Source organism: Rossellomorea sp. NPDC077527, assembly GCF_044542955.1.
GTDB classification, from domain to species: domain Bacteria; phylum Bacillota; class Bacilli; order Bacillales; family Bacillaceae_B; genus Rossellomorea; species Rossellomorea aquimaris_E.
Genome location: NZ_JBITVL010000002.1, coordinates 229254 through 286924, shown reverse-complemented (window position 1 = coordinate 286924; position 57671 = coordinate 229254). Strand labels below are relative to the sequence as shown.

Genomic DNA, 57671 nt, shown 5'->3' with positions numbered 1-57671 from the left:
CTCATTCCATGTCCCCCCTGATGCATAAAAGTGCGTTTAATGATAAGGGAATAGACGCAGAATATGTTAAATTTCACGTGCAGAAAGAGCAGCTCCCTGATGCTATTCTTGGAATCAAGGCACTGGGAATTCGAGGGGTGAATGTAACGGTTCCGCATAAGGAACACGTCATGTCACTCCTGGACAGGATTGATCCATTGGCGGAGGCCATCGGTGCTGTCAATACGATTGTAAATGAAAGCGGCAAGCTGATTGGTTATAATACAGACGGTCTAGGGTTTGTAGAAGGCTTGAAGAAGATAGCCGGTGAACAGCTTGAAAATAAATCAATGCTGATCATAGGGGCAGGCGGTGCCGCCAGGGCAATCTATTATACACTTGCTTCTTCCGGTGTTAAGAGGATCGATGTAACGAATCGGACACCTGGGAGAGCTGAAAAGATGATAGAAGGATGCCCTTTTGAATTGCATTCTGATTTTCTTCCTCTGGAAGCTTCTGAGAAAACATTGCAGCAATATGATGTTATCATCCAGACCACATCCATCGGCATGTTCCCTCATATTGAAGACAGTCCGTTGGTAATCAGTGATTTAAAGCACGGAAGCATCGTCAGTGATATAATATATAATCCTTTAGAAACGGCATTACTAAAGCAGGCCAAACAAAAAGGTGCCCTCACACAAAACGGACTCGATATGTTCGTTTATCAGGGGGCGCACTCATTCAAAATGTGGACAGGGATAACCCCTTCCTATACGATCATGAAAAACACCGTTTTACAACAACTAGGAGGTCAACATGTTAACAGGTAAACAAAAAAGATTTTTACGTTCAGAAGCACACCATTTAAATCCGGTTTTTCAAGTAGGAAAAGGCGGAGTCAATGATAATATGATCAAAACGGTCAGTGAAGCCATCGAAGTAAGAGAACTGATGAAAATCAGCATCCTTCAAAATTGTGATATGGATAAGTCTGAGGTTGCCGAAGAGCTATCAGAAGGTGTAGGGGCTGATGTTGTCCAAATCATTGGAAACACCATCGTCCTTTATAAAGAATCCAAAGAAAATAAGCAAATAATTCTACCAAGATAAGGATTGGTTGGTACAATGAAGAAAAAGGTTGGGCTTCTGGGAGGTACCTTCAACCCTCCCCATATGGGTCACCTTGTTATTGCAGAGCAGGTTTTGGAGAAGGCTCAATTGGATGAAATCCGTTTTCTTCCAAACCATGTGCCACCACATAAACAGGTGGATGATCGAGTATCGGTGAACCAGCGTCTACTGATGCTAGAGGCAGCCATCAAGGGCAATCCCCGATTTTCCATAGAAAAGATCGAATTGGAAAGAGAGGGAGCCTCATACACATATGACACCATCAAACTTTTGATGGAAAGAGAAGAGAACATCGAATTTTCATTTATCATTGGTGGGGATATGATCGAGTACCTACCTAAATGGCATAAGATCGATGAGCTTCAAAATATGGTGAAGTTTATTGGGGTAAATCGTCCATCCTATCTTCATGAGACTTCATATGATGTTCAACTGATTGAAGTCCCGGCCATTGATCTTTCTTCTTCTTATATTCGTCAAAGAGTAAATCAGGGACAATCGGTCCGCTATTTAGTTCCAGACGAAGTGTATCGATTCATTAAGGGGGAGAAGTTATATGAATAGAGACAAAGCGTTGGAAATCGTTAAAGAACATTTGACAGAGCACCGCTTTGTGCACACATGTGGTGTAATGGAGACAAGTATCGAGCTTGCGAAACGGTATGGAGCAGATGAGAAGAAAGCTGAAACTGCCGCAATCTTTCATGACTATGCCAAGTTCCGTGATAAACAGGAAATGCAGAGTATCATTGAAGATGAGGGGCTTGCACAAGACTTATTGCTTTATAATAGTGAGTTGTGGCATGCGCCTGTTGGAGCTGTACTGGTAGAGCGTGAAGTCGGGATTGAGGATGTGGAAATCCTGAATGCGATTCGCTTCCACACTTCCGGAAAAGAGGGAATGACCGTTCTCGATAAGGTCATCTACTTAGCCGACTATATTGAACCGAATCGTCAGTTCCCAGGGGTGGAAGAAGTGAGGGAGCTTGCTGAAAAGTCCCTGGATCTGGCACTTCTGAAGGCTCTTCAAAATACGATGACCTTCCTAATGAAAAGAAATCAAGCGATTTATCCGGATACATTTCGCTTTTATAATGAATTAACGTTAAATCAGAGGAGATGAAGGAATGGAACAACAATTAGTAGAATTAGCGTATAAAGCCGCTGATGACAAACGCGCTGAGGATATTGTGGTATTGGATATGAAAGGTGTTTCGTTGATTGCGGATTATTTCCTGATCTGCCACGGTAACTCAGACAAGCAGGTACAGGCAATTGCCCGTGAATTGAAAGATGCAGCAGAAGAAAAAGGGTACACTGTTAAACGATTGGAAGGCTTTGACCAAGCACGATGGATATTAGTTGATTTAGGTGATGTGGTCGCTCACGTCTTCCATAAAGAAGAAAGAGGCTACTATAACCTTGAGCGCTTATGGGGAGATGCTTCTTTCGTTGAAGTCAAACAGGGCGAGAATCAATAAATGAGTTATGAACGTTTTGCTTATGTGTATGATTATTTAATGCAGGACGTACCGTATGATGGCTGGTTGGAGTATGTCAATCAACAGGCAGCGGACTATTCGGTTCAAGGGAGAAGAGTCTTGGATATCGCTTGCGGAACAGGAGAATTATCTTTGAGGCTTGCGCGGAATGGCTATGATGTGACAGGTGTCGACTTGTCTCAGGACATGCTCACCATCGCCCGGGAGAAGGCTTCTGCACAGAACGTACAACTTCGATTATTTCAACAGGATATGTCTAAGCTTGACTCTCTTGGTGAATACGATATCGTAACGATATTTTGTGATTCTTTGAATTATCTTGAAGAAGAGAGTGACGTGATAAATACCTTCAATGGTGTGCATTCCCACTTAAAGAAAGACGGATTATTTCTTTTTGATGTGCATTCCATATTCAAGATGACGCAAATTTTCATGAACCAAACCTTTACCCTGACGGATGAAGATGTTTCGTATATCTGGGAGTGTTTCCCAGGGGAATGCTCCAATAGTGTTGAACATGAACTCACCTTTTTTGTGAAGGAAGATGAAACCGGACAGTACGAAAGAGTGGAAGAACTGCACAAACAGCGCACTTACCCCATTCTTATGTTAAAAGAGTGGATCACCAATAATGGATTCGAACTTTTGAATATTACTGCGGACTTTACGGGAGAATCTCCAACAGACCAGAGTGAGAGAATTTTCTTTGCATGTAAAAAGAAATGATAGAAAGCCGGATCGTCCCAGGACGATCCGGCTTTTGTAATTAAAAGAAGGAAAAAAGCAATTTATGTCGAAGTATTAAAAATAGGAGTCTCTCTAGACCCCGAATTGTGATTTCGTTCCTTCGATATCATCCACGAATTTTTCTTGCGTAGCTTCAAATAATTTCTCGAAAACATCCCCCAATTCCCTTTCCATGACGGAAATCCCTATACCGGTCACCCCTCCTTTTACACAAACTTTCTCTTGAAGCGTCGGAAGTGTATAGATATTCTTTTTTAATAAGTCCCCAAGACCAACCAGCATTTCGGATGCCAGGACGGTTGCGGTCTCGCTATCGATCTCCGTCACTTCCACTGCAGCATTAATGAATCGTTGAGTAACATAACTGAAAAAGGCCGGTCCGCAGCTGACGATATCAGAAGCGACCCTTGTTACATTCTCATCGATCACGACGGGTGTTGAAATGTGCCTGGCGAGCTTTGTTAGTTCCCATCTCCATTTATCTGAACAACCACTTCCATACGTTAAAAGCGACACGCCGCTCAATGCGCGATTAGTGATGCTTGGGATAAATCGGGCACAGGAGCAGGGTAATAATGACTCTAACTGACCCACACTTACCGGGCTCGTAATGGAAACCACACACTTTTCCTTAGAGAAGCTTTTCTTATTCTCCTGAATCACATCATACACATCATGTGGTTTAACGCAGATGAAAATTAAATCAGATGATGAAATCACTTCTTCGGCAGAATGATCTACATTTACCTTGTGGAATTTCTCTTGTATGTTCTCAGCTTTTTTTAATGAACGATTCGTAATATGAAGATGTGAAGGAGAAATCGCATTTGATTCAATGAGAGCTTCAATAATGATTTTCCCCATGTTTCCCGTCCCGATGATACCAACTTTCATGTTCAGCCCTCCTTCTATCACACACTCTCCTAAAACTTATGAAAACCTTGTAATGAATATTCCACCCGAGGTGATTTCCATGCAGTCCATCATTGAAAAATATAGAACGATCCTGGTTATCGTTATGATTTGTTTTGTTTTCCTGATTGCATATGTATTGAAAAATGCAACATATCCACCCAAAGAAGAAGTTGCCTTCACAGCAGCCCCTGTAAAAAAGAAAGAAAATCCCAAACTCGAGAAAGATGCAGAAAATGTGTTCGTGGACGTGAAGGGAGAAGTGATGAAGCCCGGACTTTATGAGGTAAGGCAGGGAGAACGGTTGAAGTTCGTCATCGACAGGGCAGGAGGTTTTACGGATGATGCTGATAAAAAAATGATGAATCTGGCCGTCAAGGTAACCGACGAGATGATGATATACGTCCCGAAAATCGGTGAAATGGAAATAGTGCCACCTGAGATTGTTACGCCTGTTTCGGGTACAGAAGCAGGACATGATATCCTTAATATCAATACAGCTTCTCAGCAGGACTTTGAAACCCTTCCTGGAATCGGGCCATCCAAAGCAGCATCCTTTGTTCAATATCGAGAAGAGAATGGACCGTTCAGTACGATTGATGAAATTACAAATATCTCAGGAATCGGAGACAAAACATTCGAGAAATTAAAAGAGCATATTTCTGTACAATGAATTGACGAAACCCAGGTAGTCTTTATACACTTAAACAAGTATTAACATTTCACCGAAAACACAGAAGGGAGAATGGGGATGGAAAGAATAGCATGGCATCAATATTTCATGGCTCAAAGTCAACTGCTTGCCCTCCGCAGTACGTGTACGAGGCTGGCAGTGGGAGCAACCATCGTCAGGGAAAAGCGAATCATTGCAGGCGGTTATAATGGCTCCATTGCAGGTGGGGACCATTGTATAGATGAAGGGTGTTATGTCATTGACAATCACTGTGTGAGGACCATTCACGCGGAAATGAATGCCCTTTTGCAATGTTCAAAGTTCGGCGTCGGAACGGAGAATGCAGACATTTATGTAACTCACTTTCCGTGTCTTCAATGCTGTAAGGCGCTCATACAGGCAGGAATCAAAACGGTTTATTATGCCAAAGATTATAAAAATCACCCTTATGCCATTGAACTATTCGAGAAGGCAGGCGTGTATGTAGAAAAAGTCCCTTTTCAAGAAAGCAGTATCGATGTCAAACATTCGGAAAAAGCAGCCTTAATGATCCAGCTTATAGAAGATCTCAGGGAACAAGGCGTTTCGGAGGAAAGAATTCACCATTATGAACAAGAATACATAAAGCTTTTTCATGAGTAGTGGTTTCTATCTCTACTCAGCTATGGGTGTGCTTTCAGGGGCATTACTGGCACTTCAGTTTCACTGGGGTGCTGTCCTCCTTGTCCTTCTCCTGCTCTCTCAATACCTTAGAAAAATCCCCCTGATCACCATCTTATTTATCCTTCTCTTTGTAGGCATTTCATTCTTTAATTCTCACTGGCACCAATCACAGCAGCATTCGGTGCTCTCTGCACAAACGGGACCCCATTCCTACCATGTGACAATAGATGACATACCATCCATTGACGGGAATGCATTTGTATCGTTTGCAAAAATACACGATGAAAAAGTCCTCCTTCGCTATTATTTTACTTCAGAAGAAGAAAAACGAAGCTTTATAGGAGTGAATCCCGGGTTCGTATGCGAAGTGGAAGGAGAGTTCAATGAGCCTAATCCCAATAAAAATCCGGATTCTTTCAATTATCAACAATTTCTGAATCACCAACGGGTTTATTGGTTCCTGGATATTCAGACATTCAAGCGATGTAAGGATCAGAGTACGTGGAAACATTTCCTTACGAAGCTGAGATTTAAAGGGCTAAAAAGAATCGAACAAAACTTCCCTCCTTCAACTGTCGGTGTCACACAGGCGCTATTATTCGGGGAGACAGGGATGATTGAGGAAGACACTATGAAATCATTCAGGGAACTCGGAGTGGTTCATCTTCTTGCCATTTCAGGTCTTCATGTGGGTCTTTTGTTTGCATTCCTTCATTATTTTTTATTACGGTTGGGTGTAACCAGGGAAGCCGCATCGTGGATAGGGATTGTGTTCCTTCTTTGCTATATCGTATTGACAGGTGGTTCGCCATCTGTAGTCAGGGCGTCCTCCATGCTGATCGTCCTCCTTCTCTGTAGGAAAACACCCCTGAATATCAGTGTGATCGATAGCTTAGCTGCAGTATTCGTGGTGGTTGTGTTATACAAACCATTCTCGGTATTTAATGCAGGCTTCCAGCTATCGTTTGTGGTAAGTTTCTCCCTTGTGATCTCTTCCCGGACTATTTTAAACAGTGTATCCTCTTTCAAACAGATGTTTATTGTGACAATGGTGGCACAATTAGCATCAATCCCCATCGTGATCTATCATTTCTATGAGTTCTCCTTGATCGGTTTTCTGACTAATCTCCTTTATGTACCCCTCTTTTCCTTTTTCGTTCTTCCATTGTCAATAATGGTTTATCTTCTTTCTTTCATTGTTCCAACTGGTTGGCTCATGATTCCTTATAAGGGTTTATTGGATGGAATTCAAGGGTTATCCTCTATTATATCTTCATTTCCATATAGCACCCTTGTGATGGGCAGACCCCATTTTCTCCTTTTACTTGGTTATTTTATTGTGATCTATTTTGTGTTTGTTGGAATTGAAAGGAGAAAATACAGATCGGTTGGTATACTCCTTCTTTTTGCGTCCCTTCATATCTTATGGAACAATTATCATCCATATGGAGAAGTTGTTTTCATTGATGTCGGTCAAGGAGATGCAACCTTGATCGACTTGCCCTTTAACAGAGGAACCTACTTGATTGATGCAGGAGGGGAAGTTCAGTTTCCCAAAGAAAAATGGGAAGAACCAACCAACCGATTTTCCGTAGGAGATGATATTGTCGTACCCTTAATAAAAAGCAAAGGAATCACGTCCATTGATTCATTGATCTTAACTCATGGAGATTTGGATCATGTTGGCGGGGCAGAAGCTGTTATTGATGAACTGGAAGTGAGGGAGATCTTGATCAGTCCAGGCAGCAGAGAAAAAATAGAAGTCGAGAACATTGTAGAAACGGCACAGAGAAAAAGGATTCCGGTTAAAGAAGCGATGTACCCAGTCGGATGGCGTGGTGATGAGAATGGATTACATATCGTTTCTCCACTTGATGACGCTTATGAGGGAAATAATGACTCTATCGTGATATACGGTGAAATCGGATCGAAGAGATGGTTGTTAACTGGAGACCTGGAAGAAGAAGGGGAAAGGGATTTGATTAAGGCATTCGATCTGCCGGTAGATGTATTGAAAGTTGGGCATCATGGCAGCAAAACAAGTACGACAGAAGAGTTCCTTGATGAAACGAAGCCTGCCATGGCGGTGATTTCTGCAGGGGAATCCAATCGCTTCGGTCACCCTCACCCTGAAGTGGTGGAGCGATTGAAGAGAAGGGGACTGACGATTTATGAGACAGGAAAGAACGGGGCGATTACCTATCGTTTTTGGGATAAAAAAGGAACGTTTTCTGCCCACCTACCATAGGATGTAGAACAAAACAAATTAAGCGCTAATGAAAAAGGGGCAGACCTATTACAAAGAGTCAGGTGCCTTCAAATCATCGTTATGATACGGATAGTACCATATATGGAAGTTGAAGTAACCGGAATCTTTCAGGCCTGCCTCCTATTTTTCATTAGGACCCAATCAATTTGATCACTGTTGCAATAATGAACATTATAGCAAAGAATCCAAAAGAAACACCGAAGCCAACGCCAGAATCTACTGCATCATTTCTTTTTGATTGTACATTCTTTTCAAATTGGTTCACAATTACCCCTCCTATTTCTATTCTAGTATAGAACAACGCTACTGAAAAATCTATACTTCCCTTTACTTTTTCCTTTACTGACAAGAGTTGTCACCCATAAGTTCACGGACGGGTGGTGACACTAATCAATACAAAGGAAATACCGTTGATGGAAAAGGTTCCTAGGTCTTCTCCGTTAACGTTAATATAGATATAGGGGGTGTCCTATATGAGGGATGTCCCCTTTACCCCTTGCCAAAACCAGTAAGCTTTTTTACCATAGAGTAGAGAAAAGACTTAATGGAGAGTGCTGACTTGGTTATTGATACATGGAAAAAAATAGAGAAATCTCAATTTGCCGCTATATATTTAGTTTACGGAAATGAGTCATTTATTATTAATGAAACGAAACAAAGAATTGTCTCAAGAGCCATTTCAGAAGAAGAGATGGATTTTAATTTTTCAAGCTATGATCTGGAAGAAACGCCGATAGAGGTGGCGATAGAGGATGCAGAGACCTTTCCATTCATGGGAGAAAAAAGGGTGGTCGTACTCCAAAATCCCGTTTTTTTGACTGCTGAAAAAACAAAAGAAAAGGTAGAGCATAATATCAAGAGATTTGAGCAATACATACAATCACCTGCACCATATACCATTCTGGTCATCACGGCGAATTACGAAAAACTGGACGAGCGTAAAAAAATCACCAAATCATTAAAAAAACTGGCTGAAGTAGTAGAAGCGAAAAAGCTGAACGAACAGGAATTGAAATCCTGGGTAAGGGAACGTGCAGCAGGAAATAATGTTCAGATTGATGAAGATGCCGTCGAATTTTTGTTGACTCTTGCCGGAACTAACCTGATGATGCTCACTCAGGAATTGGATAAGCTCTCCTTGTACGCCAGCGACACCAACAGAATTGATGTGGCAGTAGTGGAACGTTTAACGGCAAGATCCCTTGAACAAAATATTTTCACGTTGGTGGACAAGGTTGTTCACAGAAGAATAGATGAAGCGTTGAGAATCTATTATGATCTACTGAAGCAAAACGAAGAACCGCTAAAGATCCTGGCCATACTTGCAGGGCAGTTCCGTCTGATCTACGGGGTAAAGGAGCTGTCAAGGAGAGGATATGGTCAGCAGAAGATCGCATCTACTCTTAAAGTGCATCCATTCAGGGTGAAACTCGCAGCAGGACAGGCAAAACATTTCAATGATAAGCAACTTGCTCTTATCATCGATCTTCTTTCGCAGGGAGATTATGAAATCAAGACAGGACAAATCAAAAAAGAACTGATGATCGAGATGTTTTTATTTAAACTTCACGATCAAAGTTTTACCTAAAAAAAACCACCCGGCCAATTGGCAGGGTGGTTTTTTTCAATTAGTTCGCTTTTTTCATTAGGCGAGACTTTTGACGATCTGCAGCGTTTTTGTGGATAAGACCTTTTTGAGCTGCTTTGTCTAATTGACGTACCGCTTCAGTTACTAGATCTTTCGCGTTATCAGCGCTGTTAGTCGTAGCTGCTTCTGCTTTCTTGATAGCAGTACGCATTGTAGATTTTACTGCAGCGTTTTGAGCGTTACGCTCGTTGCTAGTTTTTACGCGTTTGATAGCTGATTTGATATTTGGCATTCCTGTCACCTCCTATAAAAGGATCGAGATTCTATGTGACTCGATTTAAATTCCTAAACAATAAGAACAAATGATATTTTATCAAACGGACAGTGATATTGCAATACTATGAAGTGAAATTAAACAAGTGAATGAACACTTGCCGAAAAGGTAAACATAAAAAAATACTGGAAAATATCCCAAGCCTGGAGGTAGAGTCGAAATGAAAAAAGAAGAAATCGATTTAAGTAAATATTCCATTCGTACCGATCTTGCCGTAGAAGCAAAAGAAATGGTGGATGCAGAGAAGGCCGAAAATACGTCGTCCATTCAGGGTGTCATGATTAAAGAAAGAGAAGAGGACGGAGTGAAAGTTTCCCTGGTCACGGTAACACCTGAAGGGGAAGAAAAAATCGGCAAGAAACCGGGTAACTATTTAACCATAGAGGCTCATGGTATACGCGAAGAAAATACAGAGCTGCAGCAACGGGTTGAAAAGGTATTCGCGAATGAACTTAGCCAATTTTTGATTAATAATAAAATCAGCAAAAATGCAAGCTGCTTAATTGTCGGGCTCGGAAACTGGAATGTGACACCGGATTCACTTGGTCCCCGTGTATGTGAAGATGTCATCGTGACAAGGCACTTATTTGAACTTCAGCCTGAATCGGTGGAAGAAGGGTATCGGCCAGTGAGTGCCCTCGTACCTGGTGTTATGGGACTGACGGGAATTGAAACGAGTGATATCATCTTCGGTGTGGTGGAGAAATCCAAGCCGGACTTCATCATTGCCATCGACGCCTTGGCGTCCCGTTCGATCGAACGCGTCAATGCAACCATTCAGATCTCAGACACAGGTATCCATCCAGGATCGGGAGTGGGGAATAAACGAAAAGGATTGGACCAGGAAACGTTAGGAGTTCCTGTCATTGCCATCGGTGTTCCGACAGTGCTGGATGCCGTGACGATTGTTAGTGATACGGTGGATTTCCTGTTAAAACATTTTGGGAAAGAAATGAGAGAAGGAAATCGTCCGTCAAGATCACTTGCTCCTGCAGGCTTGAGTTTCGGTGAGAGAAGGAAATTAACTGATGAGGACCTGCCTGAAGAAGAGCATCGCCAAACGTTCATGGGCATCGTTGGGACCCTTCCAGATCAGGAAAAACGAAAGCTGATCCATGAGGTTCTAGCGCCAATCGGACATAATCTGATGGTCACGCCCAAAGAAGTGGATGTATTCATGGAGGATATGGCCAATCTCATCGCGAGCGGCCTTAATGCAGCGCTGCATGATGCGGTGGATCAGGAAAATACGGGATATCAGACGAGATAGATGGAGGTTTATGATAACGCCTTAAGGGGAGTGTAGACCTTGGGGCGTTTTTGATATTTTGAAATGTGTGTGGGAATGACGTTTCGCCGATAAATTTGAAATTTCGCTGATAAAATCTGTATTTCGCCGATATCCTCCTTATATATCCCCGCTATCCTAGTAAATCCTAAATTAGAAGGCTGAAAAAAGCATTTCATCCCTCATTAAACTGCCGTTATCATGAAATTCTATAAAAACTATCCTATTTTTCAAAAAAATTAAACTCTCATTAACATCCATTACCTAGAGATAGAAAAATCGATTAATGAACGTCCCAATCCTGCAATTTCCCTTCTCAAAGGCAATCTCACCCCCTCTCACATAAAAAATAGTAGACCACCCTGTTTAACTTTCTCCCAATCATCTCATAATGACTACTAAATATAGTTCTACTATCTCTAGCAATTTCATAAGTTGTACTAGAGTAAAGATATAGAAAGGGTGAGAGAATGAGATCATATAAAGCCCCTCAATATGTTATCGCGATTAACATGACAACAATACTGAAAGGGATGCTGATCTTCGTGATGGGATTGCTCTCGATTTTTTCAATCACTGGTATCCTCACTTCCTTGAACCCTGAATACAGGATTACATCCAACTCTTTGAATCAAGCTGCCTCCAACGTGAAAGGGGAGGTCCTATATAAGATTCTGGCACTGGAAAACCGGTCCTTCTATCAAATATTACCGGAAGAGGAGAGGTCTCTCCCCGGAATGACTTCCATCCTGTTTCAAGTGGCTACCAATGTGAGTTTTGAAGATCCACGAAGCTTTCTCGGTCGCGAACTTCCAGGGTTCTCGGTATTCGATGGGGATATACTCGTAGCCGGAGAGGGAACGGATTTTACCAATATGCCGATTGAATCTGTTCCTCCACCCGAAGTCCTGAAATCAGGGAATGAAGCTCCACTCAAGAATGTGGGGGAGCTGAAAGAAACAGATCAAAAGGGCGGGGATGTGGCACCGCCATTAACGACAGGAAATAAAGATACGGTCTTACTTTACTTCACCCATACGCGGGAATCCTATCTCCCTTACTTGGAGGGAGTGTCCAATCCGGACTCGGCCATGCACTCCAAGATCAATGTGACGAAGGTAGGGGACATGGTTAAGCAAGATCTAGAGGATCTCGGGATTGGCACGAGCATTGATAAAACAGATGTGATAAAGAATCTAAACGATAAGGGGCTTGATTATTGGGCGGCTTATCAGGAATCGAGGCCGCTGGTGCAGGCTGCTATGACCAGTAACAAAGATTTACTGTATATGGTGGATATACACCGGGACTCCCAGAGAAGGAATGTGACCACCGGAACGATTGACGGCAAAACGTATGCAAAACTTGCCTTTGTTGTTGGGGAAGAGCATACAAATTATGAAAAAAATCTGCAAGTGGCAACGGAGCTTCACAAGCGATTGGAATCAAAGTATAAAGGGATTTCACGTGGTGTCATTGCCAAAAAAGGGAGCGGTACAAACGGAAAGTTCAACCAGGACCTCTCCGGGAACGCCATGCTAATCGAATTTGGCGGAGTGGATAATACGTTTGAGGAACTTGAGAGAACAGCGGAGGCTTTCGCCGAAGTATTCGCTGATTACTACTGGCAGGCAGAAAAAGTGAACCATATTCCCATTACTCCTGCTGTAAGTCAGTAATAAAGGATGGATGAATGATGACAAAATTCTTTTTCAAATGTGCACTTCTCATAACCGCATTATTTATCGGGGTCCTGATCGGGATGCAGTATGCCAATGAGGGGATAGTGGAAATGAAGGGGCATGATCAGCAAAATTTCACATCTCCCGTCGGTGTCAGTCAGAATGGAGAAGGGAATGTTGAAGCATCCTTCCTTGGGAACGAGGTAGATTCAAAAACATTAAGTGAAAAGAAAGAAAAGTTAGAAGAGATGAAAGCTTTTAATGTATTTTCTTCCATCGGTAAGGTCATAGCGAATATCATCGAAAGTATCACCAATAAAATAGTCGATGTGATTGCTTCGTTCATTTGATAGGAAGAAGGCGTGAAGAGCCTTCTTCTTTTTCATATGTAAAGGAGTGGCCCTTTCGGGGAAAATAATGAAATCCCTCATGGGCCATTTAGTTTACGTTGAATATTCGATAGTCTACTGCTATAATTCAAAATAGTGTACATGTGTGGAAATAACAGGAGTTGAACGAATAATGAACCGTGAAGAGAAATTAGAGAGACAATCGAGAATCAGGAACTTTTCCATTATTGCTCATATCGATCATGGGAAATCTACCCTGGCTGATCGTATACTAGAAAAGACGAAAGCATTGACGGCGCGTGAAATGAAGGCGCAATTGCTAGATTCAATGGATCTTGAGAGAGAACGTGGAATAACGATCAAATTAAATTCTGTGCAATTAAAGTATCAGGCGAAGGATGGTATAGAGTATATATTCCATCTAATCGATACGCCGGGGCACGTAGACTTTACATACGAAGTATCCCGTAGTTTAGCTGCATGTGAAGGAGCGGTCCTTGTAGTGGATGCCGCTCAAGGGATCGAAGCCCAGACGCTTGCGAACGTATATCTTGCGTTGGATAATAACTTGGAAATCCTTCCAGTCATCAATAAAATTGACCTGCCTGCTGCCGATCCTGAAAGGGTTCGTCAGGAAGTGGAAGACGTCATCGGACTGGATGCATCGGAAGCGGTCCTTGCATCAGCTAAAGCCGGAATCGGGATTGAAGATATTCTTGAGCAGGTAGTTGAAAAGGTGCCAGCTCCCCAGGGAGATCCTGATGCACCATTGAAAGCCCTAATCTTTGACTCATTGTATGACGCCTACAGAGGAGTCGTTGCCTACATCCGTGTGATGGAAGGAAGCGTCAAAGTAGGGGATAAAGTCCGTATGATGGCAACGGGCAAAGAGTTTGAAGTAACCGAAATCGGGGTTTTCACGCCGAAAGCCACAGGTCAGAAAGAGTTAACAGTCGGGGATGTTGGTTACCTGACGGCCGCGATCAAGAACGTCGGGGACACCCGTGTCGGGGATACCATCACCCTAGCGAACAATCCTGCACAGCAAGCACTGCCTGGCTACCGTCGACTGAATCCGATGGTTTACTGTGGTTTATACCCAATCGATTCAAATCGCTATAACGATTTGAGGGAAGCACTTGAGAAACTTGAACTGAATGATTCTGCTCTTCAATATGAGCCTGAAACATCACAGGCATTAGGATTTGGATTCCGCTGTGGATTCCTCGGCCTTCTTCATATGGAGATCATTCAGGAGCGTATCGAACGGGAATTCAAAATCGACCTGATTACGACTGCACCAAGTGTTATCTATCATGTGCATTTGACGGATGGGGAAGAAGTTAGAGTTGATAACCCGTCCATGATGCCTGATCCTCAAAAAGTGGATCATGTGGAAGAACCATACGTGAAAGCAACCATCATGGTGCCGAATGATTACGTAGGTGCCGTCATGGAGCTTTGCCAAGGAAAGCGCGGGAACTTCATCGACATGCAGTATATGGATGACACGCGGGTGAATATCATTTATGAAATTCCGCTTGCCGAAATCGTCTATGACTTTTTCGATCAATTGAAGTCGAATACAAAAGGCTATGCTTCATTCGACTATGAGCTGATCGGATACAAGGAGTCCAAGCTTGTGAAAATGGATATCCTTCTTAATAGTGAAAATGTTGATGCCTTGAGCTTTATCGTTCACCGTGATTTCGCCTATGAACGAGGGAAGCTGATTGTTGAGAAGCTGAAAGAGCTAATCCCTAGACAGCAATTCGAAGTACCGGTCCAGGCAGCGATCGGTCAGAAGATTGTCGCAAGGTCCACGATCAAGGCCATCCGTAAGAATGTACTGGCCAAATGTTACGGTGGGGATATCTCTCGTAAACGTAAGCTTCTAGATAAACAAAAAGAAGGTAAAAAACGTATGAAGTCCGTCGGGAACGTAGAGGTTCCACAAGAAGCCTTCATGGCCGTCTTGAAAATGGACGATACAGATAAAAAATAGTAGCAGGGATGATAAAGGGGGAAAGTGGCTTGTATGCAAGCACTACTTACCCCCTTTTCTCTATGATTGATGAAAAGGAGGGAAATGCTTGGTAAAGTCAGCGTATATTCATATACCTTTCTGTGAGCATATCTGTCACTATTGTGATTTCAATAAAGTGTTCCTGGAAGGGCAGCCGGTTGATGAATATCTAATCAGCTTAGGGAACGAAATGAAGAAACGAGTCGTCTCCCGTGAGAAGCTCGATACCATTTTTGTCGGTGGAGGAACTCCGACATCCCTGAATGCAAAACAGCTGGACGTTTTATGTGAGTCAATCACCACATATTTGCCGTTTGAGAAGGGGGAGTTCACGTTTGAAGCGAACCCGGGCGATTTGACTGAGGACAAACTCCGGGTATTAAAGGACCATGGTGTCAATCGTTTAAGTTTCGGTGTTCAATCATTTAATAACGACCTCCTTAAAGGAATCGGGAGAACCCATAAAAGTGAGGATGTTTATACCTCAGTGGAGACAGCTCAAAAAGTTGGTTTTTCTAATATCAGCATTGATCTGATTTACAGTCTTCCAAGGCAAACAGAGGAAGATTTTCAGGATACATTAACGAAAGCACTTGATCTTGATCTGCCTCATTACTCGGCGTATTCACTCATCGTAGAACCGAAAACGGTTTTCTATAATTTAATGAGAAAAGGGAAGCTGTCATTGCCTTCTCAGGACCAGGAAGCAGCTATGTATGAGATCCTGATCGATACGATGGAGAGATATGGGATCAATCAATATGAAATCAGTAATTTTGCCAAACCGGGATACGAAAGCAAACATAATCTTGTTTATTGGGACAATAATGAATATTATGGTTTAGGCGCAGGGGCACACGGATATATAAACGGAGTACGTTATTCAAATTACGGCCCGCTAAAGAAATATATGGACCCGATTTCAGAAGGTACCCTTCCGACCATACAGGAGCATGAGGTCACCAAAGCTGAAAGCATGGAAGAGGAAATGTTCCTCGGGTTACGTAAGGTAGAGGGCGTAAGTAAATCCATTTTCCAAAAAAAATTCGGCACAAACATCCAATCTGTCTTTGGAGCTTCCATTGAAGAAATGGAGAAGAGAGGATTGCTCTCGGTAAATGATGATCGGGTGGCACTGACGAAACAGGGACGCTTTTTAGGAAATGAGGTTTTTCAATCATTCCTCGGGGTAATCTAATTGGTCCAATCTTTTAGAGTCGGTGTGTTTATTCAGTCTTGTAGTATGCAATAAATACTCAGAAAGTTGATTGGAGCGGAAGGTGCTCGACTCCTGCGGGAAGAACGAAAAGCGGAGGTGGCTCGACCAGCCCCGACAAGCATAAGATGAATGGGGCAGGAAGGCGTTTTTTGCCTTCTTGGTCCATTTATCTTATGACCTCGAGGGGCTAGCCGCCGGAGCTGGACAAGTTGAGGCCCAGTACTATTTTAGCCCGAGGAGGCTCAACTCACGCCCCGCGTAAAGCGAGCACCTGTAGCGGAAATCAACTAGCACTCGCTAATTTTTAACGCCAGTCAAAAGGCTCAATGAAAAGAGCCAATCTAATATATTGACATCCCTTTTCTGATTTGATAATTTATTAATTAGATTTAGCACTCATCTTAATAGAGTGCTAACAGGGGTGATGAATGTTGTTAACAGATCGACAACTTCTAATTCTTCAAGTGATCATTGATGATTTTATCCTTTCAGCTCAGCCGGTGGGTTCCAGAAGTTTGTCCAAGAAGGATGAGATTTCGTTCAGCTCAGCTACCATTCGAAATGAAATGGCTGATTTGGAAGAACTGGGTTTTATTGAAAAAACACATACATCCTCAGGGCGAGTTCCGTCAGAAAAGGGATACCGATACTATGTGGATCACTTACTTTCTCCTCAAAAGCTAAAGAAAAATGATGTTCATGCATTACGTTCCATTTTTACTGAGCGCATGTATGAATTGGAGAAAGTGGTTCAGAAGTCGGCGAAGATCCTTTCAGAACTCACGAATTATACAACGATTGTATTAGGTCCTGATCTAAAGGAAAACAGGCTGAAAAAGATTCAATTGATTCCTCTTAACAAAGATACGGCCATTGCCATTATCGTCACGGATAACGGACATGTTGAAAATAAACTGTTCCATATCCCGCCGACAATGGATGCTTCAGAGCTAGAGAAGCTTGTTCACATATTAAATGACCGCTTGACGGGTGTACCGATCAGTGAATTGAACGATAAGATTTTTAAAGAAGTTGCTCTTTTACTCAAGGAGCACATTCAGAATTATGATTTTATCCTCCATTCCCTAACGGATTCCTTTAATCCAACGGTCACGGATAAGCTGTTCTTTGGAGGAAAGACCAATATCCTGAATCAACCCGAGTTTAATGATGTCCAAAAGGTCCGGATGCTTCTTGAAATGATCGAACAGGAAGAAAGCATCTACAACCTTATCCGTCCTTCGGCGACTGGAGTGAACATCAAGATCGGGAAGGAGAACGATCATCTTGCTATGGAGAATTGCAGTCTCATAACCGCTACTTATTCGATTGGTAAAGAACAATTAGGTTCCATTGCGATCATCGGGCCTACCCGCATGGAGTATTCCCGGGTCGTCAGTCTACTTAATTTCTTTTCAAACGATATGTCCAAGGTTCTGACGAAGCTGTATCAAAGTGGGGATTAGTGGACATATTGTATAAAGGAAAATAGGGCCTTGGAAGCGGTCTTTATCGGCCTTTCCGTGCCTTCAAATGAACGAGATCGAAGTGACATGGTCATATTTTTAAGGAGGTGAATGTTATGTCTGAAGAAACGAAACAAGAGCAGCAGGAAGCGAAAGAGGAAAACAGCGAAGTAGTGGAAGAAGTGTTCGCTGAAGAGCCTCAAGCTGAAGAAGCAGAAGAGCAGCAATCAGATGAGCTTTCACAATTAGAAGAAAAGCTGAATGAATCTGAAAATCGTTATCTTCGTCTGAGAGCCGATTTCGATAATTTCCGCCGTCGTGTCAACGTTGAAAATGAAGCGAAGGAAAAATATCGTGCTCAAGGATTGATTACGGAACTATTGCCGGCACTTGATAATTTCGAGCGTGCTTTAAATATAGAAGCTGATAATGAGCAAACGAAACAATTGCTTCAAGGAATGGAAATGGTTCACAGAAGTCTTGTTGAAGCCCTTAAGAAAGAGGGAGTGGAACCAATTGAAGCGGTTGGTCAGGAGTTTGACCCTCACTTGCACCAAGCAGTCATGCAAGTGGAAGATGAGAATTTCGACAGCAATGTCGTTGTCGAGGAATTCCAAAAGGGGTATAAGCTGAAAGACAGAGTAATTCGTCCTTCTATGGTGAAGGTCAGTCAATAATATAGACATTACATATACAAAATAGGGAGGTTTCTTACTATGAGTAAAATTATCGGTATTGACTTAGGTACAACAAACTCATGTGTATCAGTACTTGAAGGTGGAGAACCAAAAGTTATCGCAAATGCAGAAGGAAACCGCACGACTCCTTCGGTTGTTGCGTTCAAAAATGGTGAAAAGCAGGTTGGGGAAGTTGCAAAGCGTCAGGCTATCACAAACCCTAACACAATCATCTCAGTGAAACGTCACATGGGTACAGATCACAAGGTTGAAGCAGAAGGAAAAGAATATACACCACAAGAAATTTCAGCTATGATTCTTCAACACTTAAAATCATATGCGGAAGATTATCTTGGTGAAACAGTGGAGAAAGCAGTCATCACTGTTCCTGCTTACTTCAACGATGCAGAACGTCAGGCTACAAAAGACGCTGGTAAGATTGCAGGTCTAGAAGTTGAGCGTATCATCAATGAGCCGACTGCCGCTGCACTTGCTTACGGTCTTGACAAAATGGATCAAGATCAAACAATCCTTGTATATGACCTTGGTGGCGGTACGTTCGACGTATCTATCCTTGAACTTGGTGACGGTGTATTCGAAGTACGCTCTACTGCCGGTGACAACCGTCTTGGTGGAGATGACTTTGACCAAGTCATCATCGATTACCTTGTTGCTGAATTCAAGAAAGAGAACGGAATCGATCTTTCTAAAGATAAAATGGCTCTTCAACGTCTAAAAGACGCAGCTGAGAAAGCGAAGAAAGATTTATCTGGAGTGACTTCGACTCAAATCTCACTTCCATTCATCACGGCTGGAGAAGCAGGACCTCTTCACTTAGAAGTGACTCTTTCAAGAGCGAAATTCGATGAAATCTCTTCTGATCTTGTAGAGCGTACAATGGGGCCAACTCGTCAAGCAATGAAAGATGCTGGTCTTTCTGCAAGCGAAATCGATAAAATCATTCTTGTTGGTGGATCAACTCGTATACCTGCTGTACAAGAAGCAATTAGAAAAGAAACTGGTAAAGAGCCATCTAAAGGCGTTAACCCTGATGAAGTTGTAGCAATGGGTGCAGCGATCCAAGGTGGAGTTCTTACTGGAGACGTGAAAGATGTTGTTCTTCTTGACGTTACACCACTTTCACTTGGTATCGAAACAATGGGTGGCGTATCAACGAAGCTGATCGAGCGTAACACAACGATTCCAACGTCTAAATCTCAAACTTTCTCAACTGCTGCTGATAATCAAACAGCTGTTGATATTCACGTATTACAAGGTGAGCGCCCAATGGCTGCTGATAACAAAACGCTTGGTCGTTTCCAATTAGCGGACATTCCACCTGCACCACGTGGAGTACCACAAATCGAAGTGAAATTCGATATTGATAAAAACGGTATCGTGAATGTAAGTGCGAAAGACCTTGGAACAGGTAAAGAGCAAAACATCACAATCAAATCTTCAACAGGCCTTTCAGATGACGAAGTAGAACGTATGGTGAAAGAAGCCGAAGAAAATGCCGAAGCTGATAAAAAACGTAAAGAGGAAGTTGAACTTCGCAACGAAGCCGACCAACTTGTATTCCAAACGGAAAAAACGTTAAAAGACCTTGAAGGCAAAGTAGAAGAAGACGAAGTGAAAAAAGCGGAAGATGCGAAAGCAGAACTGAAAGAAGCGATCGAGAAAGATGATCTGGATCTTATCCGCGAAAAGAAAGATGCATTGCAGGAAATCGTTCAAAGCTTAACGATGAAGCTTTATGAGCAGGCTCAAGCGGAAGCACAAGCGGCTCAAGGAGCTGAAGGCGAAGCTTCGAAAGATGACGATGTAGTCGATGCTGAGTACGAAGAAGTAAACGACGACAAGAAATAATGTAGATTGAACGAAAAAGTCAAAGTCAGGGCGGTTCTTGGCTTTGACTTTTTCTATGAATGAAAGGACTCATTCATTGAACAGACACAATCAATTATGAGGAATGTTGAGTTTTTATTGATAATACTCAAAGCTCAATGTTAAAATAACCTTTATGCAAAGGATTCGGGAGTGGTGTTTTAATGAGTAAACGGGACTATTATGAGGTGCTTGGTGTAGGGAAAGATGCCTCAAAAGACGAAATGAAAAAAGCATACCGCAAGCTCTCCAAAAAATATCATCCGGATATTAATAAAGAAGCGGATGCGGATGAAAAGTTCAAAGAGATATCAGAAGCTTATGAAGTATTGAGCGATGATCAGAAGCGTGCTCAATACGATCGTTTCGGTCATACGGACCCTAATCAAGGATTCGGAGGCGGCGCAGACTTTGGCGGCGGCGGTTTCGGTGGTTTTGAAGACATCTTCAATACATTCTTCGGCGGCGGCGGTGGCCGCAGGCGAGACCCAAATGCCCCTAGACAAGGTGCCGACCTTCAGTACACGATGTCCTTGACTTTTGAAGAAGCGGTATTCGGAAAAGAGACAGAGATCGAGATTCCGAGAGAAGAAGAATGTGATACGTGTCACGGTTCCGGTGCGAAGCCTGGAACTAAGGTAAATACATGTTCACACTGTAACGGCTCGGGTCAGTTGAATGTAGAACAAAACACACCATTTGGTCGCATTGTGAACAGAAGGGTTTGTCACTACTGTAACGGTACAGGTAAACAAATCAAGGAAAAATGTTCAACATGTGGTGGAGCAGGGAAAGTTCAAAAACGACGTAAAATTTCTGTCAAGATTCCTGCAGGTATCGACGATGGACAGCAACTGCGTGTGACAGGTCAAGGGGAACCTGGTATAAACGGCGGCCCTGCCGGTGATCTGTATGTTGTCTTCCACGTACGCTCTCATGATTTCTTCGAGCGTAACGGAGATGATATTTATTGCGAAATGCCTGTGACATTTGCCCAAGCGGCGCTGGGTGATGAAATTGAAGTGCCGACACTGCACGGTAAAGTAAAGCTGAAAGTACCTGCGGGAACTCAGACAAGTACAAGATTCCGTCTGAAAGGCAAGGGTGTACCGAATGTGCGTGGATATGGTACTGGAGACCAGCATGTACAAGTGAAAGTGGTCACTCCTTCCAAGTTGACGGATAAACAAAAGCAATTATTGAGAGAGTTTGCGGACATCAGCGGCCAAGTTCCTGATGAGCAGCATGAAAGTTTTTTTGATAAAGTGAAAAAGGCCTTTAAAGGCGAATAATTAAAGATCGGAGTTGGTAGATCAATGAAATGGTCAGAAATCAGTATACTTACGACGAATGAAGCCATTGAGCCGATTTCAAACATTCTTCATGAATCAGGAGCAAGCGGTGTGGTCATAGAAGACCCTGCCGAGTTAATTAAGGAAAGAGAAGATATGTTTGGTGAGATCTACCAACTCAATCCTGATGATTATCCGACAGACGGCGTTTTAGTAAAGGCTTATTTACCGGTGAATAGTTTCCTTGGGGAAACCGTTGATGAGATCAAGCAGGGAATCACGAATCTCGTGACCTATGATATTGACATCGGTGAAAACAAAGTGGAAATTTCAGAGGTGAATGAAGAAGAATGGGCCACGGCATGGAAGAAATACTACCATCCAGTGAAAATTTCAGATAAGTTCACGATTGTTCCCACGTGGGAAGACTATATACCGGTTCATAGTGATGAACTCATCATCGAGCTGGACCCAGGCATGGCGTTTGGAACAGGAACTCACCCTACAACCGTTATGTGTATTCAAGCTCTTGAGAGAATCGTAATGGAACACGATTCTGTCATTGATGTTGGAACCGGTTCAGGAGTGTTATCCATTGCATCGGCTCTGTTAGCAGCTGATCAAGTTAGGGCATATGACCTGGATGAAGTGGCGGTCCGCTCAGCTAGATTGAATGTGAAGTTGAACAAGGTCCAGCAAACGGTGTCGGTGGATGCCAATAATCTACTGAATGGTGTGACCGGACAGGCAGATGTGATCGTAGCGAACATCCTGGCTGAAATCATCCTGCGTTTTACTAAGGATGCCTATGAACTTGTGAAGCCGGGTGGATATTTTATCACTTCCGGGATCATCCAGCCTAAAAAGCAAGAGGTGCGTGATTCATTGGAGGCGGCAGGTTTCAAGATCGAGGAAATTATGGTCATGGAAGACTGGGTTGCGATCATCGCGTGTAAGCCCGAGTAATACAAAGTAAAAACGGTGGAGTTGAAACTGAATGCAACGATATTTTATTAATAACGTATATCGAGAAAATGATCCAATCATGATAACGGGAGACGACTATCATCACATTGTACGAGTGATGAGAATGAAGGAATCGGATGAAGTATTTGTCGTCTTCAAGGATCAGGCATCAGCCATCACCCGTATTGAAACGATTTCCAGTGACGCAGTCGAGCTATCAATAGTACAATGGGAAACATCGACGAAAGAATTACCAATTAAAGTAACCATTGCGAGCGGACTGCCGAAAGGGGATAAATTGGAGTTGATTTTCCAAAAGGGAACAGAGCTTGGAGCCACTCAATTTATCCCTTTTAATGCGGATCGCTCCATTGTGAAATGGGACGATAAAAAAGCAAAGAAGAAGACGGAGCGTTGGGAGAAGATTGTGAAGGAAGCGGCTGAACAATCGCATAGACTGCTAGTCCCGGAAGTATCTGCGCCCGTTACACTCAAGCAATTGATTCAGGAACCGTTTGATTATAAACTTGTCGCTTATGAAGAAGATGCACGAGCCGGGGAGAAGGGGAACTTATATAAGGTACTCTCCTCTATTGAACCTGGACAGAGCATGCTCGTCGTATTCGGTCCAGAAGGCGGATTATCGGAAAAAGAAATAGAGCTGTTGAGGAGTGAGGGCTTTCTTACATGCGGCCTTGGCCCAAGAATTTTGAGAACAGAGACCGCTCCATTGTATGTACTCTCAGCCATCAGCTATCAATTAGAACTTATGAGGTGATTGCAATGCCATCAGTAGCGTTTCACACTCTAGGGTGTAAAGTGAACCACTACGAAACAGAAGCCATTTGGCAACTTTTTAAAGAAGAAGGATATGAACGTGTAGAGTATGATTCTATCGCAGACGTGTATGTCATCAATACATGTACGGTAACCAATACAGGAGATAAGAAGAGCAGGCAGGTCATCAGGCGTGCCATCCGAAAAAATCCTGACGGGGTCATCTGTGTAACCGGGTGCTATGCGCAAACATCACCTGCTGAAATCATGGCAATACCTGGTGTGGATGTCGTAGTAGGGACACAAGACCGAAGAAAAATGCTTACGTACATTGAAGAATATAAGAAAGAGCGTCAACCAATCAATGGTGTGACCAACATCATGAAGAACCGTGTCTACGAAGAGCTGGATGTTCCGGCATTCACAGACAGAACGCGTGCCTCTCTTAAAATCCAGGAAGGGTGCAACAACTTCTGTACGTTCTGTATCATTCCCTGGGCACGTGGACTGATGAGATCACGAGACCCTGAAGAAGTCATTCATCAAGCACAGCAGCTTGTTGATGCCGGATACAAAGAGATCGTCCTAACAGGGATTCATACCGGTGGATACGGAGAAGATATGAAAGACTATAACCTTGCAATGCTCCTTAAAGACTTGGAGCAGAAAGTGAAAGGTCTGAAGAGAATTCGAATTTCCTCCATTGAAGCAAGTCAATTGACGGACGAAGTGATTGAAGTGATCGATCAATCCAATATTGTCGTAAGGCATTTACATGTTCCACTTCAATCCGGCTCTAATACGGTCCTTAAGAGAATGCGAAGGAAGTATACGATGGAATTCTTTGCAGAGCGTTTAGAGAAACTGAAGAAGGCATTGCCTGGACTTGCCGTTACGTCTGATGTCATCGTCGGGTTTCCTGGTGAAACGGAAGAAGAATTCATGGAAACCTATAATTTCATCAAAGAACATAAATTCTCAGAGCTCCACGTCTTCCCTTATTCAAAACGGACAGGTACGCCTGCAGCCCGTATGGACGACCAGATTGATGAAGAAATCAAGAATGAACGTGTTCACCGCTTGATAGAATTGTCTAATCAATTAGCGAAAGAATATGCTTCGAAGTTTGAAAATGAAGTGTTAGAGGTCATTCCTGAAGAAATCTATCAAGATGATCTTTACGTGGGATATACCGATAATTACTTGAAAGTCGTTTTCCCGGCAACAGAAGACATGGTAGGAAAGCTTGTGAAGGTGAAGCTCACAAAAGCAGGTTATCCTTTAAACGAAGGGCAATTCGTACGTGTGCTTGAAGAGGCGGAAGAAAAAGCGGCAATCTAATAGTTGGAGGCACCTGACAGTGGTTGGGTGCCTTTTGTATATTATTTTTGTACAATAATACTTTGTAACCACGGTTCTTTTTTGTTCAGAATCAAATTATCTATTGATTAGTGCTGAAGAAGGTTGTAAACTATTATTGTTAATTAAATACATGCAATTGGATTTTTTTTTATACTAATAGTGCAAACGATTGCATTAAATGTAAGCGTTTGTATCTTATAATACGTTGATGAGGTGTTACGATGAAAAAGGCATGGCGCAAAGAGGCAGTGGGATATCAAATCTATCCGAGGAGTTTCCAGGATTCAAATGGTGACGGGATTGGGGATCTACAGGGAGTCATCCAGCGTTTGGATTATATCAAAGAATTGGGGATCGATGTGATCTGGATTTGTCCAATGTATAAGTCTCCAAATGATGATAACGGTTATGATATTTCAGATTATCAGGATATTATGGAAGACTTTGGTACGATGGCTGATTTCGATCAATTACTTCAAGAAGTTCACAAGAGAGAGATGAAATTGATCATTGACCTGGTACTCAATCATACAAGTGATGAACATCCTTGGTTCATCGAGTCCAAAAGTTCTAAAGATCATCCAAAGCGTGATTGGTATATTTGGAGAGACGGCAAAAAAGGCAAAGAACCGAATAACTGGGAAAGCATCTTTGGGGGATCTGCCTGGGAATATGATGAAGGAACAGATCAATATTTCCTGCATGTGTTCTCAACAAAGCAGCCTGATTTAAACTGGGAAAATGAAGAAGTGCGTGAAGCTCTTTATAATACAGTCAATTGGTGGCTGGATAAAGGAATTGACGGCTTCAGAATCGACGCCATCAGCCATATTAAGAAACGTCCAGGTCTTCCTGATATGCCAAATCCAAAGAAAGAGAAATATGTTTCTTCCTTTGACATGCATATGAACCAAAAGGGGATCCATACATTTCTGCAAGAGTTCAAAGACCGTACTTATGCCAACTATGATGTCATGTCTGTTGGAGAAGCAAACGGTGTAAAAGCAGATGAGGCTGAACTGTGGGTTGGGAAAGAAAAAGGGAAAATGGATATGATCTTCCAATTTGAGCATCTCGGGTTATGGGATGCTGAAACAAATCCCGACTTAGACATCGTTGAATTAAAGAAGGTACTCTCGAGGTGGCAAAAAGGTCTTGAAGGCAACGGCTGGAATGCATTATTCATTGAAAATCATGATAAGCCCCGCGTTGTTTCCACTTGGGGGAATGATAAAGAATATTGGAAAGAAAGTGCCACAGCGATGGCAGCCATGTATTTCCTTATGCAGGGAACTCCATTCATTTATCAGGGGCAAGAAATCGGCATGACCAACGTGCAATTCCCTTCCATTGAAGATTATGACGATGTGGCAGTAAAGAATCTTTATCGTCTGAAGCGTGAAGAAGGTGTACCGCATCAGGATATCATGGAAATCATTTGGGCTTCTTCCCGTGATAACAGCAGAACGCCTATGCAATGGTCGGATGAGAAAAACGGAGGATTCACGAGTGGTACGCCGTGGATGAAAGTGAATCCAAATTATAAGACGATCAATGTTGAAGCACAGGAAAAAGATAAACAGTCTATCCTGAACTTTTACAAAAAAATGATTTCACTTAAGAAAGAAGAGGATGTCTTTACGTACGGGGTGTATGATTTATTGCTTGAAAAAGACAAGCAAATTTATGCCTATACCCGCACTGGTGAAGATCAAACCATGATTGTCATCACGAACCTTTCCACTAAGGAAGCTGTGTGTGACCTGGATGAACTAAAGGTATCTTCATCGAATCTTCTGTTGAACAACTATGAAGTAGACAACCATGATGAGTTGAGCAAGCTAACCCTCAAACCATACGAGGCAAGAGTATACCGATTGAAATAATTTTCAGCAACACCCCCGGTCCAATCGACCGGGGGTGTTTTGTTTCTATTCATAGGGTTGTTTTTGTAACACTGTTGTTTTTGGATGTAGCGAGTTGTGGTTGATTTGCGCTCCAGGTGCTCGCTTTCCGCGGGGCTGGTGGTCAGCCACCTCGGGCTAAAGCCCTGTGGGGTCTTAAGACCCAGCTACTGCGGCTAGCCCCTCGAGGTCATAAGGCGAATCAACCCAAAACGAAAAAAATGCCTTTCCGGTTGATTCGCCTTATGCTTGTCGGGTCTGAGCAAGCCGCCTCCGCTTTTCGTCCTGTCCAGCGTTTCCCGCAGGGGTCGAGCACCTACAGCGAGAATTTTGCTGAGGAGGCCCGGCCGAACGTCCGTGGAAAATGAAGCAGTTCCCCTCACCCTCCAGCACATTCTCAATGACAGAGTATGTGAAAATAGTTTTTCAAGATAATCATAATCTTCGCGAAAACAACTATCCAAAATAATGAAAAGGTTTTCTTTATTTTGGGAGATACTATAAAATACTCGTCTTTTTCTCTTAGTTTTGGTATGATAAGAGAGGTACGGACAACTGCTAAAGGAGAGATAATGAATGACTATGAACATTGCAAGTATGATTGATCATACTTTACTTAAACCTGAATCAACAAAAGACCAAGTGGAGGTGCTTTGTCAGGAAGCGAAAGAATTTACATTCGCATCTGTGTGCGTAAATCCGACTTGGGTACAATATTCAAGTGAATTACTAAAAGGTACAGAAGTGAAAGTATGTACCGTGATCGGGTTCCCACTTGGGGCTTCTACACCTGAAACGAAAGCATTCGAAACAAAGGATGCCATCGAAAAAGGAGCAACTGAAGTCGACATGGTCATCAATATCGGTGCATTGAAAAGTGGAGACTTCGAATTAGTAAAGCGTGATATTGAAGCTGTAGTGGCTGCTTCTAAAGGAAAAGCGCTTTCTAAAGTCATCATCGAAACATGTCTTCTGACTGAAGAAGAAAAAGTAAAAGCATGTCAACTTTCTGTAGAAGCGGGAGCTGACTTTGTGAAAACATCAACTGGCTTCTCTACTGGCGGAGCAACTGTTGAAGATATCGCTTTAATGAGAAAAACGGTTGGACCTGATATCGGTGTGAAGGCTTCTGGAGGAGTACGTTCGGTAGAAGATGCACAAGCGATGATCGAAGCGGGGGCTACTCGTTTAGGAGCAAGCTCAGGCGTGAAAATTGTACAAGGATTAACAAGTGATTCAGATTATTAATTTAAAAAGCTGAACGGGGATAAGATTCCCTGTTCAGCTTTTTTTTTGGAGATGAATGGTTTCGATCAACTGCGCGAATTGACTGGCAAAAGGAAGGACAAGCAGGGAACAGAGGATGTTAAAGATGACACTGGCATGGGCCAATTGCAAATCAGCAGAATCTGCGAGCATCCGTACGATCATACTGAGTAACGGAATGAATGGGATGAATAGGGCTACGCCAATTACATTCAGCCAGATATGAGCGTATGCGGTCAGCTTAGCCTGGGTCCCACCACCGATGCTTGCGATAAAGGCTGTGATACACGTACCGACATTTGCGCCTAGCATGATGGTAATGCCTGCATGAAGGTCAATGGAACCTGCAGCCAGAAAACCCATCGTCACACCGGTTACGACGGTACTTGATTGAATGATGGCAGTCAATACGCATCCTATAAGTAAAGCAAGAATCATATGCTCGTTCACTTGAAGGATATAAGAGTGCAAGGACTCGTTGGTCGTCAAAGGCGTTGCGAGCCATTGAATGGCACGGATGGACGTAAAAATCAATCCGAACCCTACAAAAATCATACCGATACTCCTAACATGAGGAGATTTGAAGAAATACAACACGCACCCGATGATCATGGATGGGATAATAAGATAATTCATATCCAAAGTAAACATTTCCAAAGTGAAGGTGGTCCCGATATTCGAACCAAGCATGATGCCGATGGTTTGGCGAAAGGGAATCAGTCCCGATGAAGCAAGTCCAACGGTAAGAACCATGACGGCTGAGCTGCTATGGATAAACGCGGTGACAACCGTTCCTGTCATGACTCCTTTTAAAGGTGTGCTCGTAAGATAATGAAGCCATGTCTTGATTTTTTGATTCGCAATATTAAATAGGCCGGATCTCAGCCAGGTCATGCCGAATAAAAAACATAAGATAAAAAAAATAAAGGCAATCCCATGTAGAATCATTGAACTCCTCCTGTAAACCAGTACGATTAATATAAATGTATGGGGAGAATCAATGAGACATGCCTATTTATAAGAGTGTTTTATGATAAATTGTTGACCTGACACATATCATATATTATAATGGCAAAGTACATGGATTTCTTTATCACATAGAGAAATTCATCCAAGAAAGACATACACTTTCTGTCCCCTTGTGACAATACAGCAAGGGCAAAGCCATAACCTATTGGTGAAGTAAAGGGACGTCAGATAATTCTGCGTCTTAAGAAATTGGTACAAACCATTTCTTGACTTGAACATGTAAGTGTAGTGTGTTCGGAGGGAGGGAAAGAGAGATGTCAAAAACAGTTGTTCGTAAAAACGAATCGCTTGAAGATGCTCTTCGTCGCTTCAAACGCTCAGTTTCTAAAACAGGAACTTTACAAGAGTTTAGAAAGCGCGAATTTTATGAAAAGCCAAGCGTAAAACGCAAAAAGAAATCAGAAGCTGCAAGAAAGCGTAAGTTCTAAGAGAGGGTGTAAGTATGAGTCTTCTCAATCGTTTAAATGATGATATGAAACAAGCGATGAAAAATAAAGAAAAAGAGAAGCTTTCCGTTATCCGCATGCTCAAGGCTTCCCTTCAAAATGAAGCCATTAAACATGGGAAACAGGAACTCTCTGAAGACGAAGAGTTGACTGTCCTTTCTCGAGAAGTGAAGCAACGGAAAGACTCCCTCCAGGAATTTCAAAACGCTGGTCGCGATGACCTCGTTGAAAAAATTCAAACAGAACTGACTTACGTCGAAATATATATGCCTAAACAGCTTTCAGAAGAAGAAGTCTCAGCCATCGTTCAACAAACGGTTGCTGAGGTGGGTGCTACTTCTAAAGCCGACATGGGTAAAGTGATGGGGGCAATCATGCCTAAATTAAAAGGGAAAGCCGATGGAGCTCTCGTCAACAAACTTGTTCTTCAACATTTATCATAAGATTAAAGAAACCGGAAAGCTTTAATGCTTTCCGGTTTTTTTAAACCGATTTTAGTGGTTGCGTATTTTGTCATCAGAATTTCAAAAAAGATGAAACTTTTTTAATGGGTCATCCGTACATAAAGTATCAAGGAATATTATCTGAAACGAGGGGGTTAAGTTGAGAAGAGGTATTCTTATCTTATGGATGTTGATCCTTGGGTGCACCTTTCTGCATCCTCTTGTCAGTTCTGCAGAGAATTCTGATAAGGTATACGTGATTCCCATCCAGAAAGAGGTCGAAAGGGGTCTTCATGCATTTTTGGAAAGAGCGATCAAAGATGCGGAAGATCATAATGCTGAACTGATTATTTTTGATATCGATACACCCGGGGGATTGGTTGATGCAGCCGGGGACATCGGGCAGCTCATGGATAACGTCGACACAAAGACCATTGCGTTTGTGAATGACCATGCACTGTCTGCAGGAGCATTCATTTCCTTACATGCCGATGAAATCTATATGGTACCGAATGGACAAATGGGTGCTGCGGCCGTGATAGACCAGGCGGGAAATGCGGCTGATAAAAAGGCTCAAAGCTACTGGTTGTCCGCTATGAAAAGTGCTGCTGAATCAAATGGGAGAGACCCTCAATATGCTCTAGCCATGGCTGATGAGTCACTCGTCATCGAAGATCTCGGGATTGAAAAAGGTGAACTATTAACCCTGGGTTCAAAGGAAGCAAAGCAAATCGGCTATTCTGAGGGGACCGTACGAAACCTCGATGAATTATATGAGACTCTAGGGGTAGAGAAATCCTCTGTAAATAGAGTGGATGAGACGTTTGCGGAAAGCCTCGCCCGCTTCATCACCAACCCTGTCGTCGTGCCGATCCTTCTGTCGCTTGCGAGTATAGGGTTGATAGTGGAGCTGTATTCACCCGGTTTTGGAGTTGCCGGTTCTATCGGCTTGATTTCCCTTGTATTATTCTTTTATGGACACTTGGTTGCAGGGCTTGCAGGATATGAAACCATCCTTCTTTTCGTTATTGGGATCATTCTCATCGTGGCGGAGTTCTTTCTCCCTGGTGGAATTGCGGGAGGTCTCGGTTTAGGGGCGATCGTTGCAAGTATTATGTTGGCTGGGGGCGATATGATGCAAATGGGTATATCGGTTCTGATCGCGTTATTGATTGCCGTTGCGACAGTGATTATCTTTGCAAAGGTGTTTGGTAAAAAAATGAAATTCTTCAACAAGATCATTTTAAATGATTCCACCAGCACAGAAAGTGGGTATGTATCGAATGCCAATCGATTGGATTTGATCGGAAAAGAAGGCGTGACCAAAACCCCTTTAAGACCATCAGGTACTGTGATCGTGGAAGATGAAAGAATCGATGCTGTTACTGAAGGTGGATTTATCAAAGCAGGTGAAAAGGTTAAGATTGTAAAAGTGGAAGGTTCAAGGATTGTAGTAAGAGATATTTCATAATACTTTAGGAGGTAAGAAATATGGTAATAGGTCCAAGTACGATTTTACTGCTCGTTGCCATTGTAGTGGGCATTATCGTTTTAGCCGTTTTATTTACATTTGTACCAGTGATGCTGTGGATTTCAGCGATTGCGGCAGGTGTAAGAATCAGTATTTTCACATTAGTAGGGATGAGGTTAAGACGTGTTATCCCGAGCCGTGTGATCAATCCATTAATTAAAGCCCATAAAGCAGGAATTACGGTCACAATCAATCAGCTTGAAAGTCACTATCTTGCCGGAGGAAATGTAGACCGTGTCGTAAATGCGTTAATCGCTGCTCACCGTGCAAACATTGAATTGACGTTTGAACGTTGTGCTGCCATTGACCTTGCAGGTCGTGACGTGCTGGAAGCGGTTCAAATGAGCGTTAATCCAAAAGTGATCGAAACACCATTCATTGCCGGTGTGGCAATGGATGGAATTGAAGTGAAAGCCAAAGCGCGTATTACGGTTCGTGCAAATATAGACCGCCTAGTAGGGGGTGCCGGTGAAGAAACGATCGTTGCCCGTGTAGGGGAAGGAATTGTATCCACGATCGGTTCATCTGACAATCACAAGAAGGTACTGGAAAATCCGGATTTGATTTCTCAAACAGTTCTTTCAAAAGGCCTGGATGCAGGTACTGCATTTGAAATTCTCTCGATTGATATCGCGGACGTTGATATCGGTAAGAATATCGGAGCTGAACTGCAAACAGAGCAAGCAGAGGCAGATAAAAACATCGCTCAGGCAAAAGCGGAAGAACGAAGAGCAATGGCCGTGGCCAATGAGCAGGAAATGAAAGCAAGGGTAGAAGAGATGAGAGCGAAGGTTGTGGAAGCAGAAGCAGAAGTACCACTCGCTATGGCTGAAGCCCTTAGGTCAGGCAACATCGGCGTGATGGACTATATGAACTTGAAGAACATTGATGCTGATACAGAGATGAGAGACTCGATCGGAAAACTGACAGGGGATAAAAAAGATCCGAAAAGCGATAAGTAATCTTCCTTTGTCTAGAAAGGAGTTTTCTCCATGGAACCATTGATCATTGCTATATTGATCGGACTCGTTACATCCATATTCAATAAAGTGAAACAGCCGCCTTCCAATAAGCCGAGGCAGAAACCGATTCAAACAGCCTCTCCGGCTTCCCCGTCCACGCATGATAGAAGGGATAGGGGAGTAGAAAGAGAACGGGAAAGAGCGAGGCAGAGTAAGCCCAGATCAACCAGAGAGCCCATGAAAGAGGCAGTATCATCCATTCAAACCCGTTTAGAAGATAGGAAGAGGGAGGCGGAAATAACCAGCCTCAAGGAACAAGAAGAACGTTATTCCCGGAAACTTGAAGCCCATCAGACCCGGGCCAGGAAGATTCGGGAGGACCACCGTCCCCTCACACTTGATTTCAAAAATGAAGATGATATCGTAAAAGGATTTATTTATTCAGAGGTATTCGGACCTCCGAGATCGAAAAAACGTCATCATCAAAAATAAGAGTGATGAAACCCCTTTTCATTTCATAAATATGAGATGAAAGGGGGTTCTTTTTTATGGCGAAAAGCTTTTTACAACATATGCGTAAATGGATGACGCAGACGATGGATTTACCCGAAGATGTCATGATGGACCTTCCTCGCGTCACAATGATTGGACAAATTCATATCTATATAGAGAACCATCGGGGGCTTTTGACCTTCACAGATCGAGAGGTGAGGCTTCTGTTGAAACAGGGACAACTGCTTATAAAAGGGGAACAATTTGTCATCAAGATGATTCTTCCGGAAGAAATTCTCCTTCAGGGAAAGATCGTAGAAGTGATCTATTTAGAACAATAGGAGGGAAGGATTTGAAGAATCAGTGGTTCACCTTTTTAAAGGGAAAAGTATTCGTGAAAATGGAAGGTAGATTAGTCGAACGGGTCATCAACCAATTACTCCGTGCCGATATCGCAATCTGGAATGTAAGGAGAGCGGGAACGGAGACCATCACCTTTTACTTATCCTTAGAAGATGTACATAACTTCAGAAGAGCGGTTCGGGCATCAGGGTGTAAAGTGACATTTCTAAGAGGTCAGGGGGTGCCTTTTCTATTTAAAAGATCTTTAAAGAATTCGGGTTTCATGATTGGCGGGGTGGCATTCTTCATTATCGTTTTCCTTCTTTCCAATATGGTGTGGGACATACAAATCAAGGGTGCGTCGCCTCAAACTGAACACAGTATACGCAAGGAACTGAAGGAGATGGGGGTTTCAAAGGGGAAGATGCAATTCTCGATTCCGGATGTAGAGAACATTCAGCGGGAATTATCCTTCAGGATGAATAACATCACATGGGTTGGGGTGGAATTGCAAGGGACAACCTTCCACTTTCAGGTAGTGGAGAAAAACGCTCCTGAAGCACCTGAGTCTACAGGTCTTCAACATATAGTCGCAAAAAAGAAAGCCATTATCACTGACATGTTCGTTGAGGAAGGGGACCCCCAGGTGAGTGTCAATGACTACGTCAATAAAGGTCAGCTTCTCGTATCCGGTTTGATCGGGAATGAGAAAGAACCCAAAGGTGTATCTGCCAAAGCGAAGATACTCGGGGAAACCTGGTACAAGACGTCGGTTGAGCTTCCATTGAAGTCACGATTTGCCGTATTCAGCGGCAATGAGAAACGAAAACACTATTTGGGTTTCGGTTCACTTGATATTCCGATATGGGGATTCGGGAAAACGGAGTTTAAAAATGTCGTAGTTGAGGAAACGAAGAAAAACCTGCGTTTTCTAAAATGGGAGCTCCCAATTTATTATATTGACCGTAGCATGAAAGAAAAAGAAGATGTGGAGAGAACCTATACGAAATCAGAAGCCATAAACGCTGCCAAAAAACTTGCCAAAAGTAACCTTGAGTCCTCCATCCCGGAAGATGCAGAAATCAGAGGGGAAAAAATTTTGCAAGAAAAGGTTGAGAATGGTAAAGTTAGGGTAACCATTCACTTCAAAGTGATTGAAAACATTGCAGTAGGACAACCAATTATTCAAGGAGACTAACGAATGTCAGATGAAATCTTAATGAAATTACAACTTGAAAACCCTAATGAAGCTATTGCTTTGTTCGGTGTTTCAGATTCTCACCTTAAATTAATAGAACAGGAATTAAACGTTTCAATTGTAACAAGAGGCGAAGAATTGCTGGTTTCGGGTAGTGAAAAAGATGTAAATCTCGCTCTTGATATTTCTGATCGGCTGGTGGCAGTGATCCGTAAAGGGATCAATATCGGCCAACGTGACGTCCATTATGCCATCGAAATGGGCAGACAGGGGACGCTTGAATATTTTACAGAGTTGTACAATGAAGAAATTACAAAGAATGCAAAAGGTAAATCGATCCGGGTAAAAACCCTCGGACAGCGCCAATATATCCAATCCATCAAGAAGCATGATATGGTATTTGGAATCGGTCCCGCCGGTACAGGAAAGACCTATTTAGCCGTCGTCATGGCCGTTCATGCCCTGAAGAATGGACAGGTCAAGAAGATCATCCTGACAAGGCCGGCTGTAGAAGCAGGTGAGAGCCTCGGCTTTCTTCCAGGAGATTTAAAGGAAAAGGTGGACCCTTACCTTCGTCCCCTTTATGATGCCCTGCATGATGTTTTGGGAGCAGAACATACCGCCCGTTTGATCGAGAGAGGTACCATTGAAATCGCCCCACTTGCTTATATGAGGGGACGTACACTGGATGATGCGTTTGTGATTCTGGATGAAGCACAGAATACAACAAAGGCGCAAATGAAAATGTTCTTAACAAGACTTGGTTTCGATTCAAAGATGATCATCACAGGAGACCGCTCACAGGTGGATCTGCCACGCGGAAGCGAGTCAGGATTGATTTCTTCAGAACGAATATTAAAAGATGTTAAAGGAGTATCGTTCATTTACCTTGATCAGGCCGACGTGGTGCGTCATCCGTTGGTCGCGAAAATCATCGATGCATATGAAACAAGTGAAAAATAGACATAACAGAGATTGATCCGATAGGTCCATGCCCCTTTTAAAGATGCGGTATGTACAGGATCAATCTTTTTTTATGATGCTATACATAGATAAATCAGACAAAAACTGTTATCATTTTACATAATTACTAAAACTTTTTGATAATGTTGTTTAGCTTTGTATTTACATAACAGGGGGTTCTTTATGCAAACTCACCCATTTCTACTTAAAATAAGGAGCTTTCTAAGCTACCGGCTGTTTACAAATCTTCTCTTTGTATTACTTGGTATCATTGTGTTCGGTGTTTTATATGGGAATGTGAAGCCGAAAACGCTGGATATCAACTTGTATGAAGATGCCCCAACAACGATAAGGGCCCCAAAGAAATTCGTCGACGAGGAAGCCACTGCCAAGAAGAAGGAAGAAGCAAAGGCAGAAGTGGCGAATGTATATACATCAAAGCAAGGAGCAATCGACAACTCTGTTTCATTGCTTCATTCTCTTATGGAAAGTGTCATAGAAGTGAAGGCAGAGTCGAAACAGCTGCCGGTGGGAGAAGATAACCTAAAACCCGCACCTTCACCGGATATCGATGAACAGCTGAAGCTTTTAAAGGCTAAGTTGCCAGAGGATAAAAATAATGTTACGAACAGCCTCAGCGATGACGTATTAAAAACGCTCCTTGAAGCGTCTGAAGATGACTTGTCAAGGGTTGAAACGATCGTCACTACACAGATGAAAATCATCATGGAAAATGGTGTGAAAGAAGAAGAGTTGAATGAAGCGAAATTGAACCTGGAACAGCGCATCACTAACTATTCGTTCAAAGGTGATTTATCCACGGCAGCTGTCAAATTGGGGAAAGTCGCCCTTGAGCCGACCCTTTTATATGATGCTGAAAAAACGGATGAGTTAAAAAAACTCGCCGAAGCAAACGTAGAAAAAGTGGAAATCATTGAAGGGGGGGTCATCGTGGAAGATGGTGAACTGATCACCCCAAAAAAATACAGTATCCTGAAATCTTTGGGAATGGTAGAGAATACGTTTTCCTTCAGGCCGTATATCGGACTGACTCTCTTCGTCCTTGTTGTAATCAGTTCGTTGTATTATTTCTTCTACACACTTGAAGTGACCGAGGAACGAAAGCAAAATTACTTGATTCTGACAAGTATCGTTTTCGTCATCTCCCTTCTGATCATGAAGATTGTCGGACTCATTGAACAGCTGGAAATCAATGATATTGCCTTCATACTTCCCGCAGCATTTACGGGAATGATATTAAGAATTTTACTGAATGAGCGGATCGCCATGATGATGGTGTTCATCCTTTCTGCCTGCTCCAGTATTGTATTTCATCAACAATTCTCCGGGTCCATCGATATTGAAATCGCCATTTATACGTTATTTAGTGGAGTATCCGGGATTCTATTTCTGGTCAGCCGCAATCAGCGCTCGAATATCCTGAGGGCAGGAATATATGTTTCTTTTGTCAATATCCTAATCCTTGGATTCTTGATTCTTTTAAGCGGTACATCTTATTCAAATACTGAATATGTGTATTATCTTGTATTTGCCCTTGTATCCGGAATTAGTTCCTCCATCCTGACGATCGGTTTCCTGCCGTTTTTCGAAGCGGGTTTTGGTATCCTGTCCTCGATGAGGCTTGTGGAATTGTCGAGCCCTACACAGCCGTTGTTGAAGAAGCTACTTACCGATGCCCCTGGCACCTATCATCACAGTGTGATGGTGGCGAACCTTGCTGAAGCTGCATGTGAGTCCATCGGGGCAAACGGATTACTGGCGCGTGTCGGGTGCTACTATCACGATGTCGGAAAGTCGAAACGACCGCATTTCTTTATTGAAAATCAACTCAACATGGAAAATCCCCATGATAGGGTCTCGCCTGAAACAAGCAGGGATGTTATTATTAGTCATGCTTCAGATGGCGCGGAAATGCTCCGAAAACATAAACTGCCAAAAGAAATCGTCGACATTGCCGAGCAGCATCACGGAACGACACTGCTGAAATTTTTCTATTATAAGGCGAAAGAACAAGGGAAAGATGTTAAGGAAGAAGACTATCGTTATCCCGGTCCTAAACCCAAGACCCGGGAAGCTGCCGTCATCAGCATCGCAGATAGTGTAGAAGCAGCTGTAAGGTCTAAAAAATCTCCCACGCAGGCGGAAATTCAGCAGCTTGTTCATTCGATTGTACAGGACCGCCTGCAGGATGGTCAGTTTAACGAATGCGATATATCAATGAAGCAATTAGAAACCGTGAAAAGGTCCCTTTGTGAAACGCTGAATGGAATTTTCCATCCGAGGATTGAGTATCCTGAACTTCAAGCAAAAGGAGAGTAAAGCATGACATTATTGATCGACTTTATTGATGAAACAGAAACACTTACAGAGGAACAAACACAACTGGTTCAAAGTATCCTGAACTTTGCTGCAGATCAAGAAGGGGTCGAGAAGGAAAGCGAAGTTTCCGTGACGTTCGTGACGAACGATCGGATACAGGAAATCAACCGTGAATATCGGAATAAGGATCAGGCGACAGATGTGATCTCATTCGCCCTCGAGGAGTTGGGGGAAGATGAAGTTGAAATTGTAGGAGAAGGGATTCCCCGCATCCTTGGTGATATCATCATTTCCATTGATCGGACGAAAGAGCAGGCTGAAGAATACAATCATTCCGTCTCCCGTGAACTTGGTTTTCTTGCCCTTCACGGATTCCTTCACTTACTGGGGTATGACCATATGGAGGAAGAAGAGGAAAAAAAGATGTTCAAGAGACAAAAGGACATTCTAGATGAATATGGACTCAAAAGAGACTAAGTTCGGTCTGTTCAGGTTCTTTAAATCCTTTGGCTATGCAGCGGATGGAATGAAGTCCGTTTGGCGAACGGAACAGAATTTCAGGATTCATTCTTGCGTAGGGATCGTCGTTTTCTTGCTTGCCTACATTCTTTCTGTATCCGTCATGGAATGGATTATATTGATCATTTTGGTCTTTACGGTCCTGGCTCTTGAAACGATGAATACCGCAATCGAGAAGGCAGTCGACCTTTCCGTTAAAGAATTTCATCCCCTGGCAAAAGCCGCGAAAGATCTTGCATCAGCTGCCGTCCTTCTCTTCGCGATTTGTACAGCGATTGTAGGGATCATCATATTTCTTCCAAAACTGTTGGATATGATTCTTTAAAAAGAAGGATAAATGGCTATAAATTAAGGGCTTCAGACAAGAAATCGGTCGATTTCTTGTCTGAAGCCCTTAATTCATTTGAAAACGTTCTTATACTTGTATAAAATAAGTGGAGCAAAGCACAATATCAATAAATAGTTTGAATTATCTAACTATTTTATTACAAAATGATAACAGCCCATTTTCTTTTATTTAAAATGTAGTAAAATAAATGTGTAAGGGTTAAAAGGAGAGTTAATTTAATGAATGCAGAACAATTGATACAAGAAGCTAAACTAGCGAGGGAAAAAGCATACGTACCTTATAGTAAGTTCAAGGTGGGAGCGGCTCTTCTGTCGAAGGATGGTAAAGTCTATCACGGATGTAATATTGAGAACGCAGCCTACAGTATGTGTAACTGTGCTGAACGGACTGCTTTATTCAAGGCTTATTCAGATGGCGACACAGACTACTCTATGATTGCAGTTGTGGCAGACACGGCTAGACCTGTTCCGCCTTGTGGAGCATGTCGACAGGTCATTTCAGAGCTATGTCCGAAAGAAATGAAAGTCGTCCTGACGAACCTTAAAGGCGATGTACAAGAGTTAACCGTTGGAGAATTGTTACCAGGAGCTTTTTCACCGGAGGATTTACATGAGTAATATAGGAAGTAATACAGAATACAAATCAGGGTTTATTTCCATTATCGGACGACCTAACGTCGGGAAATCCACTTTCCTGAACCGGGTCATCGGTCAAAAGATCGCCATTATGAGCGATAAGCCCCAAACGACACGAAACAAAGTTCAAGGAGTTTACACAACAGATGATGCTCAAATGATATTCATCGATACTCCTGGAATTCACAAACCGAAACATAAACTCGGAGACTTCATGATGAAGATTGCTCAGAACACTTTAAAAGAAGTGGACGTCATCTTGTTCATGGTGAATGTGGAAGAGGGTCTTGGAAAAGGTGATCACTTCATCATAGAGAAGCTGAAAGGTGTAAAAACACCGGTCTTCTTAATCCTTAATAAGATAGACCAGATTCATCCTGATGCGCTGTTACCGATGATCCAACAATACAACGACCTGTTTCCGTTTGCTGCAACCGTTCCTATTTCGGCATTGGAAGGAAACAATGTGGAGCAGCTCCTTCAATTACTGAAGGACCAATTACCGGAAGGTCCACAATTTTATCCTGCCGATCAGATTACGGATCATCCGGAACGATTTATCGTTTCTGAACTGATCCGTGAAAAGGTCCTTCACCTGACAAGGGAAGAAATTCCACACAGTATTGCGGTTGTCATTGATAAGATGGAGAAAAAGCAAGAAAAGGATCTTATTGATGTCATCGCCACCATCATTGTGGAAAGGGACTCCCAAAAAGGGATTGTCATCGGCAAACAGGGTTCCATGCTCAAAGAAGTCGGTAAACGCTCACGTGTAGACATTGAGAATCTGTTGGGAACGAAGGTTTATCTGGAATTATGGGTGAAGGTGCAGAAGGATTGGAGAAATCGATCTGCCAATCTTCGTGACTTTGGCTTCAGCGACGACGAATATTGATAATTAACAATATTTAGGCCACATGTTTTAGAGAGAAAATGCTCATTCTAATCACAAGAAAGCTTATGAAGTCTTGCTAGTTTAAATCCAGAAAGGTGGGTTTTTTATGTTAGACTTAACATGGAAATTTTTTTCGCAAACGGGAAGTATAGATACCTATCTCCTTTTTAAGGAACTTGAGAAGGAAACGTTTGAAGATTCTTACAGCCTTGAAGAAGAAACAGCAGAATTAGATTTCCCTTTAACGTGATAAGTTTGTCATCACCCGGGAGGATTGAAAGCGGGAGGTGGCTGTATGCTGCAGAAATGTGAAGGGATTGTCATCCGAACAAATCATTACGGTGAGTCGAACAAAATTGTTACCATATACACACGGGAATTCGGAAAGATTGGATTGATGGCTAGAGGGGCCAAGAAACCTAATAGCCGTCTATCCGCCATTTCGCAATTATTTACATATGGTTATTTCCTTTTTATCAAGGGAAGTGGACTAGGTACCCTGCAACAGGGAGAGATGGCTGAGTCGCTGAGGCATGTGAGGGAGGATCTGTATAAAACGGCATACGCCACATACATCGTCGACCTCCTGGATAAGTCGACTGAAGACCGGAAACCGAATCCCTTCCTGTTTGAATTGCTTTACAAGACTCTTCACTACCTCAATGAAGACTATGATCCGGAAATCCTTATGCACATTTTTGAAATGAAGATGCTCCCTGTATTAGGGTTGTATCCTCATTTAAATGGATGTGCCGTTTGCGGTGAGACCGACGGTGAATTCGCCTTTTCGTTTAAAGAAAATGGATTCATCTGTCATCGTTGTTTAAGTGAAGATCCTCATCATCTGCCGATATCACAGGGGACTGTAAAACTTCTCCGGTTATTTTATTATTTTGATATTAATCGGTTGGGGAATATATCGGTGAAAGATGAAACAAAACGTCAATTGAAACGGGTAATCAGGACTTATTACGATGAAAATTCAGGTCTGATGTTAAAATCCAGGAGGTTTCTAGACCAGATGGATAACCTGAAGGACTTATTCTAGTTTACGGATGCTTCTTGTGATATAGAAAGGCCCATTCACTTGTGAATGGGCCTGTTTTTTTGAATTTGTTAGCGGTTAGTCATGAATGTGAATTTGTTGGATAAGCGGTTGAAAGGGATGTTCAGCTTGTTCACAATTTGGAGCGGAAAATCATAAAGATGGCCCAATAAATGTGGAAAGTGGCTCAATACATCGCTAAACTGGCCCAATAAATGTGAATAGTGGCCCAATTATTCTTGGCCAATGTAGTTACATCCCACATAAGTAGGTAAACAAGTTGTAAATGGTAATAGAATAGGGCAGGAGAAGACCTTAAATTCCCCTTGGACAAAAATAACTCAGAAAAACTCTAAAAACATTTATTTTTTAAAAAGATCTAACAAAAAATCCCTGAAGGCGCAAATAGCTCCATCAGGGATTTTATAGTTATGCTTGTCGGGGCTATACGAGCCGCCCCGCTTTAGATGTCTTCCAGCTCCTGCGCCTAGAGGCTCGAGGTCATAAGTCAACCCTGCCAAAAAGGCAAAGAACGCCTTTCCGGCAGGGCCGTCATATGCTTGTCGCCTCTGAACGAGCCGCCTCCGCTTTAGGTGTCTTCCAGCTCCGGCGGCTAGCCCCTCGAGGTCATATCTAAAAAATCCCCAAAGGCAAAAAACGCCTTCAGGGATTTTCCAGATATGCTTGTCGGGGCTGAACGAGCCGCCTCCGCTTTAGATATTAAAACTTAATTTTCTCCTGCAAGAACGCCTTCACTTCACTGATCGGCATTCTGACTTGATCCATCGTGTCGCGGTCGCGTACGGTTACTTGGCCGTCTTCGACTGAGTCAAAGTCAAATGTAATACAGAAAGGTGTGCCGATTTCGTCTTGACGGCGGTAGCGTTTACCGATTGATGCCGTTTCGTCAAAGTCGATCATGAGATCCTGTGACAGTTCTTCGTACACTTTGAACGCATCGTCAGAAAGCTTTTTGGACAATGGCAGGACAGCCGCTTTGAACGGAGCCAGCGCCGGATGGAAGCGTAACACTGTACGTGAATCATTCTCAAGCTCTTCTTCTTCGTATGCATCACACAGGAATGCAAGGGTCACGCGGTCTGCCCCTAGTGAAGGCTCGATGCAGTAAGGTACATATTTTTCATTCGTTTGTGGATCCATGTAGTGGAAATCCTCGTTTGAATGTTCCATATGACGCTTCAGGTCAAAATCAGTTCGATCTGCCACGCCCCATAGTTCACCCCAACCAAACGGGAATTTGTATTCGATATCCGTTGTGGCATTACTGTAATGGGATAATTCATCCTGATCATGATCGCGTAATCTCATGTTATCTTCGCTCATTCCAAGGTTCAATAACCAGTTTTTACAGAATTCACGCCAGTAAGAGAACCACTCCAGGTCTTCACCAGGCTTACAGAAGAATTCCAGCTCCATCTGTTCGAATTCACGCGTTCTGAATGTAAAGTTTCCAGGCGTAATTTCATTACGGAAGCTTTTTCCTACTTGCGCAATACCGAATGGCATTTTCTTACGCATGGAGCGCTGGACATTTTTGAAGTTGACAAAGATACCTTGCGCGGTTTCAGGACGTAAATAGATTTCGTTAGTAGAAGATTCCGTTACACCTTGATGGGTTTTGAACATTAAGTCGAATTGACGGATATCAGTGAAATCGTGGCCGCCGCAATCAGGGCATGCAATATCATGTTCCTTGATGATTTCTTCCATTTTTTCGAAAGAAAGACCATCCACGATCATTTCAATGCCTTTTTCCTCAAGTGCATTTTCAATGATTTTGTCTGCGCGGTGGCGTGTTTTACATTGCTTACAGTCGATCATAGGGTCATTAAAGTTTCCTACGTGACCGGAAGCGACCCAGGTTTGTGGATTCATCAGGATGCTTGCATCAAGACCGACGTTATAAGGCGATTCCTGAACGAATTTCTTCCACCAGGCTTTTTTAATATTATTTTTCAGTTCTACACCTAGCGGACCGTAATCCCATGTGTTCGCAAGTCCTCCGTAGATTTCAGAACCCGGGAAGACAAATCCCCGATGCTTTGCTAAGTTGACGATTTGTTCCATTGACATAAAAGTCACTCCTTTTCATTATTTATGTAAATAAAAAAGCTCGTCCCAAGGCCCATGAGGCCTAGGGACGAGCTTAATACTCGCGGTTCCACCCTAGTTGATATGCATGTGCATATCCACTTTTCATTGGTAAATAGCTCCGGATTTCCGTTTCCCTGCAATCTGGGCTTTCACTGTCCCCAGTCGCTTTTGGTGCGCAAGTACTTATTGATCCTTCATAGCATGATATTGGTTGTAAGATGAAGACATTTTATCATGATAAAGAAATAAAAACAACTGCTGATCGATGGAAGAGAAAAGATTTGAAGTTTTGATGAAAAAAAGATACTCTTTGTTAAGTGAAATTTAACTATAGGTTGTCACAAATCGATGATAATATGCTCTTTTCATTTTGCTTGAATAGTATATAATATTTCATATAAAGTATAACATAAATCGTTTGACCGATAGGTGGTGAGTTACAATCGAACTTAATAAGCGTCAAGAACATATTTTACAAATAGTGAAAGACAATGGGCCTATCACTGGTGAACAAATAGCAGATCAATTAAACTTAACAAGAGCGACTCTCAGGCCAGACCTGGCCATTTTGACCATGGCAGGATACTTGGATGCGCGTCCGAGGGTGGGATATTTCTATACTGGTAAAACGGGAACCCAGCTGCTGACGGAAAACCTAAACAAAATATACGTGAAGGATTATCAATCGATTCCCGTCGTGGTAAATGAAAATGTTTCCGTGTATGATGCGATCGTGACCATGTTTCTGGAAGATGTGGGTACGTTGTTTGTTGTGGATGCCAATACATACTTAGTGGGAGTCCTGTCCCGTAAGGATCTTCTAAGAGCAAGTATTGGAAAGCAGGAACTTAGCACTCTGCCGGTGAATATCATTATGACGAGAATGCCTAATATCACAGTGTGTGAAAAAGATGACCAGCTGATCGGAGTGGCGAAAGATTTGATTCATAAACAAATTGACTCTGTCCCCGTCGTAAAGAAAACGGAAAATGGTGATTTAGAAGTCATTGGAAGAATTACAAAGACCAATATTACAAAAGCCTTTGTAGCGTTGGCGGATGAATATTAGAAGGTGGTGAACGATCGTGAAAGAACCGATCATCTATGTTGTATCCGACTCGGTGGGAGAAACTGCCGAATTAGTCACAAAAGCAGCGATAAGCCAATTCAATGGTTCCAATACGGTCATCAAGCGCTTTCCGTATGTAGAAGACCTGGAACATATTGATGAAGTGATTTCCCTGGCGAAACTGAACCAGGGATTGATTGTCTATACCCTTGTCAAGCCGGATATGCGTGCGTACATTAAAGAACAATCTGAAAAGGAAGAGCTGTATGCATTTGATATCATTGGTCCGTTAATGGACAAATATCAATCTTCCTATCAAAAGGAACCATTATTTGAACCAGGGACGGTCAGGAAGCTTGATGATGAATACTTTAAGAAGGTGGAAGCCATCGAATTCGCCGTCAAGTACGACGATGGGCGTGATCCCCGTGGGATTCTGAGAGCGGACATCGTACTTGTGGGAGTGTCAAGGACTTCGAAGACGCCTCTGTCACAATACCTTGCATTGAAGAGGATCAAAGTGGCGAATGTTCCGCTAGTACCGGAAGTCGATCCTCCGGAGGAGTTATTTATGGTCTCGCCGAAGAAATGCTTCGGTCTCAAGATCAGTCCTGAGAAATTGAATACCATTCGCCGAGAAAGACTGAAATCTCTTGGATTGAATGATCAGGCAAGCTACGCGAATATTAAGCGAATCGAAAATGAGCTTGAATATTTTGAGAAAATTGCAGATCGAATCGGATGTCATGTCATCGACGTAACGAATAAAGCAGTTGAAGAAACAGCCAATGTCATCACGAATATCTATCACAATACAAACGATTAATGAGTTGGCATTGTATCGTAAACAGAAAAAAGATGGTTCCTGCACGCAAATGGGGAATCATCTTTTTTAATGAATGAAAGTACAACTCCAAAAACCTCAAAAGAATTGAGTTTTTATAGTGGTCAAACTTGTCCGATTATACTATAATAAAAAATTGTGATAAAAATATTTAAAATAGGTTTAGACTAAACTCTTAAGGAATAAACTAATTATTGTGATATGTCAAGTCTCGTCTGAATTATCATTCGACAATTTTAATCAAATCTCTAGGAAAGTTCCTAAAGAGAGAAGGAAAATACGGAGTGATGTAGAATAATTAGTAATAGCGAACATAACCCTGCCGTTTATGTTGATGCAGATGCATGCCCGGTAAAACAGGAAATCATAAAAATATCAAGTGGATATGGATTCAGAGTCATTTTTGTTGCTTCCCACGCACACAGAAAGAACACACCAGATCAAGGTGAATGGGTATATGTGGATAGTTCGAAAGAAGCGGCCGATTTGTACATCATGAATCATGTAAAGGAAATGGATGTTCTGGTAACCCAGGACATTGGTCTTGCCAGTCTTGTCTTACCGAAAAAAGTTTATGCCATCTCTCCCAGGGGAAAAGCCTACAGGGAAGAGAGTATTGTGACGGCTCTTGATTATCGGTATGTTGCTGCAAAAGAACGCAGAAAAGGCAACTATGGTAAAGGTCCCAAGCCTTTTACAAATGAAGACAGAGAAACATTCTGTATCTCCTTTGATAAAATCTTGTCGGGAATTGCAGGAAAATCGTAATCAATACAGAATGGATTAAGAGGGTTAATAAAACAGGTGATAAAGTATGTCTGAAAGAATCCCTGAAGATAAGTTAAATAAAATTTTATCGTCAACTGATATTGTGGATGTTGTCAGTGACTATGTTCAATTGAAAAAGCAGGGCCGAAATTATTTTGGTTTATGTCCGTTTCATGGAGAGAATACTCCATCTTTTTCTGTTTCTCCCGACAAACAGATCTTTCACTGCTTTGGATGTGGAGCAGGAGGAAATGCGTTTACGTTTCTCATGGACGTCGATGGTCTCAGCTTCCAAGAAGCGGCCCAAAAGCTTGGATCAAAAGTAGGCGAAGAGATTTCGATTCAAGCCCCATCAGCAGATCACTCTCATCCTCCTCAGGAAGATGAGAAGCAAATGATGGAAGCTCATGGATTATTAAGTAAATTTTACCATCATCTTCTTCTAAATACAAAGGAAGGCCAGGAAGCACTGGAATATTTATTGGCAAGAGGATTTACTACGGAAAGCATCACGAAATTCCAAATTGGATGGTCCCTCCCTAGTTGGGATTTTACGGTTAAGTTTTTAGAGAAGCGGGGCTACTCCCTTGAGCTGATGGAAGCGGCCGGCTTACTTGTAAGAAGGGAAAGGGACGATTCCTTCCTCGATCGTTTCAGGGGAAGAATCATGTTTCCTATCGTCGATTCGAAAGGCAATACCGTTGCTTTTTCCGGGAGGACCATTTCCGCGGATGACGAACCAAAATACTTAAACAGTCCTGAAACAAAGATATTTAATAAAAGCAGCATCCTTTATCATTATCACGGTTCCAGGTCCATGATCAGAAGAAAACAGCAGGCGATATTATTTGAAGGATTCGCTGACGTGATTTCAGCAAGCGAAGCCGGGGTGGAAAACGGAGTAGCCACTATGGGTACCTCCTTGACGGAACAGCAAATCGGACTGTTAAAACGGCTGACGGATTCCATCGTCATTTGCTATGATGGTGACTCTGCCGGAGTCGAAGCCGCGTTCAGGGCCGGGAAGCTTCTTCACAAGCATCAGCTGGACATCCGCGTGGCCACAATACCCGAGCAGCTAGACCCTGATGACTACATCTCAAAATATGGTTCAGCCAAATTTCAACAGGATGTAATAGGGGCAAGCTTGACGTTCATGGCATTTAAGCTCCGGTACTATAAGCTAAATAAAAACCTAAATGATGAAGGAGATCGGCTTAAGTATATAGAAGACATACTTAAGGAAATTACCCAATTAAGTAAAGCGGTTGAAAAGGATTATTATTTAAGGTATTTAGCCGATGAGTTCGACATATCCTTAGAGGCTCTTCAACAACAGCTATCAGAATTTCAGGGGACGGAAACACGCGTGTCTAACCCCCCTAAACAGGTCGGTATGCAAGGGGATTTCAAACCGAAAACACAGTCTAAATTGCTGCCAGCCTACCAAACCGCTGAACGAAGGTTGATTGCCTACATGTTGAAGGATCCGAACATTGCTTACAAGGTCCAGGAGTGGCTTGCAGGTACGAACCTAAATATTGATGAGCACCAGGCTATTATTACTTATTTATTGGGATATTATGAAGAAGGTCTGCCTCCAAGTGCCAGTGCGTTTATCGGGTATCTGCCTGATGAACGGCTCAGAAGGATCGTGACGGATATCGAAATGATGTCCATTAGCGAAGAAAGTACGGATCAGGAATTAGCGGATTATGTAAATCAGGTGTTAAAACATCAAAAGATGTTGAGAATAAAGGAAAAAGAATTGGAAAGAAAAGAAGCAGAAAGATTAAAGGATTACAGGCAAGAAGCACAAATAGCGATGGAAATCTTACAGCTACGTAAGTCTCTATAAAGTGTTATAAGGAAGTTGGAAGGAGGGGAACAAATGGCTGAAAAGTCAGCGCGTTCCAAGCAAATAGCGTCAGAATTAACAGTTGATCAGGTGAAAGAATTTTTAGTTAACCAAGGTAAGAAAAGAGGAGTCCTCACTTACGAAGATATTGCCGATAAATTATCAGGGTTCGAATTGGACTCGGATCAAATGGATGAGTTCTACGAACACTTAGGTGAACAAGGTGTAGAAATCGTGAATGAAAACGACGAAGATGATGATCCGGGTGCCACGGAGTTAGAGAAAGAAGAGGAAGAAGAGTTTAATCTTAATGATCTCAGCGTTCCTCCCGGCGTTAAAATAAATGATCCGGTCCGTATGTACCTGAAAGAAATCGGGAGAGTCGATTTATTATCCGCAGAGGAAGAAATCAATCTTGCCAAAAGAATTGAAGATGGTGATGAGGAAGCAAAACGACGTCTTGCCGAAGCGAATCTGCGTCTGGTAGTCAGTATCGCTAAACGCTATGTTGGGCGAGGTATGCTGTTTTTAGATCTTATCCAAGAAGGAAATATGGGTCTCATCAAAGCAGTGGAGAAATTTGATTACCGTAAAGGGTACAAATTTAGTACGTATGCTACATGGTGGATTCGTCAAGCTATTACCCGTGCGATTGCTGATCAGGCAAGAACGATCCGTATTCCGGTTCATATGGTTGAAACCATCAATAAACTGATTCGGGTACAAAGACAATTACTTCAAGATCTGGGGCGTGAACCAGCACCGGAGGAAATTGCTGAAGAAATGGACCTGACACCTGAAAAAGTCCGTGAAATACTTAAGATTGCTCAGGAACCTGTTTCCCTTGAGACTCCAATTGGAGAAGAAGATGACTCTCACCTTGGAGACTTCATTGAGGATGCAGAAGCTCAATCCCCTTCAGAACATGCTGCTTATGAACTCTTGAAAGAACAGCTTGAAGATGTCCTGGACACTCTTACAGACCGTGAAGAGAATGTGCTCAGGTTGCGCTTTGGACTCGATGACGGTAGAACCCGTACACTTGAAGAAGTAGGTAAGGTGTTTGGTGTTACCCGTGAACGTATCCGTCAAATCGAAGCGAAAGCCTTGAGGAAGTTGCGTCATCCGAGCAGAAGCAAGCGATTGAAAGACTTTTTAGAATAGAATTTCCTTTTACTGCCTCTATAGTGAATAGGGGTAGTTTTTTTTTGTGCGATTTAAAGGGATTTTACAAGCATTTGCCGAATACAGCTATAGGATTGAACTACAAAAGGTGTGACAAATGTGAAAGAAATAAAGAATTCGAAGACAGAAATGATCATCAGGGAAATTCAATTCTGGAAGCAAACCAAACTGCTCCCGGAACAGTATTGTGACTATCTTCTTGCATTATATACAGGTGGAACAGAGATTGATGAAAAAAAGCCGGTAATTTCCCGTAGAAAAAATATGTTTAAGGACTTATTGATATCAATTTGTGCGTTAGTAATTTCATTATTTGTCATTTATTTTACTGAATTGTCAATCGTTTTGCAAACAGCGATTTTGACAGGTTTTGTCGGATTATTAATCGGAGTAGGAATTTATTATACTAAGAAACAATTATCTCCTATGCTTCTTTACACTGTTGCCGGCTGCATCTTTTTGCTGGCATCTGTAGATATATCGGGTATGGTATTTAATGGGAGCTCTTTGGCATTATACTTTACCTTGTTTCTAAACTGTTTTATCTGGGTCGGAGCAGGGTTGAAGTGGAAATTGAACTATTTTTCCATAGCAGGATCCATAGGAGCCATGTTTGTTTTTATTTATATATTACTATAACTTCTGAAAATTAAAAAGTTTTTTAAAGTTGAGAAAATTCACTATTCCCTTTTATAATAGGAATGAGAGCGTATTCATAGAAATGTATGGCTATGCTTGGAAGCGCTATTATTCAATCGAAGAAGTCTAGGGCTTTCAGTCATCAAAGTTAGACAAGGGGGATAAAGGATGAATTTCGACTTAACACAAGAGCAGGCAATGATTAAAAAGACTATCAGGGAATTCGCTGAAGAAGAAGTGGCACCTGGTGCATTGGACCGGGACCGTACAAAGGAATTCCCTAAAGAAATTTTCAAAAAACTTTCAGACCTGGGAATGATGGGACTTCCCTTTCCGGAGGAATATGGTGGAGCAGGTGCAGATACGGTAAGTTTCGCCATCGTAACGGAAGAGCTTAGCCGAGCATGCGCTTCTACGGGAATCACGTACTCTGCCCATATATCACTCGGGGGAGCCCCAATTAATTTATTTGGCACACACGAGCAGAAAAGGGATTATCTGACACCGATATGTACTGGGGAATCCTTTGGTGCATTCGGTCTGACTGAACCCAATGCCGGGTCAGATGCAGGCGGAACTCAGACCACTGCTGAAGATAAAGGGGATCATTGGGTTATAAATGGTAATAAATGCTATATTACCAACGCAAGTTATGCGAATCATCTCGCGTTAACGGCGATTACTGGCAGAAATAACGGAAATAAAGAGATCAGTGCCATCATCGTACCTACGAAAGCAAATGGATTTAAGGTCATTGATAATTATGAAAAAATGGGACTTCATTCTTCCAATACAACAGAGCTTGTGCTTGAAGACGTAGAAGTGCCGAAAGAAAATCTATTAGGGAAACAAGGGGAAGGCTTCAAGCAGTTCCTTGTTACCCTGGATGGGGGCAGGATCGGCATTGGGGCGATGGCTGTCGGTGTCGCTCAGGCTGCATTTGACAAGGCACTCCAATACTCTAAGGAAAGAAAACAATTCGGTAAAACGTTATCGCAATTCCAAGTCACACAATTTAAACTTGCTGACATGGCTATGAAGATTGAGCTTGCCAGGAATATGGTGCATAAAGCAGCCTGGCTGAAAGATCAGGGAAGACCGTTTTCTAAAGAGGCCTCCATGTGTAAGTTATACGCTTCTGAAATCAGTATGGAAGTGGCGGACGAAGCCATTCAAATTCATGGCGGATACGGTTATATGAAAGAATACCATGTGGAGCGTTACCTACGTGATGCGAAACTTCTTGAGATCGGAGAAGGGACATCAGAGGTTCAGAGAATGGTCATTTCAAGGTTGATCGGGTGTCAATAGGGATATTCCTATATGGGTAATGGAAGGAGCTCTATTGGTCCCCTGAAGGCTGATAGAGCTCCTATCTCTATCCTTTTTCAAGGTGTGCAAGTAAGAATGTCGATCCCCGTTGCAGGAAAATAACAGGAAATGTGTCTAATTTGTGAGAAAGATGGAAAAGTTAATTGATAGTACTTTTACTTTGTCAGTTTTTGCAGTAAAATATAAAGTGTTGAAATGAGCACTATTTTTTTGTATGTGTACATAAGGGAGGTTAAAATCATGAATCGTAATCCAATCATTCCATTCGTACTTATTATGGCTCTTGGGATTGGTCTTGTTTTCTTCTTATCGATTGAAGGCCTTAATAATGCCGATGAAAAAGCGAAGGAAGAAAAGCATGGCGAAATGGCTGGTGAAGAAGGCGAAAAGGCTTCAAGCGGGGAGTTCGATCCTGAAGCGAAGTACAAGGAGTCTTGTGTATCTTGTCACGGTGGTAACTATGAAGGTGGTGCCGGTCCTGCTCTTAAAGGAACGAAGCTATCGAAAGATGAGATCAAAGATAGAATCAAAAATGGTGGTGGCATCATGCCGGCTGGTCTTGTAGCAGATGAAAATCTTGATGCAATGGCAGACTGGATCAAATCACTTAAATAATGAATGATTGAAAAAGGTTCTTTGTCTTTAGACAAAGGGCTTTTTTTATAGGGGAAAGTTGGTTAGAATGAGTACCATACTATGAATCCAATAAATGAGTAAAGGTGACACATGGAATGAATATTCAACAATTATCAAAACGACTTGAAACAGTGGTCTCATACATACCAAAACAATCTCGAATTGCGGACATCGGGTCAGATCATGCTTATCTTCCCTGTTATGCAGTGAACAAAGGCATTGCTTCTTCAGCCGTCGCTGGTGAAGTGGTGAAAGGTCCTTACCTTTCTGCAAAAAAACAAGTAGAAGAGGCTGAATTGACAAAGGAAGTAGAAGTGAGATTAGGAAACGGGTTGGAAGTCATTACCCCGGGGGAAGTGGATTGCATCACGATTGCCGGAATGGGAGGAACATTGATTGCTTCAATTCTTGAGGAAGGAAAGCACAAACTGACGAATGAACCACGTTTGATCCTCCAGCCCAATGTGAGTGCGAAATCCATTCGGACCTGGTTGATGGATAATGAATGGGATTTGATTGCAGAGGAAATCGTTGAAGAAGATGATAAGCTCTATGAAATTTTAGTTGCGGAAAAAGGCGACCCAAGGAATCATTATTCCAGGGAAGTTGAAAAAGAGCTATTGCTTGGTCCATTTTTAATGAATGAAAAGAGTCCGGTTTTTCTTAAGAAGTGGAATCAGGAACTTCGTCAATGGAAAAATATATTGAATAATATGGAGAAGGCAGAAAAAACCGAAGCTCTAGAAGACCGAAAAAGTGAACTCATCGGGAAGATCAAAGTGGTCGAGGAGGTCATCCATTCATGAAAACAGTAAACGGTCATCAGATCATACAGCTTTTCGAGGAATTCTCCCCAAAATATTTGGCAGAAGAGGGAGATCCCATCGGACTTCAAATCGGAAGACTTAATGAAAAGGTAGATAATGTCATGATCACCCTAGATGTTCTTGAAAACGTCGTGGATGAAGCGATTAAGAATAACGTCAAATTGATTATCGCCCATCATCCCCCTTTGTTTCGTCCTTTGAAAGCACTTCATACGGACTCATATCAAGGCCGTATGATTGAAAAATTAATCAAGCATGATATCGCTGTGTATGCTGCACATACCAATTTGGATGTTGCAGTAGGCGGAGTGAACGATCTGCTATCTGATATGCTGAAGTTACAGGATTCATCTGTACTCGTTCCTACGTATCAAGAGGATATTCGGAAATTGGCAGTGTATGTGCCGAAAGAAAATGCTGAGCAATTGCGAGAGGCGTTAGGGAAAGCGGGAGCCGGACATATCGGGAATTATTCTCATTGCAGCTTCTCAACCGAAGGGCAGGGGAGATTCCTCCCTGAAGAAGGAACAAACCCTCACTTAGGTGTACAGGGTGTGGTTGAGGAAGTGACCGAAGAAAAGATAGAAACCGTTTATCCTGTTTCCCTGGAGAGAAAAGTACTGAAAGCGATGTTCACCCATCATCCGTACGAAGAGGTGGCCTATGATATTTATTCGCTTGAGAATGAATTGCCTGCCCTGGGGCTCGGCAGAATAGGGTATTTACCAGAGGAAATGACACTTCGGGACTTTGCTTTGTTGGTAAAGAAAACATTTGGCATGGATGGAATCAGAATGATTGGGGACGGAAATGCGACTGTCAAGAAAGTGGCCGTACTCGGCGGCGATGGAAATAAGTTCATTGGAAAAGCCAAAAGACAGGGCGCGGATGTGTTCGTTTCCGGAGATATCTACTATCATACAGCACATGACGCCATGATGATGGGCCTGAATGTAGTGGACGCTGGACATCATATTGAGAAGGTGATGAAAGAGGGAGTGGCCGCTCATTTAGCGAAACGATGCTCGGAAAAAGGATATGTTGTAAATATCTTTGCATCAAAAGCAGAAACGAACCCCTTTACGTATATGTAACATGGAAAGACCCCTTACTTTTTTGTAAGGGGTCTTTGATGTTTATTTTGTTCCCATTTTTGCTTTACGTACTTTCGGGAGTATTTTATTCAATGGAACATTGCGCTCTCTTGTCCAAGTGGAATCATCTTCCGGATCAAATGCTTCAAGGAATTTGATGACTTCCTTCACGATAGGGGTAGGAGTGGAGGCACCAGCCGTAACAGCTACGATGTTGGCGTCTTTGATCCAGTCAATCTCGAGCTCGCTAATGTCTGAAATTCGATGAGCCGGTGTACCTGCGATGTCCTTTGATACTTGAGCTAGACGATTGGAGTTATTGCTCTTTGGATCACCTACGACAATAAGAACGTCAGCATCTCCGGCCTGCTCGGCCACAGCTTCCTGTCGTACTTGAGTTGCAAGGCAAATCTCTTTGTGCAGCTCAACGTGAGGGTACATTTCTTTCACTTTGTCCATTGTATCGAGTACATCCCATTGACTCATGGTCGTTTGGTTGGTCACGATGATCTTTTCATTGTCAATGGATAACTTTTCAACATCCTCCGCTGTTTCAACGAGATGAACGATTTCAGGTGCTACACCTACAGCCCCTTCAGGTTCGGGATGTCCTTTCTTACCGATATAGATCACGTCGTACCCTTCAGCCTCTTTGGCCCTGATCAGGTCGTGTGTCTTTGTGACATCGGGACAGGTTGCGTCCAGGGTGACAAGGCCTTTTTGCTTGGCAATTTCCTTTACTTCAGGAGAAACCCCGTGAGCAGTGAAAATAACGGTCCCTTCGTTTACCTGTTCAATGATTTCTTTTCGATTGCTTCCATCAAGGGTGATGATCCCGTCTTCCTCGAATGCATCGGTTACATGCTTGTTGTGGACAATCATTCCTAAAATATAAATGGGACGAGGAAGCGATTTGTCCAGTGCAGCATTTCTTGCAATGACCATTGCATCTACTACACCATAACAATAGCCCCTCGGAGTAATCTTAATAATTTCCATCTATGAATATCCTCCTACTGAGAAAAGGTTTTGATTTCATTATAAAGGAGAATGGGCTATCTGACAAAGAGTACGATATACTGGGAAGATTTTCGGACGAATCAATCAGGTCTTAGTCCTAAAAAAATAATCCCTATCAGGCGATTCATTACCCTTAGGGATTCGACTTATTAAATATAGAGCTTTGGCTTTGAACTCGATTGAGCAGCTGATTGATTTTTAATTTCTTCATCATCGTCTAATTCAACACGTGGCTTTTTTTTCTTTCTCTTCTTAACAGGGGCTTCTGCTTCTGGTATTCCAGTTTCCTCTGTGCTTTGAATTTCGTCTGTGTTTTCTTCAGATGCATCTTCAGCTGGCATATCTTTTAACCCCCGATACAGCTTCCACAAAGACGGAATGTTTTTGACCATGGGTCCGTATTGTTGAAACATTGGGCCAAGCTGTTGAGCCGTCTGAAGCATCTGTTGTGTGTTGGACAAAAAGGAATTTACATTTCCGGGATTCAGGAGGGTCTGTATAATTCCACCTGCTGCCTGTGGAGATCGTTCAAACCCAGTAGAATTAGCAGAAGTATCACCTCTGGTAAACTGTTGCAGGAGTCCGCCGCCTCCATCTGCACCGCGATTCTCACCTTTTTTAAGGAGCTTAGACAACAACCCTTTGCCTTGTCCCCGGCCCTTTCCTCTTTGATTCATTCCCATATTGAAGCCCTGATTTGGATTCTGCCTTCCAAATTGAAACGGAGGGGGTTGTGTCTGTCCCAGTCCTAAATTATTTCTGCCAGGCTGCTGCATTCCAAAGCCGTTGCCCCGCCGCTGCCTCATTCCGAAAGGGTTTCGCATATCCTGACCTTGATTTCTCACTCTTCTAGGCGGCATGATGACAGCCTCCTTTCATTGAATAAATTCGTTGTCATTATAGAGTATGCAATAGGTGAAAAAAGGGTATTGTGACAATATCATCTGAATTAATATCAGGTTGACCTAGAAGTTTTCGTGAAAATTGATTATAATGGTTAGATGTTCTTTAAATATGACGCTTGCTTACGTGAAAATAAAAATCACTTTCAATAAAAAGTGATCCGATACTTTTATATAGATCTGTGGTGATGATGCGAACGACTTAAGGCATCCATCCCGATGACAGCGTAATAAAAGGATAGTAAGATAAAAGGAGATGTACACAATGAAGAAGAATCTATTCCAGCAATTTGGATTTCAGACTTTTATCAATGAAGCTGTAGAAGAGTTGGGCTTTTATGAACCAACGGAAATCCAGAAAAAAATGATCCCTCTGATTTTAAAAGGACAGAGTGCGATCGGACAATCACAAACAGGGACGGGAAAGACACATTCCTACCTGCTACCGATCATTGAAAAGGTAAATGCAGCTTCTGAACAGGTACAGGCTGTTATTACTGCACCTACACGTGAATTGGCACAACAGATTTATCAGGAAATACTTAAGATTACTAAAGACAGTGAGATTGTATCCCGTTGTTATATTGGTGGGACGGATAAGCAGAGAACGATCGAGAAATTAAAACACCAGCCTCATATCGTAGTTGGAACTCCAGGGCGTATCAATGATCTTGTAAAGGATCAGGCATTATTTGTCCATACCGCAGCCTTGCTTGTCATCGATGAAGCGGATCTGATGCTTGATATGGGATTCATTGAAGATGTGGATCAGATCGCGGCCAAGATGCCAGAGAAACTTCAAATGTTAGTTTTCTCTGCCACTATTCCTGAGAAGCTTAAGCCTTTCTTGAAAAAATATATGGAGAACCCTCAATATGCACATGTAGAGCCTGAACAGTTATCAGCAAAGAATATTGAACATGTGATCGTACCGCTGAAAAGCCGCGATAAAATAAATCTGCTCTATAATATTTTAGTGGAGATCAATCCATATTTAGGGATTGTGTTCACAAATACGAAACAAAAGGCGGATGAAGTGGCTGATGCCCTGATCGCTAAAGGATTGAAGGTTGGACGGATTCATGGTGATTTATCTCCCCGTGAGCGTAAAAAAATGATGAAACAAACAAGAAACCTGGATTATCAATATATTGTGGCGACTGATCTTGCCGCGCGGGGTATCGATATCGAAGGGGTAAGTCACATCATTAACTTTGAACTCCCTCAAGATCTTGACTTCTATATTCACCGTTCAGGCCGTACAGCGCGTGCAGGGAACAGTGGTATCGCTTATACCATCTATACACCATCCGATGAAGATGCCCTGAATCGCTTGATGAAGCTGGGAGTTAGCTTCTCTCATCGTGATATCAAAAAAGGTGAATGGTCTGATCTGCCTGCCCTGAATAAACGTAAGAATCGTCAAAAATCAAACGTTGATGAAATTGACGAAAAAGCGAAGTCAATGGTCCGTAAACCAAAAGCCGTAAAACCGGGATATAAAAAGAAAATGAAATACAAAATGGATCAAATCAAGAAGCGGGAAAGAAGAATAAAAAATAGAAACAAGTAAGTGTTTGTACTTACATTCGATACAATAAGGGAGTTAGGAGCTGAAAAGTATGATTAAAATTGGATCCCATGTTTCCATGAGTGGAAAGAACATGTTACTGTCTTCAAGTGAAGAAGCCGTTTCTTATGGAGCGAATACCTTCATGATTTACACAGGTGCTCCACAAAACACGAGAAGAAAAAAGATTGAAGACTTAAATATTGAAGCGGGTCTTGCCCACATGAAAGAAAATGGAATTGAGGACATCGTTGTCCATGCTCCATATATCATTAACATCGGCAATACGACCAACCCTGCTACTTTCGAGTTGGGTGTCAATTTCCTCCGTTCTGAAATTGAACGCACGGAAGCTCTTGGAGCAGGGCAAATCGTCCTTCATCCCGGTGCCCATGTAGGAGCAGGTGCAGATAAAGGTATCGAGAAAATCATCGAAGGTCTGAATGAAGTATTGACTAAAGATCATAAAGTTCAAATTGCTTTGGAAACCATGGCTGGGAAAGGTTCCGAATGTGGAAGATCCTTTGAAGAACTGGCTCAAATCATCAACGGTGTAGAACTGAACGACCGCCTATCCGTCTGCTTTGATACATGTCATACACATGATGCGGGGTATAATATCGTTGAAGATTTCGATGGTGTTCTGGAGGAATTCGATAA

Annotated in this window: 58 protein-coding genes (2 of these 58 cut by a window edge); 51 read left to right on the top strand and 7 right to left on the bottom strand. The window is 42.4% G+C overall.

What is annotated here, in order from left to right; genetic code table 11:
• The 6 genes in view from aroE to ACIGG7_RS06650 are tightly spaced (at most 15 nt apart) and all read left to right on the top strand, a layout consistent with a single transcriptional unit that may run on beyond the window.
• Positions 1 to 812 carry the 3' portion of a shikimate dehydrogenase gene (gene aroE, locus ACIGG7_RS06675; protein WP_224940065.1) on the top strand. It extends 34 nt beyond the left edge of the window, so 812 of the gene's 846 nt are visible here — the last part of the coding sequence; the start codon falls outside the window, past its left edge; it ends in the stop codon at positions 810 to 812.
• Complete coding sequence (gene yhbY, locus ACIGG7_RS06670; protein WP_224940066.1) at positions 799 to 1092, top strand: ribosome assembly RNA-binding protein YhbY; 294 nt, start codon at positions 799 to 801, stop codon at positions 1090 to 1092. The genes aroE and yhbY overlap by 14 nt, the downstream gene beginning before the upstream one ends.
• Positions 1093 to 1107: 15 nt before the next feature.
• Positions 1108 to 1677 carry a nicotinate-nucleotide adenylyltransferase gene (locus ACIGG7_RS06665; RefSeq protein WP_224940067.1) on the top strand — a complete coding sequence of 190 codons (570 nt, stop codon included), beginning with the start codon at positions 1108 to 1110 and terminating at the stop codon, positions 1675 to 1677.
• On the top strand, positions 1670 to 2236 hold the full coding sequence (yqeK, locus tag ACIGG7_RS06660; RefSeq protein ID WP_224940068.1) for a bis(5'-nucleosyl)-tetraphosphatase (symmetrical) YqeK: 567 nt from the start codon (positions 1670 to 1672) through the stop codon (positions 2234 to 2236). Before ACIGG7_RS06665 ends, yqeK begins: the two co-directional genes overlap by 8 nt.
• 4 nt (positions 2237 to 2240) lie before the next feature.
• The gene (gene rsfS / locus ACIGG7_RS06655; protein ID WP_224940069.1) at positions 2241 to 2594 is read left to right on the top strand and encodes a ribosome silencing factor; all 354 of its coding nucleotides are present in this window, start codon (positions 2241 to 2243) and stop codon (positions 2592 to 2594) included.
• Complete coding sequence (locus tag ACIGG7_RS06650) at positions 2595 to 3341, top strand: class I SAM-dependent DNA methyltransferase (RefSeq protein WP_224940070.1); 747 nt, start codon at positions 2595 to 2597, stop codon at positions 3339 to 3341.
• A gap of 93 nt (positions 3342 to 3434) precedes the next feature.
• Here ACIGG7_RS06650 and comER read toward each other — a convergent pair whose 3' ends face one another.
• Positions 3435 to 4256, bottom strand: a complete 822-nt coding sequence (gene comER, locus ACIGG7_RS06645; protein ID WP_224940071.1) for a late competence protein ComER — start codon at positions 4254 to 4256, stop codon at positions 3435 to 3437.
• Positions 4257 to 4308: 52 nt separating this feature from the next.
• Between comER and ACIGG7_RS06640 the strand changes: the two genes are divergently transcribed.
• From ACIGG7_RS06640 to ACIGG7_RS06630, 3 genes are all read left to right on the top strand, one after another.
• Positions 4309 to 4947 carry a helix-hairpin-helix domain-containing protein gene (locus ACIGG7_RS06640; protein ID WP_224940072.1) on the top strand — a complete coding sequence of 213 codons (639 nt, stop codon included), beginning with the start codon at positions 4309 to 4311 and terminating at the stop codon, positions 4945 to 4947.
• A 78-nt stretch (positions 4948 to 5025) separates the two neighbouring features.
• Positions 5026 to 5589 carry a ComE operon protein 2 gene (locus ACIGG7_RS06635; protein WP_224940073.1) on the top strand — a complete coding sequence of 188 codons (564 nt, stop codon included), beginning with the start codon at positions 5026 to 5028 and terminating at the stop codon, positions 5587 to 5589.
• On the top strand, positions 5582 to 7858 hold the full coding sequence (locus ACIGG7_RS06630) for a DNA internalization-related competence protein ComEC/Rec2 (RefSeq protein ID WP_397549213.1): 2277 nt from the start codon (positions 5582 to 5584) through the stop codon (positions 7856 to 7858). Before ACIGG7_RS06635 ends, ACIGG7_RS06630 begins: the two co-directional genes overlap by 8 nt.
• A gap of 151 nt (positions 7859 to 8009) precedes the next feature.
• Here the strand turns inward: ACIGG7_RS06630 and ACIGG7_RS06625 are convergent, their stop codons facing one another.
• The gene (locus tag ACIGG7_RS06625) at positions 8010 to 8144 is read right to left on the bottom strand and encodes a YqzM family protein (RefSeq protein ID WP_224941278.1); all 135 of its coding nucleotides are present in this window, start codon (positions 8142 to 8144) and stop codon (positions 8010 to 8012) included.
• Between the two features lie 294 nt (positions 8145 to 8438).
• Here ACIGG7_RS06625 and holA point away from each other — a divergent pair, with 294 nt between their 5' ends.
• Positions 8439 to 9467 (top strand): DNA polymerase III subunit delta, encoded by a 1029-nt coding sequence (gene holA / locus ACIGG7_RS06620; protein ID WP_397549212.1) that lies wholly within the window; start codon positions 8439 to 8441, stop codon positions 9465 to 9467.
• A 40-nt stretch (positions 9468 to 9507) separates the two neighbouring features.
• Here the strand turns inward: holA and rpsT are convergent, their stop codons facing one another.
• Positions 9508 to 9759, bottom strand: coding sequence for a 30S ribosomal protein S20 (rpsT, locus tag ACIGG7_RS06615; protein WP_098353137.1), 252 nt, complete (start codon positions 9757 to 9759; stop codon positions 9508 to 9510).
• Between the two features lie 202 nt (positions 9760 to 9961).
• Here rpsT and gpr point away from each other — a divergent pair, with 202 nt between their 5' ends.
• The 14 genes from gpr to deoC all read left to right on the top strand — a co-directional run bounded on the left by gpr (position 9962) and on the right by deoC (position 27945).
• The gene (gene gpr, locus ACIGG7_RS06610; protein ID WP_224940076.1) at positions 9962 to 11071 is read left to right on the top strand and encodes a GPR endopeptidase; all 1110 of its coding nucleotides are present in this window, start codon (positions 9962 to 9964) and stop codon (positions 11069 to 11071) included.
• A 488-nt stretch (positions 11072 to 11559) separates the two neighbouring features.
• Positions 11560 to 12768 carry a stage II sporulation protein P gene (spoIIP, locus tag ACIGG7_RS06605; protein ID WP_224940077.1) on the top strand — a complete coding sequence of 403 codons (1209 nt, stop codon included), beginning with the start codon at positions 11560 to 11562 and terminating at the stop codon, positions 12766 to 12768.
• Between the two features lie 14 nt (positions 12769 to 12782).
• Positions 12783 to 13121 (top strand): DUF3679 domain-containing protein, encoded by a 339-nt coding sequence (locus ACIGG7_RS06600; protein WP_397549211.1) that lies wholly within the window; start codon positions 12783 to 12785, stop codon positions 13119 to 13121.
• 172 nt (positions 13122 to 13293) lie between these two features.
• Positions 13294 to 15126: a translation elongation factor 4 gene (gene lepA, locus ACIGG7_RS06595; protein WP_263628049.1), complete on the top strand. Its 1833-nt coding sequence runs from the start codon at positions 13294 to 13296 to the stop codon at positions 15124 to 15126.
• Positions 15127 to 15214: 88 nt separating this feature from the next.
• Positions 15215 to 16345 carry a radical SAM family heme chaperone HemW gene (gene hemW / locus ACIGG7_RS06590; RefSeq protein WP_397549210.1) on the top strand — a complete coding sequence of 377 codons (1131 nt, stop codon included), beginning with the start codon at positions 15215 to 15217 and terminating at the stop codon, positions 16343 to 16345.
• Between the two features lie 452 nt (positions 16346 to 16797).
• Positions 16798 to 17832, top strand: a complete 1035-nt coding sequence (hrcA, locus tag ACIGG7_RS06585; protein ID WP_224941280.1) for a heat-inducible transcriptional repressor HrcA — start codon at positions 16798 to 16800, stop codon at positions 17830 to 17832.
• A gap of 116 nt (positions 17833 to 17948) precedes the next feature.
• Positions 17949 to 18509: a nucleotide exchange factor GrpE gene (gene grpE, locus ACIGG7_RS06580; RefSeq protein ID WP_224940080.1), complete on the top strand. Its 561-nt coding sequence runs from the start codon at positions 17949 to 17951 to the stop codon at positions 18507 to 18509.
• 39 nt (positions 18510 to 18548) lie between these two features.
• A complete protein-coding gene (dnaK, locus tag ACIGG7_RS06575; protein WP_079531748.1) occupies positions 18549 to 20378 on the top strand; it encodes a molecular chaperone DnaK in 1830 nt (609 codons plus the stop codon).
• Positions 20379 to 20560: 182 nt separating this feature from the next.
• Entirely contained in the window at positions 20561 to 21688 is a 1128-nt protein-coding gene (gene dnaJ / locus ACIGG7_RS06570; RefSeq protein WP_299738526.1) for a molecular chaperone DnaJ, read from the top strand.
• Positions 21689 to 21712: 24 nt separating this feature from the next.
• Positions 21713 to 22654 (top strand): 50S ribosomal protein L11 methyltransferase, encoded by a 942-nt coding sequence (gene prmA / locus ACIGG7_RS06565; protein WP_397549209.1) that lies wholly within the window; start codon positions 21713 to 21715, stop codon positions 22652 to 22654.
• Positions 22655 to 22685: 31 nt separating this feature from the next.
• The gene (locus tag ACIGG7_RS06560; protein ID WP_397549208.1) at positions 22686 to 23432 is read left to right on the top strand and encodes a 16S rRNA (uracil(1498)-N(3))-methyltransferase; all 747 of its coding nucleotides are present in this window, start codon (positions 22686 to 22688) and stop codon (positions 23430 to 23432) included.
• A 5-nt stretch (positions 23433 to 23437) separates the two neighbouring features.
• Positions 23438 to 24772 carry a tRNA (N(6)-L-threonylcarbamoyladenosine(37)-C(2))-methylthiotransferase MtaB gene (mtaB, locus tag ACIGG7_RS06555; protein ID WP_397549207.1) on the top strand — a complete coding sequence of 445 codons (1335 nt, stop codon included), beginning with the start codon at positions 23438 to 23440 and terminating at the stop codon, positions 24770 to 24772.
• 242 nt (positions 24773 to 25014) lie between these two features.
• On the top strand, positions 25015 to 26679 hold the full coding sequence (locus ACIGG7_RS06550) for a glycoside hydrolase family 13 protein (protein ID WP_397549206.1): 1665 nt from the start codon (positions 25015 to 25017) through the stop codon (positions 26677 to 26679).
• Positions 26680 to 27273: 594 nt separating this feature from the next.
• A complete protein-coding gene (gene deoC / locus ACIGG7_RS06545) occupies positions 27274 to 27945 on the top strand; it encodes a deoxyribose-phosphate aldolase (RefSeq protein WP_224940086.1) in 672 nt (223 codons plus the stop codon).
• Positions 27946 to 27978: 33 nt separating this feature from the next.
• Here deoC and ACIGG7_RS06540 read toward each other — a convergent pair whose 3' ends face one another.
• Positions 27979 to 28911, bottom strand: coding sequence for a Na/Pi symporter (locus ACIGG7_RS06540; RefSeq protein WP_397549205.1), 933 nt, complete (start codon positions 28909 to 28911; stop codon positions 27979 to 27981).
• Between the two features lie 335 nt (positions 28912 to 29246).
• Between ACIGG7_RS06540 and rpsU the strand changes: the two genes are divergently transcribed.
• The 15 genes from rpsU to recO all read left to right on the top strand — a co-directional run bounded on the left by rpsU (position 29247) and on the right by recO (position 41155).
• Positions 29247 to 29420 (top strand): 30S ribosomal protein S21, encoded by a 174-nt coding sequence (gene rpsU, locus ACIGG7_RS06535; protein ID WP_032087602.1) that lies wholly within the window; start codon positions 29247 to 29249, stop codon positions 29418 to 29420.
• A gap of 14 nt (positions 29421 to 29434) precedes the next feature.
• Positions 29435 to 29881, top strand: coding sequence for a GatB/YqeY domain-containing protein (locus ACIGG7_RS06530; RefSeq protein WP_397549204.1), 447 nt, complete (start codon positions 29435 to 29437; stop codon positions 29879 to 29881).
• A gap of 160 nt (positions 29882 to 30041) precedes the next feature.
• A complete protein-coding gene (locus tag ACIGG7_RS06525; protein WP_397549203.1) occupies positions 30042 to 31352 on the top strand; it encodes an NfeD family protein in 1311 nt (436 codons plus the stop codon).
• A 26-nt stretch (positions 31353 to 31378) separates the two neighbouring features.
• Positions 31379 to 32374, top strand: coding sequence for a flotillin-like protein FloA (gene floA, locus ACIGG7_RS06520; RefSeq protein WP_201713706.1), 996 nt, complete (start codon positions 31379 to 31381; stop codon positions 32372 to 32374).
• Between the two features lie 30 nt (positions 32375 to 32404).
• The gene (locus tag ACIGG7_RS06515) at positions 32405 to 32866 is read left to right on the top strand and encodes a hypothetical protein (protein WP_224940090.1); all 462 of its coding nucleotides are present in this window, start codon (positions 32405 to 32407) and stop codon (positions 32864 to 32866) included.
• 56 nt (positions 32867 to 32922) lie between these two features.
• Entirely contained in the window at positions 32923 to 33207 is a 285-nt protein-coding gene (yqfC, locus tag ACIGG7_RS06510) for a sporulation protein YqfC (RefSeq protein ID WP_224940091.1), read from the top strand.
• 11 nt (positions 33208 to 33218) lie between these two features.
• Positions 33219 to 34406, top strand: a complete 1188-nt coding sequence (gene yqfD, locus ACIGG7_RS06505; protein WP_224940092.1) for a sporulation protein YqfD — start codon at positions 33219 to 33221, stop codon at positions 34404 to 34406.
• 3 nt (positions 34407 to 34409) lie between these two features.
• On the top strand, positions 34410 to 35369 hold the full coding sequence (locus tag ACIGG7_RS06500) for a PhoH family protein (protein ID WP_224940093.1): 960 nt from the start codon (positions 34410 to 34412) through the stop codon (positions 35367 to 35369).
• Positions 35370 to 35552: 183 nt separating this feature from the next.
• A complete protein-coding gene (locus ACIGG7_RS06495; RefSeq protein WP_397549202.1) occupies positions 35553 to 37709 on the top strand; it encodes an HD family phosphohydrolase in 2157 nt (718 codons plus the stop codon).
• Between the two features lie 3 nt (positions 37710 to 37712).
• The gene (gene ybeY, locus ACIGG7_RS06490; protein WP_224940095.1) at positions 37713 to 38186 is read left to right on the top strand and encodes an rRNA maturation RNase YbeY; all 474 of its coding nucleotides are present in this window, start codon (positions 37713 to 37715) and stop codon (positions 38184 to 38186) included.
• The gene (locus tag ACIGG7_RS06485; RefSeq protein ID WP_224940096.1) at positions 38161 to 38553 is read left to right on the top strand and encodes a diacylglycerol kinase; all 393 of its coding nucleotides are present in this window, start codon (positions 38161 to 38163) and stop codon (positions 38551 to 38553) included. The genes ybeY and ACIGG7_RS06485 overlap by 26 nt, the downstream gene beginning before the upstream one ends.
• A gap of 242 nt (positions 38554 to 38795) precedes the next feature.
• Complete coding sequence (locus ACIGG7_RS06480) at positions 38796 to 39194, top strand: cytidine deaminase (RefSeq protein WP_397549201.1); 399 nt, start codon at positions 38796 to 38798, stop codon at positions 39192 to 39194.
• Entirely contained in the window at positions 39187 to 40107 is a 921-nt protein-coding gene (gene era, locus ACIGG7_RS06475) for a GTPase Era (protein WP_224940098.1), read from the top strand. The genes ACIGG7_RS06480 and era overlap by 8 nt, the downstream gene beginning before the upstream one ends.
• Positions 40108 to 40213: 106 nt before the next feature.
• Positions 40214 to 40357, top strand: a complete 144-nt coding sequence (locus tag ACIGG7_RS06470) for a YqzL family protein (protein ID WP_224940099.1) — start codon at positions 40214 to 40216, stop codon at positions 40355 to 40357.
• Between the two features lie 45 nt (positions 40358 to 40402).
• Positions 40403 to 41155 (top strand): DNA repair protein RecO, encoded by a 753-nt coding sequence (gene recO, locus ACIGG7_RS06465; protein ID WP_224940100.1) that lies wholly within the window; start codon positions 40403 to 40405, stop codon positions 41153 to 41155.
• Positions 41156 to 41872: 717 nt separating this feature from the next.
• Here the strand turns inward: recO and ACIGG7_RS06460 are convergent.
• Positions 41873 to 43246 (bottom strand): glycine--tRNA ligase, encoded by a 1374-nt coding sequence (locus ACIGG7_RS06460; RefSeq protein WP_224940101.1) that lies wholly within the window; start codon positions 43244 to 43246, stop codon positions 41873 to 41875.
• Positions 43247 to 43709: 463 nt separating this feature from the next.
• Here ACIGG7_RS06460 and ccpN point away from each other — a divergent pair, with 463 nt between their 5' ends.
• The 10 genes from ccpN to ACIGG7_RS06410 all read left to right on the top strand — a co-directional run bounded on the left by ccpN (position 43710) and on the right by ACIGG7_RS06410 (position 53519).
• Positions 43710 to 44336, top strand: a complete 627-nt coding sequence (gene ccpN, locus ACIGG7_RS06455; RefSeq protein WP_224941281.1) for a transcriptional regulator CcpN — start codon at positions 43710 to 43712, stop codon at positions 44334 to 44336.
• A 13-nt stretch (positions 44337 to 44349) separates the two neighbouring features.
• Entirely contained in the window at positions 44350 to 45162 is an 813-nt protein-coding gene (locus tag ACIGG7_RS06450; RefSeq protein ID WP_397549663.1) for a pyruvate, water dikinase regulatory protein, read from the top strand.
• Positions 45163 to 45477: 315 nt separating this feature from the next.
• Positions 45478 to 45948, top strand: a complete 471-nt coding sequence (locus ACIGG7_RS06445) for a YaiI/YqxD family protein (protein WP_397549662.1) — start codon at positions 45478 to 45480, stop codon at positions 45946 to 45948.
• A 46-nt stretch (positions 45949 to 45994) separates the two neighbouring features.
• Positions 45995 to 47806 carry a DNA primase gene (dnaG, locus tag ACIGG7_RS06440; RefSeq protein WP_224940102.1) on the top strand — a complete coding sequence of 604 codons (1812 nt, stop codon included), beginning with the start codon at positions 45995 to 45997 and terminating at the stop codon, positions 47804 to 47806.
• A gap of 33 nt (positions 47807 to 47839) precedes the next feature.
• Positions 47840 to 48970, top strand: a complete 1131-nt coding sequence (gene rpoD / locus ACIGG7_RS06435; RefSeq protein WP_219169630.1) for an RNA polymerase sigma factor RpoD — start codon at positions 47840 to 47842, stop codon at positions 48968 to 48970.
• 120 nt (positions 48971 to 49090) lie between these two features.
• Positions 49091 to 49630, top strand: coding sequence for a hypothetical protein (locus ACIGG7_RS06430; RefSeq protein WP_224940103.1), 540 nt, complete (start codon positions 49091 to 49093; stop codon positions 49628 to 49630).
• Between the two features lie 168 nt (positions 49631 to 49798).
• Positions 49799 to 50941, top strand: coding sequence for an acyl-CoA dehydrogenase (locus tag ACIGG7_RS06425; protein WP_224940104.1), 1143 nt, complete (start codon positions 49799 to 49801; stop codon positions 50939 to 50941).
• Between the two features lie 261 nt (positions 50942 to 51202).
• Positions 51203 to 51577, top strand: a complete 375-nt coding sequence (cccA, locus tag ACIGG7_RS06420) for a cytochrome c550 (RefSeq protein ID WP_397549200.1) — start codon at positions 51203 to 51205, stop codon at positions 51575 to 51577.
• Positions 51578 to 51693: 116 nt separating this feature from the next.
• Positions 51694 to 52404 carry a tRNA (adenine(22)-N(1))-methyltransferase gene (locus ACIGG7_RS06415; RefSeq protein WP_397549199.1) on the top strand — a complete coding sequence of 237 codons (711 nt, stop codon included), beginning with the start codon at positions 51694 to 51696 and terminating at the stop codon, positions 52402 to 52404.
• Positions 52401 to 53519, top strand: coding sequence for a Nif3-like dinuclear metal center hexameric protein (locus ACIGG7_RS06410; RefSeq protein ID WP_397549198.1), 1119 nt, complete (start codon positions 52401 to 52403; stop codon positions 53517 to 53519). The genes ACIGG7_RS06415 and ACIGG7_RS06410 overlap by 4 nt, the downstream gene beginning before the upstream one ends.
• Positions 53520 to 53561: 42 nt before the next feature.
• Here the strand turns inward: ACIGG7_RS06410 and ACIGG7_RS06405 are convergent, their stop codons facing one another.
• Both ACIGG7_RS06405 and vrrA read right to left on the bottom strand, forming a co-directional pair.
• Positions 53562 to 54518, bottom strand: a complete 957-nt coding sequence (locus ACIGG7_RS06405) for a 4-hydroxy-3-methylbut-2-enyl diphosphate reductase (RefSeq protein WP_224940108.1) — start codon at positions 54516 to 54518, stop codon at positions 53562 to 53564.
• A 170-nt stretch (positions 54519 to 54688) separates the two neighbouring features.
• Positions 54689 to 55399 (bottom strand): VrrA/YqfQ family protein, encoded by a 711-nt coding sequence (gene vrrA / locus ACIGG7_RS06400; RefSeq protein ID WP_397549197.1) that lies wholly within the window; start codon positions 55397 to 55399, stop codon positions 54689 to 54691.
• A 307-nt stretch (positions 55400 to 55706) separates the two neighbouring features.
• On the opposite strand from vrrA, the gene ACIGG7_RS06395 reads away from it, so the two are divergent.
• Both ACIGG7_RS06395 and ACIGG7_RS06390 read left to right on the top strand, forming a co-directional pair.
• Positions 55707 to 57014 carry a DEAD/DEAH box helicase gene (locus tag ACIGG7_RS06395; RefSeq protein ID WP_224940110.1) on the top strand — a complete coding sequence of 436 codons (1308 nt, stop codon included), beginning with the start codon at positions 55707 to 55709 and terminating at the stop codon, positions 57012 to 57014.
• A gap of 49 nt (positions 57015 to 57063) precedes the next feature.
• Positions 57064 to 57671 carry the 5' portion of a deoxyribonuclease IV gene (locus ACIGG7_RS06390; RefSeq protein ID WP_224940111.1) on the top strand. It continues 286 nt past the right edge of the window, so only the first 608 of its 894 coding nucleotides appear in the window; the start codon lies at positions 57064 to 57066; the stop codon falls past the right edge of the window.

What these genes read in the sequence shown, in the direction of transcription:
- yhbY (WP_224940066.1), top strand. Translation starts at nt 799, where the DNA reads ATGTTAACAGGTAAACAAAAAAGATTTTTACGTTCAGAAGCACACCAT.
- ACIGG7_RS06665 (WP_224940067.1), top strand. Translation starts at nt 1,108, where the DNA reads ATGAAGAAAAAGGTTGGGCTTCTGGGAGGTACCTTCAACCCTCCCCAT.
- yqeK (WP_224940068.1), top strand. Translation starts at nt 1,670, where the DNA reads ATGAATAGAGACAAAGCGTTGGAAATCGTTAAAGAACATTTGACAGAG.
- rsfS (WP_224940069.1), top strand. Translation starts at nt 2,241, where the DNA reads ATGGAACAACAATTAGTAGAATTAGCGTATAAAGCCGCTGATGACAAA.
- ACIGG7_RS06650 (WP_224940070.1), top strand. Translation starts at nt 2,595, where the DNA reads ATGAGTTATGAACGTTTTGCTTATGTGTATGATTATTTAATGCAGGAC.
- comER (WP_224940071.1), bottom strand. Translation starts at nt 4,256, where the DNA reads ATGAAAGTTGGTATCATCGGGACGGGAAACATGGGGAAAATCATTATT.
- ACIGG7_RS06640 (WP_224940072.1), top strand. Translation starts at nt 4,309, where the DNA reads ATGAATATTCCACCCGAGGTGATTTCCATGCAGTCCATCATTGAAAAA.
- ACIGG7_RS06635 (WP_224940073.1), top strand. Translation starts at nt 5,026, where the DNA reads ATGGAAAGAATAGCATGGCATCAATATTTCATGGCTCAAAGTCAACTG.
- ACIGG7_RS06630 (WP_397549213.1), top strand. Translation starts at nt 5,582, where the DNA reads ATGAGTAGTGGTTTCTATCTCTACTCAGCTATGGGTGTGCTTTCAGGG.
- rpsT (WP_098353137.1), bottom strand. Translation starts at nt 9,759, where the DNA reads ATGCCAAATATCAAATCAGCTATCAAACGCGTAAAAACTAGCAACGAG.
- gpr (WP_224940076.1), top strand. Translation starts at nt 9,962, where the DNA reads ATGAAAAAAGAAGAAATCGATTTAAGTAAATATTCCATTCGTACCGAT.
- spoIIP (WP_224940077.1), top strand. Translation starts at nt 11,560, where the DNA reads ATGAGATCATATAAAGCCCCTCAATATGTTATCGCGATTAACATGACA.
- ACIGG7_RS06600 (WP_397549211.1), top strand. Translation starts at nt 12,783, where the DNA reads ATGATGACAAAATTCTTTTTCAAATGTGCACTTCTCATAACCGCATTA.
- lepA (WP_263628049.1), top strand. Translation starts at nt 13,294, where the DNA reads ATGAACCGTGAAGAGAAATTAGAGAGACAATCGAGAATCAGGAACTTT.
- grpE (WP_224940080.1), top strand. Translation starts at nt 17,949, where the DNA reads ATGTCTGAAGAAACGAAACAAGAGCAGCAGGAAGCGAAAGAGGAAAAC.
- dnaK (WP_079531748.1), top strand. Translation starts at nt 18,549, where the DNA reads ATGAGTAAAATTATCGGTATTGACTTAGGTACAACAAACTCATGTGTA.
- dnaJ (WP_299738526.1), top strand. Translation starts at nt 20,561, where the DNA reads ATGAGTAAACGGGACTATTATGAGGTGCTTGGTGTAGGGAAAGATGCC.
- prmA (WP_397549209.1), top strand. Translation starts at nt 21,713, where the DNA reads ATGAAATGGTCAGAAATCAGTATACTTACGACGAATGAAGCCATTGAG.
- ACIGG7_RS06560 (WP_397549208.1), top strand. Translation starts at nt 22,686, where the DNA reads ATGCAACGATATTTTATTAATAACGTATATCGAGAAAATGATCCAATC.
- mtaB (WP_397549207.1), top strand. Translation starts at nt 23,438, where the DNA reads ATGCCATCAGTAGCGTTTCACACTCTAGGGTGTAAAGTGAACCACTAC.
- ACIGG7_RS06550 (WP_397549206.1), top strand. Translation starts at nt 25,015, where the DNA reads ATGAAAAAGGCATGGCGCAAAGAGGCAGTGGGATATCAAATCTATCCG.
- deoC (WP_224940086.1), top strand. Translation starts at nt 27,274, where the DNA reads ATGACTATGAACATTGCAAGTATGATTGATCATACTTTACTTAAACCT.
- ACIGG7_RS06540 (WP_397549205.1), bottom strand. Translation starts at nt 28,911, where the DNA reads ATGATTCTACATGGGATTGCCTTTATTTTTTTTATCTTATGTTTTTTA.
- rpsU (WP_032087602.1), top strand. Translation starts at nt 29,247, where the DNA reads ATGTCAAAAACAGTTGTTCGTAAAAACGAATCGCTTGAAGATGCTCTT.
- ACIGG7_RS06530 (WP_397549204.1), top strand. Translation starts at nt 29,435, where the DNA reads ATGAGTCTTCTCAATCGTTTAAATGATGATATGAAACAAGCGATGAAA.
- ACIGG7_RS06515 (WP_224940090.1), top strand. Translation starts at nt 32,405, where the DNA reads ATGGAACCATTGATCATTGCTATATTGATCGGACTCGTTACATCCATA.
- yqfC (WP_224940091.1), top strand. Translation starts at nt 32,923, where the DNA reads ATGGCGAAAAGCTTTTTACAACATATGCGTAAATGGATGACGCAGACG.
- ACIGG7_RS06500 (WP_224940093.1), top strand. Translation starts at nt 34,410, where the DNA reads ATGTCAGATGAAATCTTAATGAAATTACAACTTGAAAACCCTAATGAA.
- ACIGG7_RS06495 (WP_397549202.1), top strand. Translation starts at nt 35,553, where the DNA reads ATGCAAACTCACCCATTTCTACTTAAAATAAGGAGCTTTCTAAGCTAC.
- ybeY (WP_224940095.1), top strand. Translation starts at nt 37,713, where the DNA reads ATGACATTATTGATCGACTTTATTGATGAAACAGAAACACTTACAGAG.
- ACIGG7_RS06485 (WP_224940096.1), top strand. Translation starts at nt 38,161, where the DNA reads ATGAATATGGACTCAAAAGAGACTAAGTTCGGTCTGTTCAGGTTCTTT.
- ACIGG7_RS06480 (WP_397549201.1), top strand. Translation starts at nt 38,796, where the DNA reads ATGAATGCAGAACAATTGATACAAGAAGCTAAACTAGCGAGGGAAAAA.
- era (WP_224940098.1), top strand. Translation starts at nt 39,187, where the DNA reads ATGAGTAATATAGGAAGTAATACAGAATACAAATCAGGGTTTATTTCC.
- ACIGG7_RS06470 (WP_224940099.1), top strand. Translation starts at nt 40,214, where the DNA reads ATGTTAGACTTAACATGGAAATTTTTTTCGCAAACGGGAAGTATAGAT.
- recO (WP_224940100.1), top strand. Translation starts at nt 40,403, where the DNA reads ATGCTGCAGAAATGTGAAGGGATTGTCATCCGAACAAATCATTACGGT.
- ACIGG7_RS06460 (WP_224940101.1), bottom strand. Translation starts at nt 43,246, where the DNA reads ATGTCAATGGAACAAATCGTCAACTTAGCAAAGCATCGGGGATTTGTC.
- dnaG (WP_224940102.1), top strand. Translation starts at nt 45,995, where the DNA reads ATGTCTGAAAGAATCCCTGAAGATAAGTTAAATAAAATTTTATCGTCA.
- rpoD (WP_219169630.1), top strand. Translation starts at nt 47,840, where the DNA reads ATGGCTGAAAAGTCAGCGCGTTCCAAGCAAATAGCGTCAGAATTAACA.
- ACIGG7_RS06425 (WP_224940104.1), top strand. Translation starts at nt 49,799, where the DNA reads ATGAATTTCGACTTAACACAAGAGCAGGCAATGATTAAAAAGACTATC.
- cccA (WP_397549200.1), top strand. Translation starts at nt 51,203, where the DNA reads ATGAATCGTAATCCAATCATTCCATTCGTACTTATTATGGCTCTTGGG.
- ACIGG7_RS06415 (WP_397549199.1), top strand. Translation starts at nt 51,694, where the DNA reads ATGAATATTCAACAATTATCAAAACGACTTGAAACAGTGGTCTCATAC.
- ACIGG7_RS06410 (WP_397549198.1), top strand. Translation starts at nt 52,401, where the DNA reads ATGAAAACAGTAAACGGTCATCAGATCATACAGCTTTTCGAGGAATTC.
- ACIGG7_RS06405 (WP_224940108.1), bottom strand. Translation starts at nt 54,518, where the DNA reads ATGGAAATTATTAAGATTACTCCGAGGGGCTATTGTTATGGTGTAGTA.
- vrrA (WP_397549197.1), bottom strand. Translation starts at nt 55,399, where the DNA reads ATGCCGCCTAGAAGAGTGAGAAATCAAGGTCAGGATATGCGAAACCCT.
- ACIGG7_RS06395 (WP_224940110.1), top strand. Translation starts at nt 55,707, where the DNA reads ATGAAGAAGAATCTATTCCAGCAATTTGGATTTCAGACTTTTATCAAT.